Below are 56,581 nucleotides of genomic sequence, written 5' to 3'. Positions count from 1 at the left end.
CGCGCATGATCGTCGGCACCACCATGGGCACGTGGGCGGCGGTGGTGCCGCTGAGCGCCCACCTGATACCGTTCTTCGCGCGCATCTCGCAGGTTGCACTCAATGAGATCGACCCGGGGCTTGTCGAGGCGGCCCGAGCCATGGGATGCCGCCGCTGGCATATCGTGCGCCACGTGCTGCTGCCGGAGGCGATGCCCGCGATCATCGGCGGCGCCACCGTGACCGTGATCGCCATGATCGGTTCGTCGGCGATGGCGGGCGCGGTCGGCGCCGGCGGGCTGGGTGATCTGGCGATCCGCTATGGCTACGAACGCTACGAGACCGCCGTGATGTTCCATGTGATCGCGATCCTGGTGACGCTGGTCACGCTGGTGCAGTTTGCCGGTGAACGGCTGGCGCGGCGGTTCGACCACCGGCGCTAGTCGACGCTTTGTGATAAAGGTACGGCTGTCCTGTTTCCGGCGCATGCCACGACACGTCCGCTATGTTCCAGGTGATTGCTCCTTGCGCCGCCCTGGCGCCCTACGTCAACGGCTACTGGTTCGTCGAGGACCTGGCGGGTGTTTACGCGGGCAGGCGGATCGTGACCTGCCCGTACCCGGGGTCGGTGCTCTCGATCAACTTCGGACGCCCGAACGCGATGGAGGGCGGCCCGACCGTGCCGCAGGTGTCGCTGCTGGGCTTCCAGTCGACCAGCCGGCAATGGCGGTCGTGGCCGGACACCTATTTCGTCATGGCGATGCTGAGTGGCGCGGGCCTGGCGCGGCTGTTCCCCGGCATCGGGCCGGACTGCAAGGATCAGCTGCTGGACCTGGCCGGATACCTTGGCGATGGCGCGACCCATGCGCTCAGCGCCGACCTGAGCGCCGCCTGGACCCCGGCGAGGGTTGCCTGCCAGCTGGACGCGTGGTTGCTGCGACGCATGACGGCTATCCGGCCGGCTGCGGAACTGGCGACGATCAGGGCGGCGCATGCGCTGCTGCGCCAGGGACGGCAAGTGCAGGAAGTCGCCAGCCTGACCGCCGTCAACCGGCGCCAGCTGAACCGCTGGTTCGAGCGGCACCTTGGCGTTGGCCCCAAGCAGTTGATGGACCTGGAGCGACTGCAGTCCAGCATCCAGGCGGTGCAGCGCGGCGCGGGCGACGCGCTGTCAGGCTATAGCGATCAGCCACATCAGATACGGAGCTGGCGGCGGCGCCTGGCCCAGACGCCGGGCGACTATGCGCGCAACGGGCCATCGCCGCTCGCCGAGTACTTCGGACTCCTGCCAGACGATGCCCCGGCCTTCTATCTCTGACGACGCAACACCTGGCGTCCCAAACGTTCAATACAGCGTTCCCCGCCTGCCGCATGCTGGCGGCTCAAAAGGAGAATGCTATGGACGCTGGGAATCTGCCGCTGGAACAATCGTTGGTCGAATACACGGATGGCACGACTGTCTTCGAAGGGTATGTAGCGCGGCCCGCCGGGCTGGCCCAACGCACGCCGTGCGTGCTGCTGGCCCACGAATGGAGCGGACTCAACGCCGCGATGCGCTGCTGCGCCGACCGGCTTGCGGCATTGGGCTACATCTGCTTTGCCGCAGACGTGTACGGCAAGGGCGTCCGTGGTGACGAGCTGGGAGACAACGCGCATCTCATGGGCCCGATGATGGCCGATCGCCGCTTGTTGCGCCGGCGCCTGCTGGCCGGGTTCGATGCGGCCACCACGTTTCCCGGGGTCGATGCGAAGCGGATGGCTGCGCTTGGGTATTGCTTCGGCGGCCTGTGCGCCCTGGACCTGGCGCGCGCGGCCCCGCCGAACCTGCTGGCTACCGTCAGCTTCCACGGGGTGCTTCAACCGCCGCGGATCGGCCCGCAAGCACCCATTACTTCCAGCATCCTGCTCCTGCATGGTTGGGAAGACCCGGTCGCGCCGCCGAACGATGTTCTCGGCATTGCAGGGGAGCTGACCGGCGCCGGCGCCGACTGGCAGCTGCATGCCTATGGCCATGCCCTGCATGCATTCACGTTCGAGGGGGCGAATCTTCCGGATCGTGGCATTGCCTATGATGCGGCGGCGGACCGCCGGTCCTGGGCGGCAATGCAGGCCTTCCTGGCGGAACGGCTTGCCCCGGGTGTGTCACCCAAGGCAGCCTGGCCGGCCAGCTAAGGCGCGCGCTGCGACATGACTTCAGGACGCGTTGGTCTTGCGGCCCACGTTCCGGATCAGTTGCGTGACACGTCCCAGGTACTGGTCGAAGACCTGATTCGCCTGCTCCTGGCTGTTGATCGGCTGTGCGACCGTACGTCCCTCGGCTTCGAGCTTGGCCCGGATCTCGGGCTTGGCCAGGGCTTCGCCAATCGCCTTGCGCAGCACTGCCACCCGGCTAGCGGGCGTGCCCTGCCTGACGAAGTAGCCGCCGCCGATCGAGTACTCGAAGTCGGGCACCAGCCGGCTTTGCGAGATCAGCGGAATATGCTTGAGCGCCGGGGGCAGGGCCTTGGCGAAGCTGCTCAGCACCTTCAGCCGGCCCTGTTGCTGCATGCTGTCGAAACTGGATTGGTAGGGCAGGATGGCAAAGTCGACCTCCCCGCCGGCAAGGCCTTGCAGCGCTGGAGCGCCGCCCTTGTACGGCACGTGCAGGAAGGGCACGCCGAGCCGGGCAGCCAGCGCATCGCCCATGAGGTGATAGATGGAGTCGATGCCGACCGTGGCGTAGGTCAGCGGTTTCCCCTTGCTTTTCTTCGCATAGTCCAGGAAATTGTCCAGGGTATCCACGGCAATGCCGTTCCTGACCATCAGCACGATGTTGGCGTCGCTGATGGGCGCGGCCAGCTGGAAGTCCTGCGGCTTGTAGCGCGCCGCCGGGTTGAGCATGGGAGCCAGGAAGACCTCGTTGATCGAGCCGTGGAAGAAGGTGTAGCCATCGGCCGGTGCGCCCAGCACCTTGTTGGCGCCGATCAGCCCGGTGCCGCCGCCGTAGTTCTCGACGACCACCTGCTGCCCGACGCTCTTGCTGATGGATTCCCCGAAGATGCGCGCCGAAGTGTCGCTGGCACCGCCGGCCGGGTAGGGGACCACCAGGGACAGCGACTTGGCGGGGAAGTTGTCTGCGGCAAAGGCCGGCAGGCTGGCCAGCACGGAGGTGCCGGCGGAAACACCGGCATATTGAAGGAAGCGGCGGCGGTTCAGTGAAGCCATGGTGGATGTCCCCGAAGAATTGTTGTTCAAACCAGATAGCTTTGCGTCAGGTGCGCCCAGAATGCGGCGCCGACAGGCAGGGCCTTGTCATTGAAGTCGTACAGGGGGTTGTGGACCATGCAACCACCATCCTCGCCCAGGCCGTTGCCGAGCCGGATGTAGGCACCGGGCCGGTGCTCCAGCATGTAGGCGAAGTCTTCGCTGCCCATCACCGGCGGGCGCTCGACCACGTTGTCCGCGCCCACCAGCCGGATCGCGGCCTGGCGCGCGCGCTCGGTCTGCGCGTCGTGGTTGACCAGTACCGGGTACTTGCGTTCGTAGATGACCTCGGATTGCAGCCGGAAGCTCTGGGCCTGTGCGGCGACAAATTCGCTGATGCGCGCTTCGACCAGCGTACGCACCTGCGGGTCCAGCGTGCGCACGCCGATCTTGATCGTTGCGCTGTCGGGCACGACGTTGTAGGTGGTGCCAGCCTGGATGGAGCCTACGGTAATGACCGCGGACTTGAGCGCATCGATCTCGCGGCTGACGATCGATTGCAGTCCAAGCACGATGCTGGCGGCGCACTGCATGGCGTCGATGCCATGATGAGGCATGGCGCCATGGGCGCCGCGGCCGCGCAGCGTGACCGTGGCGCGGTCGAACGAGGCCATGGCAGGGCCGGCGATGACCCCGATCTGGCCGACCGGCAGCCCCGGGGAATTGTGCAGCGCATAGATTTCGTCGCAGGGGAATTGCTCGAACAGCCCATCGTCCAGCATGCGCAGCGCACCGCCTTCGTTCTCCTCGGCCGGCTGGAAGATCAGGTTGAGCGTGCCATTGAAATTAACGGACTCGGACAGGTACCTGGCGGCACACAGCAGGATCGCCGTGTGCCCGTCATGGCCGCAGGCGTGCATCTTGCCGGCGATGGTGCTGGCGTAGTCAAGGCCGGTCTTTTCCTGAATCGGCAGCGCGTCCATGTCGGCGCGGATGCCCAGCGCCTTGCTGCCTTGCCCCTTCCTTAGCCTGCCCACGACGCCGGTGGTGCCCATGCCGCGATGCACCTCGTAGCCCCATGCCGCCAGCCGTCCGGCGACCAGGTCGCTGGTCTGGCGCTCTTCAAAGGCCAGTTCGGGGTGCGCATGGATCTTTCGGCGGATCTCAACGAACTCCGGCGACAGGGTCTGGATGGATTGGTGCAGTTCGGCAAGCGGGGCCTGGTTCATGGCGGTATCGGAGCGTGGTCGTCCACAGCATTCTCCACGCAGGCGCTTGCCGAAACCATGACAATGATGAGGCAGAAACGTTGCATAATTTGCAACATTAAAAAGTCCGTGCTGCCGTCCTGAGGCGGCGGCACGAGCCAGAGGAGGAAGACATGGAAGATGTGCTGGACCGCAAGCGGGCGCTGTGCTTGCTGCAGATCATCGAGACCGGCACGGTGCGCGGCGCGGCCGAGGTGCTTGAGCTGGACCCGTCCGTAGTGAGCCGCGCCGTGGCGAAACTGGAGCAGGAAACCGGGCTGACTTTGCTTGAGCGGCGCGGCCGGGGTGTTGTCGCCACCGATGCCGGGCGCCTGCTGGCGCTGTTTGCCCGGCGCCAGCAGGACCTGAACGATACCTTCCTGGCCGAGGTCAACAACCTGAAGAATGCGCGGCGCGGCCACGTGGAGCTGGTCTTTGGCGAAGGCTTCGTCGACCTGGTGCTGGAGCCCGTGCTGCAGGGCTTCCTGCGCAAGCATCCCGACGTGAGCTGCAGCATCCAGGTGGCCGGCACCGATGAAACGGTCCGGCATATCCTGGAGGACCTGGCGCATGTCGGCTTCGTCTTTCAGCCGCCCGACGATGTGCGCCTGCGCTCGCACTATTCACGGCTGTCGCCGATCCGCGTGCATGTGCGTAAAGACCACCCGCTGGCGCGCAAGCGCCGCGCACTGACGCTGGCGGATCTGGCGCCGCACCAGGGAGCGGCGCTGACGGAATCGTTTGGTGTGCGCAAGCATATCCAGGCGGCGGAGCTGGACGAGCACGTCACCCTGAAGCCGATGCTTGTCACCAACTCGTTCAAGGTGCTGTGGGAATATGCAGCGATGGGGCTGGGCTACATCATGACGGCACGCTCGGTGGCGCTGAAGGAGCCGCAGTTCAGGCAACTGGTGTCGCTGCCGCTGGCAAATCCCATCCTGAACAACAGCCGCATCCACATCATCACCCGGACCGGCCGGCACCTGTCCCCGGTGGCCGACAGCCTGCTGCGGCATGTGGTGAAGGCGTTCCCGCTGGTCTGAAGCAACTGTGCTCCCCGGGCAAGCGCCCCTTTGTATGTACCCGGGGGCACCCGGGAAATCTAATCTGGTGACACCGCAACGATCCGGTCCCCGCCGCAGCACTGGCAGGCCGCCGGACAGCGCCCCCGTCGTTACAGGACACCACGCCAATGAGCTCCCCGACCCCTGAAAAAGGCCACATCGCCCCCTACACCCACCCCGCCGCCGGCTGGGGTGCGTTGAAGTACGTTGCCATCAACCTGATCAAGGAGAAGGTTGCCGGTGGCAAGTACAAGATGCTGTTCAAGCAGAACCAGGCCGATGGCTTCGACTGCCCCGGCTGTGCCTGGCCGGACCGGCAGCACGCCTCCACCTTCGAGTTCTGCGAGAACGGCGTCAAGGCCGTGGCCGCCGAGTCCACCAGCATGCGCGTGACCCCCGAGTTCTTTGCGCAGCACACGGTGACGTCGCTGATGGCGCAGACGGACTATGAGCTTGAGCAGCACGGGCGGCTGACGCACCCCATGGTCTATGACGCGCAGACCGACAAGTACCGTGCGATCGCCTGGGACGAGGCCTTTGCGCTGATCGGGCGCCACCTGCGCGCGCTGCCGGACCCGAACCAGGCCGCATTCTATACGTCGGGACGCGCCAGCAACGAGGCCGCATTCCTCTACCAGCTGTTCGTGCGTGCCTATGGCACCAACAACTTCCCCGACTGCTCGAACATGTGCCACGAGGCCACCAGCCGGGGCCTGCCGCCGACCATCGGCGTGGGCAAGGCCACCGTGGTGCTGGATGATTTCGAGCATGCCGACACCATCCTGCTGTTCGGCCACAATGCGGCCACCAACCATCCGCGCATGCTGGGCGAGCTGCGCGAATGCGCGCGGCGCGGCGCCACCATCGTCTCGATCAACCCGCTGCGCGAACGCGGGGTGGAGCGCTTCACCAGCCCGCAGCACCCGGTGGAGATGCTGACCGGCTCCAGCACCAAGATCGCCTCGATGTTCGTGCAGCCCAAGCTGGGCGGTGACTTTGCCTTGATCAAGGGCATGGCCAAGCGCCTGGACGAACTCGACCAAGAGGCCATCCGGCACGGCCGCGAGCGCCTGATCGACGTGGATTTCGTGCGCGAGCACACCATCGGCTACGGCGACTTCATCGAAGACCTGCGCGCGGAGAGCTGGGCCGACATCGTCGCCGAGTCGGGCGTGTCGCAGGAAGACATCGATGCTTTGACCCAGGTCTACGCCAAGGGCAAGCGCGTGATCGCCTGCTGGGGCATGGGCCTGACGCAGCATAAGCACTCTGTGCCGACGGTGCAGATCCTGTCCAACCTGATGATGATGCGCGGGAACATCGGGCGCCCCGGCGCCGGGCTGCTGCCGGTGCGCGGGCATTCGAACGTGCAGGGCGACCGCACGGTGGGTATCGAAGAGAAGCCCGAGCCGGAATTCCTGGACCGCCTGCAGGCCGCCTTCGGCTTCGAGCCGCCGCGCAAGCATGGCTATGATGTGGTCCACACCATCTCGGCGATGCTCGAGGGCAAGGTCAAGGTCTTTGTCGGACTGGGCGGCAATTTCTCCACCGCCACGCCGGATACGCCACGCACCTTCGAGGCCCTGCGCCAGTGCGACCTGACCGTGAACATCGCCACCAAGCTCAACCGCAGCCACCTGGTGCACGGCAGGGAGTCGTTGATCCTGCCGACGCTGGGCCGCACCGAGATCGACCAGCAGGACGGCGTGGCGCAGGGCGTGACGGTCGAGGACTCGGTCTGCATGGTCCATATCTCCTTTGGCATGAACGCGCCGGCGTCGCCGCACCTGTTGTCGGAGATTGCCATCGTCGCGCGCATGGCGGCCGCCACGCTGGGCTCGGAGAAGATCGACTGGCTCTGGTATGCGCAGGACTACGCCCGCATCCGCGACGCCATCGAGCAGGTGATCGACGGCTTCGAGAGCTACAACGAGCGCGTGGCGGTGCCGGGCGGGTTCCACCTGACGCCGGCGGCATGCAACCGGGTCTGGCATACGCCGTCGGGCAAGGCGCAGTTCCTGGTCAACCGCATCGACAAGGACACCCCCATCAGCCGGGCCCGCCAGAAGTATGGCGACAAGCTGATGGTGATGATGACGACGCGCTCGCATGACCAGTACAACACCACGATCTATGGCCTGGACGACCGCTACCGCGGCGTGTTCGGCCTGCGCCGGGTGGTCTTCATCAGCCCCGCTGACCTGGCGCGGCTTGGCCTGAAGGCGGGCCAGCACGTGGACATCACCAGTGTCTGGGACGACGGCGTGCAGCGCCAGGTCGAGGACTTCGTGCTGGTCGAATACGACATCCCGCAAGGCTGCCTGGGGGCGTACTACCCCGAGACCAATCCGCTGGTGCCGCTGGAAAGCACGGGCGATGGCTGCGGCACGCCCACGTCGAAGTCGGTGCCGGTGTTGCTGACGCCGTCCCGTCGCCAGAACGCGGCGGCGAGCTGATCCCGCGCTGCGCGCAATACCGCTCGTCAAGCGACTGACACCCCTGGTGAACGTTCCCCTCTCCCGCAAGCGGGAGAGGGGAACAAACCGTCAGCATGCAAGCGGGCGCTGCACATAATTTTACGAGAGATCCCATGGAATGCACCGAACTGGTCGAACACACAGGCTATGAAGCGCGCAGCATCGTGCGGCACAAAAACTGCTTGGTGCAGCCGGCCACGGACAACGTGGCGGAAGAACTCCCGGTGGCGCTGGTGTACAACGGCATCTCGCACGCCGTGATGATGGCCACGCCGCTGGACCTTGAGGCGTTCGCGGTCGGCTTCTCGCTGACCGAGGGCATCGTCGGGCGCAATGCCGAGATCCACGACCTGGAAGTGCGCGTGCACCCGCACGGCGCCGAGGTGCAGATGGAGATCAGCGAGCACGCCTTTGCCACCATGCGGGCCCGCCGGCGCGCGCTGGCGGGGCGCACCGGCTGCGGCGTCTGCGGCATCGAGAGCATCGAGCTGCTCGACCTGGAGCCGGCGCGCATGCCCGAGCCGGCCACCCGGCTGACGCCGTCGCGCGAGATGATCGAGCGCGCGGTCGCGGCGCTGCCGTCGCACCAGCGGCTGATGCAGGCCACCGGGGGCGTCCACGCCGCGGCCTGGTGCGATGCGGGCGGCGAGATCCTGCATGTGTTCGAGGATGTGGGCCGCCACAACGGCCTGGACAAGCTGATCGGCCACCTGGCGATGCAGCGCGTGGCGATGGACGACGGATTCGTGCTGCTGTCCAGCCGCGCCAGCTATGAACTGGTGCGCAAGGTGGCGCGCATGAATATCCAGATGCTGGCGACGATCTCGGCGCCGACCTCGCTGGCGATACGCATCGCCGAGCAGGCCGGTCTGCGCCTGCTCAGCTTCTGCCGCCAGGATGGTTATGTCGACTATACCGGCGCCGCACTGGATGCCGCCCGCGGAGGCGCAGCATGCTGAACTTTGACGAGGCGCAGGCGGTCTTCGCGATGTGCGCGGAGCCCGTGCGGCAGACCGAAACCGTGTGGCTGGGCCTGCTGACCGGCCGCGTGCTGGCCGGCGACGTGGCCGCGGTCATGGATACGCCCGCGGCGGACCGCAGTGCCATGGACGGCTATGCGGTGCGCTGTGAAGACTGCCGCGCTGACGCCTGCCTGCCGCTGCAGCAGGTCGTCTACGCCGGCACGCAGCCGCAGCCGCTGTTGCCCGGCCAGGCCATCCGCATCTACACCGGCGGCGTGATTCCACCCGGCGCCGGTGCCGTGGTCGCGCTGGAGGATGCCGAGGAAACCTATCGCGGCGTGGTCTGCGCGCGCGCACCCGTGGCGGGCCAGCATATCCGGCGCAAGGGCGAGGACGCCCGCCGGGGCGACCTGCTGCTGTCGGCGGGAACCCTGCTGCATGCGGGGCATATTGCCGCGCTGGCGTCGCAGGGACTGACGGAGGCCACGGTCTGCCGGCTGGTGGAGGTTGCCATCCTGACTTCGGGCGACGAGGTGGCGGCGCACGACGAGCCGCGCGACGTGTACCAGGTGCATGACGTCAATGGCCCGATGCTCGAGTCGCTGGTGCAGTCGATGGGCGCCGTGGTCAGTTGCCACCGCCACGTGCAGGACGACGAGCGCGCCTTGCACGACATGCTGCGGGAACTTGCCGCCGACGCCGACCTGGTGCTGGTCACCGGCGGTGCCTCGGTCGGCCAGCGCGACCTGGTCGCGGCGGCGCTGGCTTCGGCAGGCGGCGAGCTGCTTTGCCGTGGCGTCAACATGAAGCCCGGCAAGCCGGTCACGGTGGGGCGCCTGCGCGGCAAGCCCGTAGTATGCCTGCCCGGCAATCCGGCGGCGGCCTATGCCACCTTCGCGCTGCTGGTGACGCCGCTGCTGCGCCGCCTGCAGGGGCGCGTGGAGCTGTTCCCGCCGGTAGGCCGGGTCAGGGCGGCGCTGGCGGGCACCCGCCCGCACCGCGGCGATGCCTTCTGGCGCGTGGGCGAAATCGGCAACCTCGGCGGCCGCGAGAGCTTCGTGCAGGTCAATGCACAGCAGGGTGCCGCCTCGGTGTCGGCGCTCGGCCAGGCCAGCGGCTTTGTGCGGGTCGAACCCCAATGCGCCGGACAACTCCAAAATGTGCCCCTGCCGTACTATGATCTTCATCGTTGGCTCAGCTGACAGCAGCCCGGCGCAAGGGCCGGACCAGGCACCGGCCGGGCGCGAGGGACATGGGAAGGGGAGCGCAGCGTGAAACTATATGAAAAGCTGGCTGCGGACATAGAAGCATTGGTGCAGCAGGGGGTGCTGTTGCCCGGCGAGCGGATTCCCTCGGTGCGGCAGACCAGCCAGCACCACCGCATGAGCATCACCACGGTGATCCGGGCCTACGTCTTGCTGGAGAGCCGCGGCATCATCGAAAGCCGGCCGCAGTCCGGCTATTTCGTGCGCGCGCGGCCGGGCGAGCCGGTGGTCGAGCTGCGCCCGTCCAGGCCCAGTGCCAAGCCCTCGGCGGTGGATGTCAGCGCGCTGGTGCTTTCCACGCTGCGTTCGATCCGTTCCGATGATGCCGTGCCGCTCGGTTCGCCCTATCCGGACCCTTCGCTGTTTCCGTGGCAGCGCATCAACCAGTACGCCAACAATATCGCGCGCCGCTATGCCAAGTGGACCATGCTCGACGACCTGCCGCCCGGCAGCCCCGAGCTGATCCGGCAGATCTCGCGCCGCTACCTGGAGAACGGCTACGCCATCGATCCGAACGAGGTGATCGTCACCATTGGCGCGACCGAGGCCATCAACCTCTGCCTGCAGGCAGTGGCCAGGCCGGGCGATACCATCGCAGTGGAGTCGCCAACCTTCTACGCCATGCTCCATGCTATCGAGCGGCTGGGCATGCGCGCCATCGAGGTGGCGACCGATCCGGTGGAAGGCATCGACATCGGCGAGCTGGCGCGGCTGATCGATGAAAAGGGCGTGGCCGCCTGCATGGTGATGCCCAATTTCCAGAACCCGCTCGGCTTCCAGATGCCCGATGAGAAGAAGCGCGCGCTGGTGGCCATGCTGACCGAGAAGGACATCCCCGTCATCGAGAACGACGTCTACGGCGAGCTCTATTACGGCGAGGCCCATCCCAGTTCATTGAAGGCGTTTGACAAGGCCGGCATCGTGCTGCATTGCTCCTCGTTCTCCAAGACGCTGACCAATGCCTACCGGATCGGCTGGGCGCTGCCGGGCCGCTACCGCGAGGCGGTGGAACGGCTCAAGTTCCTCAACACGCTGACCACGCCCGCCATTCCGCAGCTGGCGATTGCCGAGTTCCTGAAGAACGACGGCTACGACTTCCACCTGCGGCGGGTGCGCAAGGCCTATGCGCAGCAGGCCAACATCATGGCCGCCGCGGTGCGCAGGTTCTTCCCGGACGGCACCACCCCGTCGCGCCCTGCGGGAGGCTATGTGCTGTGGGTGCAGCTGCCGGAGGGCATCGATGCGATGGAGATGTACCACGCCGCGCTGGAGCACCGCATCACCATCGCGCCCGGGCATATGTTTGCGCCCGGGGCCACTTACCGCCATTGCATCCGGCTGAACTACAGCGGGGAATGGTCGCCCGGAATCGAGTCCGCCGTGCAGACGCTGGGCAGGATCGCGCAGCACCTGCTGGCGCGCAGCCGGGAACCCGGCGAGGAAGAGCATGCAAGACGCTGATATCGATCCCGCCATGGTCGCGGCGCTCCAGGTCCTGTGGCAGGCTGGGCGCGAGGGCGGCGGCAGCCCCTGGTCGCTCGCCAAGATCGCGAAGCGGGCCCAGCTGCCAATGAGCGTGCTGCGGCGCGTGTTGACGCAACTGCAGGCCGCCGGACTGGCGGACGTGGCGATCGACGAGGAAGGCCGCGGTCACGCGAGCCTGACACCAGCCGGCGCGGAGCTTGCCGCGCAGGCTTTCCCGAATCCTGACTGAGTGGCCGAGAGCCGCGCCCGCGGCTCAGCCGCCGACCAGCGACATGCGCACCGTCGGGTACTGGCGCTTGCCGCTGGCCAGCCGGTCCGCGCGCAGCTCGGAGTAGCGGTCGCCGCGGGCCTGCCAGGCTTGCCGGACCGCGTCCGCAACGGCTTCATCGGGGCGCGCGGCACCCAGGTGCTGGCGCAGGTCGACAGAGCTGGTGGCGAACAGGCACAGGTAAAGCCGACCGTCGACCGAAACGCGTGCGCGGGTGCAATCGCCGCAGAACGGGTGCGAAACGCTGGAGATAAAACCCAGCTTCAGGCTGCCATCCGCCAGCAGGTAGTTGCTGGCGGTTTCGCCGTCGCGCCGGGTGACCGGCAGCAGCGCATGCGCGCGTTCGACCATGCCGCGGATCTCGTCGGACGGGACGACGCGTGACTGTGACCAGCCGCTCGGGCCTTCCACATCCATATATTCGATAAAGCGCAGCGTGACGTCGCTGCCACGGAAGTGCTCCACCAGCGGCAGCACCTGCGCGTCGTTGGTGCCGCGCTCGACCACGCAGTTGACCTTGACTGGTGCCAGGCCCGCCGCGATGGCCGCGTCGATGCCCTCCAGCACGCGCCCGACCGGGAAATCGACATCGTTCATGGCGCGGAAGATCTGGTCGTCCAGGCTGTCCAGGCTGACCGTGACCCGGCCCAGGCCTGCGTCGCGCAGCGAACGCGCCTTGCGGGCCAGCAGGCTGCCGTTGGTGGTCATGGCCACTTCCACCTGCCGGCCGTCCAGGGTACGCATGGCCGCAATGCGTTCGACCAGCGACTCGATGCCCTTGCGCAGCAGCGGCTCGCCGCCGGTCAGGCGCACTTTCTCAACGCCCAGGCCGACAAAGGCGCGCACGATGCGCAGCAGTTCCGCATCGGACAGGCGCTGCTCAGGCGACAGGAACGGGTAGTCGCGCCCGAAGCGCTCCTTGGGCATGCAGTAGGTGCAGCGGAAGTTGCACTGGTCGATCACCGAGAGCCGCAGGTCGCGCAGCGGACGGCCCAGCTGGTCCCGGCAGGCGGGTGATGCGTGGTCCGGCTCGGGCGCCTCAAGACTGCGGGCGGCGGGCATTTCTTGCACAAGCGCTGCTTGCATGGCGAATCTCCCGGGGGCAATGGGGTAGGGCATGGCGCATGCCATGCCCTCCATGGTAGGGACCGATCGCCGCCCGGCAGGCGTACAAATCGGCAGGAGCGGAAGCAGAACAGTTCCGGCGGGGCCGGTATGGCTGCGTCGGGGCGCCTCATTCGCGCGGCGCCCGGATGCGCACCGTCGCGGTCTGGCCGGCGATCAGGTGGACCCCGGCGGGCACCTGGTCCAGTGCGATTCGCACCGGTATGCGCTGGGCCAGGCGCACCCAGTTGAAGGTCGGGTTGACGCTGGGCAGCATGTTGGGCCCGATGGCGCGGTCCTGGTCCTCGATGCCGGGCGCAATGCTCTGCACATGTCCGCGCAAGGGAGTGCGCTGGCCCATGATATGCACTTCGGCGGCGCTGCCGACGCGGATCGCGGGCAGCTTGGTTTCCTCGAAATAGCCTTCCACGTACTGCGAGCCGCTGGCCACCACCGACAGGGCCGGCCTGCCGCGGGTGGCAAAGTCGCCGACGCGCGGCAGGCGGTCGCTGGCATGGCCGTCGACCGGGCTGGTCACGCGGCAGCGGGCCAGGTTGAGCCTGGCCACGTCCACCGCGGCATCGGCTTCGTCGATGCGCGCCTGCGCGGCGGCCACGGCGGCCACGGCGGCCGCGTTCGCCGCCTGGCGCCGGCCCAGTGCCAGCGCGGCGCGCGCCGACGCGGCCTCGGCCTGGGCCTGTTTCAGGGCCAGGCTGAAGCGCTCCTGGTCCACCACGAACAGGACCTGGCCGCGTTGCACCCGGGCGTTGTCGCCGACGAGCACGGCAGTGACCAGGCCGGACACGTCCGGCGCGACCTGGATCACTTCTGCGCGCACATGGCCGTCGCGGGTCCAGGGCGCCTCGGTGTAGTACTGCCACAAATGCCAGGCGGTCAGCGCCGCGGCGACCACGGCCGCCAGGGTCACCGCAACGGGGCCGAGCAGCGAAAGCTTGCGAATCATGATGGGGCCTGCCAGAGGAGCGCGACGAGCGCGCCCAGTACAAGGATATAGAGCGAGAAATTGAACAAGGACCGGTGCCAGACGATGCGGTAGAAGCCGATCCGGGCGAGCACGGCGCGCACGCCGGCGGTCACCGCGAACGCGGCCAGCATCCACACCACGGTGGCCGGCACGAAGACGCCGTACAGGTCGAACTCAGTGGCGTGCATGGGGCTCTCCTTCGGTAGGCGGATACAGGGCCAGCCGCAGGGTGGCCAGTGCCGCCAGCGCCGTGCGGGGGCTGCCGTGCGCCGACGAGGCCAGCGCCGCGAAGGCCGCGTCGATCTGCGCCGCCAGTGCCGGAGCGGGCGGGCTGGCATGGCCGGTGCGCGCGCACTGGCGGTAGTGGCGTGCCACGCCGGCCAGCACGCGCTCCACGGCACGGCGGTGCGGCGCAGGCACGCCAGCGGGGGCGCGCCGCAGCGCGAGCGCGGCGGATTCGACCAGGAAGTCGGCAACGGCGCTGCCGGCGTGCCTGCCGCTGGCATTGTTGCGGCGGGTCAATGGCGGCCACTGGCGCAGCAGCCGGTCCAGCATGCGGCCGCGCAGCCGCGCGCTGTTGACCGGCGCGCGCGGGTGCGCCGCCAGCGCGATCTCGTTCCAGTTGGCCCGGGCCAGCCGGTAGGCCACCAGCTGCTGGCCGAAGGGCTGCATCAGGACCGCCCACAAGGCCGCGAACACCAGCGCCGCCAGGCTTGCCAGGCTGCTGTTGAAGATGCCGGCGAAACTTGCCGCGGTCAGGTGCTGCGGGCCCGGGAACGATGCCGCCGTGACCGCCAGCAACACGCCGAACAGCGCATTGCGCGGCTGCGTGGTCATGGCGCCGATGACCAGGTAGGGGCCGCACAGCAGGGCGGCCAGCGAGCCAAAGTCATGGGCCAGCTGCAGCACCACGAACTGGTAGTACCAGGACAGCAACGCACAGCCGATGCTCCACGCGATCACCCGGCCGGCCATCAGCCGCGGCTCCGCGGTGGTGGCGATAAAGCAGCTGGCAAGCGCGGCCAGGCCGACCGGGACGGCGCCATCGACCCACCCCGACACCATCCACAACAGGCCCGCGACGAAGGTGGCCGAGCCGGCGGTGGCGCCGCGGAACAACAGTTGCGCGTGGTCATGGTGCCGCGCCTGCCCGGCGGGTTCCACGCGGTAGCGCAGCGCGGTGGGCTCGCTCCCGCCCTGGCGCAGGCTGGCCTGCAGCAGGCGGCAGTCTTGCCAGAGGTCGCCCAGTTCGTCCAGGTAGGTGCAGGTCGCCGCGACCAGCCGTGCATGCCAGTCCGCGGGTGCGGCGGGCGTGGTGCCTGCCGGGTACCAGGAAGGCGGCGGCCGGGACGCGCCGGCGTCGCCGGCGATCCAGGCCAGCGTGGCGCGCATGCGCTGCGCGACGGTGTCAGGCATGCCCGCCGGATGCCGGTGCAAGGCGCCGGCGGCATCGGCCAGCGCCAGCACCAGCGGCAGCAGGGCCGTCATGCGCTGGTGCAGGGCACGTGCGCGCCGCAGGGTCAGGGCGCCGTCGGCTTCATAGGTCAGCTGCGCCAGCTGGGTTTCCATTGCCAGGATATCGGCGGCCAGCAGGCTGAAGCTGTCATGGCGCTGGCCCGCGCTGGCGCCGGCGGCCAGCACGTCGGTGATCCAGCGCGAGGCGTGGTCCAGCCACGCCGACGCGCGCGCGGCCAGCGCCGGCGTGGTGCGCGAGGGAAACACCACCGCGCTGACCACGCTGGCGCAGACGATGCCGATGACGATTTCCTCGATGCGGGTGAGGGCCACGTCGAAGACCGTGGCCGGGTTGGTGACCGTCGGCAGCGCCACGATCGGCAGCGTATAGGCGGCCAGCAGGCAGATGTAGTTGCGCGGCGCCGGCTCCAGCAAGGACAGGTAGAGCAGGGTGCCGGTCCAGCACGCGATCGCGGCCATCAGCAGCACCGGCTCGTCGACCAGCCAGGGCACCAGCGCCACCGCGCACACCGCGCCCAGCAGCGTGCCGAAGACGCGGTAGGTGCCCTTGGCATAGGTGGCGCCGGCCAGCGGGCTGGACACCAGGTAGACGGTGGCCATGGCCCAGTAGGGCCGCGGCAGCCCGAGCGCCAGCGCCACGTAGAGCGCCAGCATTGCCGCGCCGAACACCTTCAGCGAATGCAGCCAGGGTGCAAGGTCGGGGCGTCCCGCCCAGGCTGCCGCGAGCGTGTCGAACACGCCGGCGGTGCGCGCGGGCAGCGCGGGACGGGAGAGCGGGCCAGAGGACGGCATGGCTTCAGTTGGCAAGCCCGGCTGCCCGCATCAGCAGCTTCATCAGGCTGGCGCAGACGAAGACGGTGCCGACCCCCGCCAGCCACAGCGCCAGCAGCCAGCCCAGGCGGGCCGCCAGCCGCGATTGCGGGATCCTGGCCATCAGTGGTACCCCTCCCCGCGCTTGACCTTGCCGCGAAACACGTAATAGGACCAGGAGGTGTAGGCCAGGATGATCGGCACGATGAACAGGGTGCCGACCAGCGCGAAGCCCTGGCTTTGCGGGGGCGACGACGCATCGAAGATCGAGATCGACGGCGGGATGATATTGGGCCAGATGCTGATGGCAAGCCCGGTATAGCCCATGAAGATCATCAGCAGCGCGTACAGGAACGGCGACACGTTCGGGTGCTTGCGCAGGGACCGGTAGATGCCGAAGGCCGAGAACAGCACCAGCAGCGGCACCGGCAGGAAGAAGAACAGGTTGGGCAGCGCGAACCAGCGTTGCGCGATCTCCGGATGGGTCAGCGGCGTCCACACGCTCACCGCGGCGACCATTGCCAGCATCACGCCGGTCAGCACGTTGGTCACGCGCAGCATGGTCCATTGCAGGCGGCCCTCGGTCTTCATGATGAGCCAGGTGACCCCGAGGAAGGCATAGGTGATCACCACGCCCACGCCGCAGAAGACCGGGAACGGCGCCAGCCAGTCGAGCGCGCCGCCGGTGAAGGTGGCGCCTTCCATGGCGATGCCGTCGATATAGGCGCCCAGTGTCACGCCCTGGAAGAAGGCGGCGAGCACCGATCCCCACGTGAACGCGGCATCCCAGTACGGGCGGCTGCGGTCGCTGGCCTTGAAGCGGAATTCAAAGGCCACGCCGCGGAAGATCAGCCCCATCAGCATGAACATCAGCGGCAGGTAGAAGGCGCTGAGCAGCACCGAGTAGGCCAGCGGGAAGGCGCCCAGCAGCGCCGCGCCGCCCAGCACCAGCCAGGTTTCGTTGCCGTCCCAGACCGGGGCCACCGTGTTCATCATGACGTCGCGGTCATGACGGTCGCCGACGAAGGGAAAGAGAATGCCGATGCCAAGATCGAATCCGTCCATGATGACGTACATCATCACACCGAAGAAGATCAGGGCGGCCCAGATAACGGGAAGGTTGATACCCATGTTGATCACCTGTTCAGGATTCGCGCTGGCCGTGCGGGGCCATCGGGTTGGGTGTGGAAGCCGCGGCGATGGCGGCGGGGACGACGCTGCCGGGGCCGTAGGACGGCTCTTCGTGCGGGTGCGCGTCGGGGGCGGGGCCGGCGCTGGCCAGCTTGAGCATGTAGCGGATGCCCACGCCGAAGCAGACGAAGTAGATCACCACGAACAGTGCCAGCGACAGCGCCACCGGGCCGGCCGCATGCGCGGAAACGGCATCATGGGTACGCAGCAGTCCATAGACCACCCACGGCTGGCGGCCGATCTCGGTGGTCATCCAGCCGGCCAGCAGCGCGACCAGCCCGGCGGGGCCCATCACCACCGCGAGGCGCAGGAAGGCCTTGGACCGGTACAGCGCGCCGTTGCGGCGCAGCACCCAGCCCAGCAGGCCGAACAGGATCATCGCCACCCCCAGGCCAACCATGATGCGGAAGGTGAAGAACAGCACTGTGGCATTGGGGCGGTCTTCCCTGGGGAAGTCCTTCAGGCCACGGATCTGGCCGTCAAGGCTGTGCGTGAGGATCAGGCTGCCCAGGCGCGGAATCTCGATGGCGTAGCGGGTTTCCTCGCGTTCCATGTCGGGGATTCCGAAGACGATCAGCGGGAAGCCGCCCTTGTCATCCTTGGCCGCGGTGTTCCAGTGCCCCTCCATCGCAGCGATCTTGGCGGGCTGGTGCTCCAGCGTGTTCAGGCCGTGGGCGTCGCCCACCACCGCCTGGATCGGCGCCGCGATCAGCACCATCCACAGCGCCATCGACAGCATCTTGCGGGCGGCGGGCACGGCGCGGTCATGCAGCAGCTGCCAGGCCGAGGATGCCGCCACGAACAGTGCCGTCGACAGCAGCGCGGCGATCACCATGTGCGCCAGGCGGTAGGGGAACGACGGGTTGAAGATCACCTCGAGCCAGTCGGTCGGCACCACCTTGCCGGCAACGATGACGTAGCCGGCCGGCGTATGCATCCAGCTGTTCGATGCCAGGATCCAGGTGGAGGAAATCATGGTGCCGAGCGCCACCATCACCGTCGAGAAGAAGTGCAGCCCCGGCCCGACCCGGTTCCAGCCGAACAGCATCACGCCCAGGAAGCCCGCTTCCAGGAAGAAGGCGGTCAGCACCTCGTAGGTCAGCAGCGGTCCGGTGACGCTTCCCGCAAACTGCGAGAAGCCAGACCAGTTGGTGCCGAACTCATAGGCCATGACCAGGCCGGAAACGACCCCCATGCCGAAGTTCAACGCGAAGATCTTGATCCAGAACTGGTACAGGGTCCTGTACACCGAGTCCTTGGTGTAGAGCCAGCGTGCTTCCAGGAACGCCAGGAAACATGCCAGCCCGATCGTGATGGCGGGAAATAATATGTGGAAGGAAACCGTGAATCCGAACTGGATTCGAGCGAGTTCCAGGGCTGTGAGTCCGTACATCGATGTGCTCTCCGTGGGGTGGCCGCCGGCACGACGGCGTGTCGCGCGAGACTGTGTCCGGTCCCGCAATTGACTTGATGAATGAAATCGTCCAGTTGGTCGTCAGGCTAGGCGCGAGGAGGCGCCATAGCCGTAGCCATGGCAACGACGAGCAACGACGCATGGCGGGCAACTGGGCGATTTCATATCGGGTCAATTGCGGGACAGGACACCATGGACAAGCGTAAGGACTACAGCCTGCCCGCTAGGGATACAGTTCTTGCGGAACCGTTCAAGCTCAGTTCTTCAGGCCGGAAGCAGCGCTTGCCAGGCACTTCGCGCCACCGGTACAGATGACGCGATTGCGCGGGATCACAGTCATGCGACAGGATCCCGCGGCACCAGTCAGGAGGCTCTCGGGTGTGCGCTGCGAAGATGGATCAGGACGCAGCGGACGGCCGGCGCGAGCGCTCAGCTGAACAGCTTCATGGCCTTGCCGAGGGTCGACCAGATCCCCGCGCCCAGCGGGATCAGCACGTATGCCCAGAACGCGAGCAGCAGCAGCGTCTTGCCGAAAGTACGGTCGTCTTGCACGGTGGTGTCTCCTGTGTATTGGTATCGGAAGCCGGGGTGGCGCTCAGGCTGCGCTGGTGGCTTCGCGCAGGTGGTGGCGCTCATGCACCGGCCGGATCAGCAGGTTGCAGACGAACCCCGCCACCAGCAGGCCGGCCATGATGTGCAGGGTGTCGACATAGACCTCTGACCTGGGCACACCCATGGCCAGCTTGTGCTCGCGGATGTAGTTGACCAGCGCCGGGCCGGCAATGCCGGCGGCGGCCCAGGCGGTCAGCAGGCGGCCATGGATGCCGCCGACGTAGGCCGTGCCGAACATGTCCGCCAGGTAGGCGGGAATGGTGCTGAAGCCGCCGCCATACATGGTCAGGATCAGGAAGTAGCAGACCACGAACAGGGCCACGTTGCCGGACGAGCCGACGGCCGGCACCGCCATGTACAACGCGGCGCCGAAGGCGAAGAAGATGGCATAGGTGATCTTGCGGCCGAAGTAGTCGCTGGCGGAGCTCCACAGGAAGCGCCCCGTCATGTTGCCGATGCTGAGCAGGCCGACGAAGCCGGCGGCGGCTGCCGCAGTGATGCTGCCCTTGAAGGTTTCCTGGATCATCACCGCAGCCTGGCCCAGCACGCCGATGCCGGCGGTGATGTTCAGGAACAGGATCACCCACAGCAGGTAGAATTGCGGCGTCTTCAGCGCCTGGTCGATGTGCACGTTGGCGTGCGTGACCATCTTGCGGGCCTTGGTGGTGGGTACGTAGCCCGGGGGCGCCCAGCCCGGGGCCGGGATGCGGATGGCCAGCGCCCCGATCGACATCGAGATGAAGTAGATCACGCCCATCACCAGGAAGGTCTGAGCCACGCCCGCGCTGGTCGCGCTCTTGAAGTAGTTCATCAGCGCGACCGATAGCGGCGCGCCGATCATCGCGCCGCCGCCGAAGCCCATGATCGCCATGCCGGTGGCCATGCCGCGGCGGTCGGGAAACCAGCGGATCAGCGTGGACACCGGCGACACGTAGCCCAGCCCCAGCCCGATCCCGCCCAGCACGCCGTAGCCCAGGTACAGCAGCCAGATCTGGTGCAGCCAGATGCCCAGCGCCGAAACCAGGAAGCCGCCGCCGAAGCAGCACGCGGCCGTGAACATGGTGCGCCGCGGCCCGACCTTCTCCAGCCACTTGCCGGCAAAGGCGGCAGAGATGCCGAGGAAGAAGATCGCCAGCGAGAACACCCAGCCCAGCGTGGTCAGTTGCCAGTCGCCCGGCGCGGACTGCGTGACGCCGAGGATCCGCGTCAGCGGCTCGTTGAAGACCGAGAAGGCATAGGCCTGGCCAATGCACAGGTGCACCGCCAGCGCGGCCGGCGGCACCATCCAGCGGTTGAAGCCGGGGCGGGCGATGATGGCCTCCTTGGAGAAGGCCGACGGGCGTGATGCTGGCCGGGACGGCGACGCGTGCTGGGACTTCTGCGAGGGCGTTTGCGCTTGCGCGGGGTATGACATGAAGGTGTCTCCTACCTGGAAGTGGCAGCCTCTTTTTTGCGCGTGATGCGACGGGCTGGAGTGCGTGGTTCAGCAAAAGCCATGCCCAAGGCGCAATCCCTTTGTCGTCAATGGATTGCGTCGCGCGGCCCCGCGCGCCGGGGCGCAGCCTTGGACAAAATGTCCGGACGGAGGCCCGTTGCCCGGGCCAAAATGTCCATGTGCGGCGGCCGGCTCGGTTTAATTCCCAATACAGCCGGGTGGCCGACTGTCGCTAGACTCTTCCCTTGCCCCGCAACAACTAAAGTGATGAGCGAAAGACAAAGCAACCCGCCCGATGCCGACAACTGGCAGCGTCGCACGATCCTGGTGGTGGACGACGAGGCCGGCATGCGTTCGTTCCTGTCGCGCGCGCTCGAAGGCAAGGTGGGCAGCGTGGTGACGGCCGACAGCGCCGAAGCGGGTGCCGCGCTGCTGGAGCAACGGCATTTCGACCTGATCCTGCTCGATGTGGCGCTGCCCGGTGCCAGCGGGATGGAGTGGCTCAAGGCACTGCGCGCGGCCGGCAACCCCGCCGACGTGATCCTGATGACGGCCTTCGCCGACATGGACACGGCGATTGCCGCGCTGCGCTCGGGCGCCGCGGACTTCATCGTCAAGCCGTTCCGGGTCGACCAGATGCTCAATGCGATCCGGCGCTGCTTCGACCGGACCCGGCTCACGCGCGAGAACTACCTGCTGCGCCGCGAGCTGGACAAGTACACCATCCACAAGCACTTCATCGGCGAGTCCGAAGCGATGAAGAAGGTCATGGCGCTGGTGGCACGGGTGGCACCGATGCCATCGACGGTACTGGTGACGGGCGAGTCCGGCACCGGCAAGGAAGTGGTGGCGCGCGAGCTGCATCGCCTGAGCGGACGGCAGGGCCAGTTCGTGCCGCTCAACTGCGGCGCGATGGCGCCCGAGATCATTGAAAGCGAATTGTTCGGCCACGCCAAGGGTGCCTTCACCGGCGCGGCCGGCGGGCGCCATGGCCTGTTTCTCTATGCCGACGGCGGCACGCTGTTCCTGGACGAGATCTCGGAGCTGCCGCTGCCGATGCAGGCCAAGCTGTTGCGGGTGATCGAGGACCGGCGCATCCGGCCGCTCGGCACCGAGCGCGAGATTGCCGTGGATGTGCGCATCGTCGCGGCCTGCAACCGCAACCTGGCCAACGAGGTCGCCGCCGGGCGCTTCCGCCAGGACCTGTTCTACCGACTCGATGTCGTGTCCGTAGCCATCCCGCCGTTGCGCACGCGGCCGGAAGACATCGTGCCGCTGGCCGAGCATTTCTCGGAGCAGCTGTCGGCCCAGCTCGGGCTGCCGGCGGTGCCGCTGTCGCCCTCATTGATCCGGGTGCTCAAGGGCTACGACTGGCCAGGCAATGCGCGCGAACTGCGCAACCTGGTGGAGCGGGCGCTGATCCTTGGCGAATACCCGGTCGAGCTGCTCGCGCACCAGGCCGATCCGGCTCAAGCCAACCTTCCGGAGGAAGAGCGCGAGGATGCAGCCATGCCGGCCGACGACGGCACCCTGCTGGAGTCGGTGGAGCGGCGGCACATCCTGCAGGTGCTGGCGGCCGAGGGCGGCAACCGGGTGGAAGCGGCGCGCCGGCTTGGCATCTCGCGCCGCACGCTGGACCGCAAATGCCTGCAGTGGGGCCTGCGTCCTTGAGCCCGGCTGCGCTGCTGCGCCACTATCGCGCCTCGCTGCGGGCCAAGCTCGTATCCATCGTGGTCGCGCCCCTGCTGGTGGCGCTGCTGGCACTGCTGCTGATCATGGGGTTGTGGGGCAATCGCGCGTTCCAGGCCTTGCTTGCCTACAAGGTCAACAGCGACCTGCTGGTCGCCCACGAGTATTTCGAGCATATGGTGGGCGGCGTGGGCGACCGTGTCCTGCAGGAGGCGAGGTCATATGCGCTGGTGGACGGACTTCGCCGCGGCGGCGCCATGCCCGGGATCCTGGCTGACGCGCGGCGCACGCATGGGCTCGATTTCCTGCAGTTGCTCGATCCGCAAGGGCGGCTGCTTGCCGCTGCGCCTGCCGGTGCGGCAGGGGCGGATTACGCAGCCTGGCGCGTGGTGGCCAGCGCCGCCGCCGGCCGCACGGACGCCGCCACCGACGTATGGTCTGCCACGCAACTGGCCGCGGTTTCCGGCGAGCTTGCCCGACGCGCACAGGTGGCGCTACGCCCCACCGCCAACGCAGCGCCGACCGACAGGACCCAGGAAAGCCGCGGCATGGTGATGCACGCAGCCGCACCGGTATTTGACCAGGCGGGAACGCTGGTGGCGATCCTGCATGGCGGCACGCTGCTGAACCACAACCTCGGCTTCATCGACACGATCAACGCGCTGGTCTACCAGCCGGAATCGCTGCCTCGTGGCAGCGAGGGCACGGCGACCCTGTTCCTGGACGACACGCGCATTGCCACCAACGTTCGGCTGTTCCATGGCGAGCGCGCCCTGGGAACGCGGGTCTCCCGCGAGGTGCGCGACAAGGTGCTGCTGCGCGGCGAGAAATGGCTGGACCTGGCGTTCGTGGTCAGCGACTGGTACATGAGCGCCTATGAGCCGATCGTGGACAGCCGCGGCGAGCGGATCGGCATGCTCTATGTTGGCTATCTTGCCAGGCCCATCGGCCAGGTGAAGAACCTGGCTTTTGGGGTCCTGGTGGGCCTGTTCCTGCTGCTGGGCGTGGCGGGGTCGTTATTGGCCTTGTTCTGGGCCAGGCGCGTGTTCGCGCCGATGGCGCGGATGGTCGGCACCATGCAGGCGCTGAAGGCGGGCGACGCCGATGCGCGCGTGGGCCCGGTGCGCAGCGAAGACGAGCTCGGCCAGCTCGCCAGCCAGTTCGACCAGCTGCTGTCGGCCCTGCGGCAGCGCAATGACCAGCTCAGGGACTGGGCGGACTCGCTCGATCGCAAGGTGGCCGAGCGCACGCGCGAGCTGGAGGACGCAAACGCCGAGCTGCGTGCCACCCGGCAGCAGCTGATCACGTCGGAGAAGCTCGTCGTCGCAGGGCACCTTACAGCGGGCGTGGCACATGAGATCAACAATCCGATCGCGGTCATCCAGGGCAACCTGGACGTGGCGCGCGAGATTCTTGGCCCGGCTGCCGAGCCAGTCCGGCACGAGCTGAGGCTGATCGACGAGCAGGTGCGGCGTATCCACCTGCTGACCAACCGGCTGCTGCAGTTTGTCCGGCCAGAGGCCTACGCGGGCAATATGGAGCGCCTGGATGCGGGCGAGGTGGCGGCTGGCTGCGTCGACCTGGTCCAGCACATGCTGAAGGGCGCGTCGATCCGGGTCGAGCTGGACTGCCTGGCCACGCGGCAGGTGCGCATCAGCCGCAGCGAGCTGCAGCAGGTGGTGGTCAACCTGCTGACCAATGCCATCCACGCCATGCCCGAAGGCGGCACGCTCACGCTTGGCACGCGCGACTGGGACGGGCAGGGCGTGACGCTGCATGTGCGCGACACCGGGCACGGCATCCGGGAAGAAGACGTGCCCAACCTGTTCAATCCGTTCTTCACGACCAAGAAGCAGATGGGGACGGGCCTCGGGCTTTCCATCAGCTATGCGCTGGTGGAGCGCTACGGCGGCCGCATTACCGTGGAGAGCGCGGTGGGGCAGGGGGCGGAGTTTATTGTCTGGCTGCGCGAGGACGGGGCGGCCCCGGCGCAGGCGGGGGCGGGCGGCGGCGTGCCATGACATGGCATGTTGGCGGCCCACGTGAGAGCACCAAGCCTTCCAAGCCAGGGTGATGCAGCGCGGTGCACGGTCCGAAGGAGCAGTTCAATCAGGCCGATCGACTCACCTGATCGGTTGCCCGATGGCAAGGAGGTTGCCCTCGCTGTCTCTGAACCAGGCACCTTTCTCGCCCAGGCCACCCTTGGACGGGTAGTTCCCCTGGACCTCGGCGATCCCGTTGATGGTCTTGAGGCCGGGAAGATCGTATTCTTCGAACACGACTCCCAGCTGCCGCAGCTCGCTAACGGTTGCCTGGATGTCATCGACCTCCCAGGCCATTTGTGTGTGATTGCCAGAGGCCGAGCCAGCCGACTCGAAAAGTACGAAGTAGCTGTTGCCGCACTTGTAGCGCAGGCCGCCGGGCCGTTCCTCAACTGGCTCAAGACCGAGCTTGCTCGAGTAGAAGGATCTCGCTCGCGCGAGGTCTTGCGCAGGAATCCTGGCCGCGACGTCACTGTTCTGAAGCATGGGAAACCCTCCTGGTCAAGGCTGGACCTGTGACTAGCTTAGGCGTGGGACGGGCGCTAGAGAAAGGGGTAGCAGCATGACGGTACTGGTTTTGGGATTGCTCATTTTTCTGGGTTCGCACTCGGTACGCATGGTTGCCGACCCATGGCGCACCGCGCAGATTGCCAGGCTCGGCCCCCGTCGCTGGAAAGGCTTGTACACCCTGGTTTCGATTGCCGGCCTGGCGCTGGTTGTCTGGGGCTACGGCCTGGCCAGCGCGGATCCTGTGATGGCCTGGACGGCGCCGGTGTGGGGGCGGCACGTTGCCGCATTGCTCACGATCCCGGCCTTTGTGCTGATTGCGGCGGCCTATGTGCCTCGCAACCGCATCAAGGCTGCGCTTGGCCATCCGATGCTGGCAGGCGTGCAGGCGTGCAGGCCTGGGCCCTGGGGCACCTTCTTGCCAACGGAACACTCGCGGCAGTGGTGCTGTTTGGCGCGTTCCTGGCGTGGGCGGTGGCGGACTTCGTGTCAGCGCGCCGGCGGGACCGGGAAGCAGGAACCAGCTACCCGGCCGGGACACCTGCGCGCGATGCGATGGTGGCGGTCGTCGGGCTGGCAGGCTGGGTGCTGTTCGGATTCGTGCTTCACGAATGGATGACTGGCGTGCGGGCGTTCGGATAGGCGAAGAATCTGGTCGTCAGCAGGACAGGTCGGGCAGCGCCTCATCCCGGCAGCGCAAAGGGATTAAACCCGGTCCGTTGATAGCCCTCCGCCGTCACAGCATCGTCCAGCGCCAGGGAGGCAAGGTCATCGGCCACGGCCTCGGCCGGCGGGTCGCGTTCCAGTGAGATCACCTTCAGGTAACCGTGGCACACCCCGCAGCTTTCGGCGCGCACCGTAGCTTCGGCGGTGTCGAAGCTGAGGTAGTCAAGCTCCGAGGCTTCGCCGCAGTTGGTGCATTTCGCCCGCACCATGTGCCACTGGCTCTCGCAGAGCGCGCAATGCAGATAGCGCATGCCCTGGCGGTCGCCGATCAGGATCAGGCTTGCCACGGGGGCAGTGCCGCAGACCGGGCAGGATGCGTGCTCGGCCGGGCCGCTGTCGGGCACGGGCGCCGCCCGCGCGGCGCTGGCACATTGCAGCGAGAGCGCAGCCCAGAGGAAGGGCGCGATTGCTGCCGGCACCGCATCAAAGCGGCCCTCGGTCAGCGCCTGGGCGGCGCCAAGGCGCGCATCCGCAGGGAGGGCGCGCAGCGCCGCAAGATGCGGGGCGACCGGGGCGGGAACATCGTGCGCGAGCCGCTCGATCAACCGATCAAGCAGGGCGCCCCAATGCCCCTCCTGCGGGATGGCCCTGGCGTCTGCCGGGCCGGACACATCGGCCTCGGCCACAAGCGATGCCTGCACCTCGGCCACGCGGGCGGCCAGGCGCAGGTAATCGGCAAGGTCGTGCCCTTCGGCCAACGCGCGCAGGCGTGCGGCGCGGCGGCTGTAAAGACCGGCAAGGTCTGGCTGGATCAGCGGCGTGAAATGCCGGGAGGCCTCGTCCGATGGCAGTGTTCCCGGCGTGGCCTGATGCTGGTTCATGCCTCGTTCCCCTTCGCTTGCGCCGCTTTCGACTCCTTTGCCTGCAACTCGCCATACCAGCGGTCATGGTGCTGCCTGGCCCAGGCGCGCGAGACGTAGCCCGTCACCATGCCGGTGATCGAGCCGCGGACCCAGATCGCCAGATAGATGTGGCCCACGATCAGCAGGATCAGGCCGATCCCCGCGACGGAATGGGCCAGGATCGCCAGGCGGAGCACGGGAATCGGGAAATACTCGGCGAAATAGGCGCGCCACATGATCAGGCCTGAGACCAGCAGGGCCAGGATCGAAGCCATAATGAGCCAGAACAGCACCTTCTGGCCGGCGTTGTACTTGCCGATCTGCAGCGGTTCGCCACCATGCTGGTTCAGCAGCACTTCCCTGGCGCGGCGGAACCAGATCGCGTCGGTGCGCGCGGGCATGTTGTGGCCGACAAAGCGCCAGAACATGTAGCACAGCCCCGCGAACACCGCGATGCCCAGGAACGGGTGGAGCAGCCGTGCCATCTGCGGCGTGCCAAGGAAGCCGCTCAGCCAGCTCACCGTCGGGAAGAACCACGAGATTCCCGAAACCGCCGCAAGGAAGAAGCAGAGCACGATCGCCCAGTGACACAGCCGCTCGGCGAATTTCGTGCGCAGGATCCTGTCGTTGTTGGTCGCCATTTCCGGTCTCCGCTTATGCTGCGCCGTCAGTCGGGGCGTCGTGTTCGTCTGATTCGGTGATGTTGGGGCCGACCGCCATGAAATGCGCCGCCATGCCCACGACCGCCGCCGCGCCGACGAAGCCGGCTACGGGTTTCAGGCCATCCTTCCAGCCGGAGACCACCGAGCTGATCTCCGGGTCCTTCGGCAAGCCCGCGTAACGCTTCGGGTCGTCGGCATGTTGCAGCACATACATCACGTGGGTGCCGCCGACCCCCGCCGGGTCATACAGGCCGGCCCTGGCATAGCCGCGCTCATTCAACTCGGCCACGCGCTCGCCGGCAAGGGATTGCATCTCTGCCTTCGAGCCAAAGGCGATGGCGCCGGTCGGGCAGGTCTTGACGCAGGCAGGCTCCTGCCCGACCGAGACGCGGTCCGAGCACAGCGTGCACTTGTAGGCCTTGTTGTCCAGCTTGGAAATACGCGGCACGTCGAAGGGGCAGCCCGCGACGCAATAGCCGCAGCCGATGCACAGGTCGGACTGGAAGTCGACGATGCCGTTGGCGTACTGGACGATGGCGCCCGGCGCCGGGCAGGCTTTCAGGCAGCCGGGATCCTCGCAATGCATGCAGCCATCCTTGCGGATCAGCCATTCCAGCTTGCCCGCCTGGTCCTCATGCTCGGTGAAGCGCATCAGGGTCCAGGTGTTGGGCGACAGGTCGCGCGGATTGTCGTAGACGCCGACATTCTCCTGCACGTCGCCGCGCAGGTCGTTCCATTCGTTGCAGGCGACCTGGCACGCCTTGCAGCCGATGCAGATCGACACGTCGATCAGCTTGGCCACTTCCATCTGATGGTCGCGGATACGAGGGGCTGGTGTCAGCTCCGACGAGGCCGAGCTACGGATGATGTTCTGCGAGTTCATGCTTGCGCTCCCGCCACTTTTTCAATGTTTACAAGGAATGCCTTGAATTCCGGCGTTTGCGAATTGGCGTCGCCGACACCGGGCGCAAGCGTGTTGGCGAGATAGCCCTTGCGGGTCGCCCCCTCGAAGCCCCAATGGCAGGGGATGCCGATCTGATCGACCGCCTGCCCGGCCACCCGGAGCGTGCGCATGCGCTTGGTCACCACGGCCTTGGCAGTGATATGGCCGCGCTTGGTCGTGATCTTCACTGTGTCGCCATGCGCGATGCCCTTGTCCGCGGCCAGCTTTTCGCCGATCTCGACGAATTGCTCGGGCTGGAGCATGGCGTTCAGGTGCGAGTGCTTGGTCCAGTGGCGGAACAGTTCCGTGATGGAATAGGTCGTGGCGACATAGGGGAACTCGGTGCGGTTGCCCATCCGCTGCGCATCGTTCTGGAAGATGCGGGCGGTCGGGTTGTGCGTGACCTTGTCGTGCAGGGGGTTCTTGGCGATCGGGCTTTCAACCGGCTCGTAATGCTCGGGGAAGGGGCCGTCGGTCATGCCGCCGACGGAGAACAGGCGCCCGACGCCTTCGGGCAGCATGATGAAGGGGCCGACGGGCGTGCCGGGCGCCGCAGTGAGCGGAAAGTCGGGCACGTCAGCGCCCACCCATTTCTCGCCGTTCCAATGCAGGATCCGGCGCTTGGGGTCCCAGGGGTTCCCCATCTCGTCCATCGAGGCGCGGTTGTAGAGGATGCGGCGGTTCGCGGGCCACGACCAGGCCCAGCCCGGCGTGTTGCCCAGGCCGGTGTCGGTGTTGTCGCGCCTGGCCATCTGGTTGCCCGCCTCGGTCCAGGAACCGGCGAAGATCCAGCAGTAGCTTGAGGTGGTGCCGTCGTCGCGCAGTTGGGCGAAAGAATCCAGCAACTGGCCCTTGCGCAGGATCTTCTTGCCGGTCTCGTCGAACACGTCTGCCAGCGCGTAGCCGTTGGCTTCCTTGGCCATTTCCTCGGGATGCGGGCTGTGCGGATCGTGATAGGTCGCCTCGTCCCAGGTCATGTGCAGCACCTGTTCCGGGCAGGCGCCGCCTTCCTTCTCGTAGAGCCGCCGCAGCTCCATCATGATGCCGCCGAGGATGGCCGGGTCATGACGCGCCTCGCCCGGCGGCTGCTGGCCCGCGTAGTGCCATTGCAGCCAGCGGCCGGAGTTCACGACCGTCCCGTCTTCCTCGGCAAAGCAGCTCGACGGCAGCCGGAAGACCTCGGTCATGATCTCTTCGGTCTTGACGTCGTTGAACTTGCCTTCGTTGCGCCAGAAGTTGGAGGTCTCGGTCACCAGCGGGTCGATGACCACGAGGAACTTCAGTTTCGACAGCGCGGCCGAGGTCTTGTTCTTGTCAGGCATCGCCGCCAGCGGGTTGAACCCCTGGACGACATAGCCGTTGACCTTGCCCTCGTACATCAGGTCGAAATAGGCCAGCATGTCGTAGCTGCGGTCCCATTTCGGCAGCAGGTCGAAGGCCCAGTTGTTTTCCGCAGTGGCATGCTTGCCGAACAGGTTCTTCTGCAGTGAGACGAAGAACTTGGGCAGGTTCTTCCAGTAGTTCACCTGATCGGGCAGCACGGCCTTGGGCGTGGCATCGGCCAGGTATTGCTTCAGGGTCTGCTGCCTGTCGGCGGGCAGGTCCATGTAGCCCGGCAGCCGCACCGACAGCAGGCCAAGGTCGGTATAGCCCTGGATGTTGGAATGCCCGCGCAGCGCATTGACGCCGCCGCCGGACATACCGACATTGCCCAGCAGCAGCTGGATCATCGCGGCGCCGCGGATGATCTGCGCGCCACCGGTGTGGTGCGTCCAGCCGAGTGCGTAAAGCCAGGTCAGGGTCTTGTCCTTCGCCGAGCACGAGCCGACGATCTCGGCGATCTGCAGGAAGTCGGCCTTGCGGACGCCGGTGATCTCCTCGACCTTCTCGGGCGTGTAGCGTGACACGTGCTGCTTCAGCAGGCTCAGCACGCAGCGCGGATGGCGCATCGAGGGATCGCGTTTCGCGTTCCCCGCCGCGTCCAGCTCATAGTTCCAGGAGGATTTGTCGTAGACGAGCTTCTGCGGATCGAAGCCCGAGAACAACCCTTCGTCGAAGCCGAAATCCTCGCGTACGATCAGCGACGCGTTGGTGTACGCGCGTACATAGTCGTGCTGGATCTTGTCGTGCTGCAGCAGCCAGTTGACCATGCCCATCAGGAATGCCGTGTCCGACCCCGCCCGGATCGGCGAGAAGATATCGGCAACCGAGGCGGTGCGGTTGAAGCGCGGATCAATGACGATGACCTTGGCCTTGTTCCTGATCTTGGCCTCGATCACCCACTTGAAGCCGACCGGATGGGCCTCGGCCGGGTTGCCGCCCATGACGATGACGACATTGGCGTTCTTGATGTCCACCCAGTGATTCGTCATCGCGCCGCGCCCGAAGGACGGCCCCAGCGCCGAAACCGTTGGCCCGTGGCACAGGCGCGCCTGGCAGTCCAGCGCCAGCATGCCCAGCGATCGGGCAAACTTGAAGTCGAGAACCCCGGTTTCGTTAGATGCCGCCGACGAGGCGAGCATGCCCGAACTGAGCCAGCGGTTGACCAGCTGGCCCTTGTCGTTGCGCGCGATGAAGTTCTTGTCGCGGTCGTCCTTCAGCAGGCGGGCGATGCGCCTGGTCGCATCGTCCCAACTGATGCGCACCCACTCCTTTGATCCCGGCGCGCGATATTCCGGATACTGCAACCGGTTCTTCGAATGGACGATGTCCAGCAGCCCGGCGCCCTTGGGACAGAGCGAACCACGGCTGACCGGGTGATCGGGATCCCCCTCGATGTGGAAGATGCGGGGCTTCGCGTTCCTGGCGCCGTCACCCAGCGAATACATCAGCAGGCCGCACCCGACCGAGCAATAGGTGCAGTTGTTGCGCGTCTCTTTCGCACGCAGCAGCTTGTAGGGGCGCACGCCGGCAGGCGCCTGCGCCCAGGCAGTACCCAGGCCCAGCGCCGAGGCCGAGACGGCAACAGATCCAAAGCCAAGGATCTTGAGGAACTGCCGACGTCCGATATTGGTGGTGTAGGTCATCGTGGTCTCATCGTCATTTCTTCTTCCGCCCATCCCTGCTGCCAGGGGTGGGGGCGATCGCATTCGAGACCCGCAGCTTCATTTGGGCGCACGTATCCTCGGGGCGTCCGGATCGCGATCGATCACGGAGATGCCCCGTCCGGCACGTCCCTGAGGTGCATGCGCAAGAGGATGACCAACCACAAATGACGTCGCGGCGCCGGTCACGACGCGACGTCATCCGTGCCGGTTTTCCGCGCGCACGGCTCCACGAGCGGAGAAATGCCGCTCAGGTTCGAATGCAGACTAATTTGGATAAGCGATGAGAATGAGCCCGAAACGCCCTGCGGATTGCCCTGCAGATGCGCGGCCCCACCGGGGCACGACGTCGGGACGGGTATCGCTCGCTGAGGAGCGTAGCACGACCGGCCGATTACTCCAAATAGGGGAAAGTCCGGTTCGGCGCGGGCGGCTCATGCCCCAAGGAAGCGTCACGCTTGACTTCCATGCTGGCCGTTTCTACCAATGATATTGAACAGAACGGCAATTGGCCTGTGCCGCTGGCATTCCTGCATGCGGCGAGGGCTTGAAGATCTTTGCACTCCATGGGCTGGCAGAGGCCAGATGAGTGATGACGCAAGAGCTGACATTTCGCGCCCTGCTGTACCGCTACTTCTTCTTCGGCTGGCTGTACCGGGACGCCAGCAAGGGCAACCGCGCTGAACGAGCCCTCGCCTGGCATTTCAACAAGGCGCGCGCGCATTGGCTGCTAACCTACATGCGGCGCTGGCTCTGGTGCGGTGTCTGCTGCTATGGGCTGGGTAGCGTGGTGGAGTTGGTGCTGTCCGCGCCTGCGCTGTCAGCACTCTTCTACGTGCCCGGAGCGCTCTGCGTGCCGGTCAATGTTGTCATCGTGGTGCTCTGGGTCGGCCTGAAGACGCTGCCCGGGCCGCTGTAAGCGGCGACCGGCTGGGCTGGCATCCGGCTGCGACGCCAGGAATGGCGCATGGGCGACCACTTCGCCCCCTCAATCCGCCGTTGCGCCCGACCGCTTCACGACTGTCGCCCACTTCCGAATCTCGCTATCCACAAACTTCCCCGTCTCAACCGGAGTCATCGGCATCGGCTCCGACCCGCGATCCGTAATGAACTTGTGCAGTTCGGGCGATTGCAGTGCCTTCACCGTCTCCGCATTGAGCTGATTGACGATTGCCGGCGGCGTGCCCGCGGGCGCCATCATCACCGCCCATCCAAGCGCTTCGAAACCCGGTACGCCTTCCTCACGCACGGTTGGCACCGACCGCAACTGCGGCACGCGCTTTGACGTTGTTACAGCAAGCGGCACGGCCTTGCTGGTCTGGATCAGCGGCAGGGCGGCGGTCACGGAATCGACCATCAGCGGAATCTGGTTGCCCAGGAAATCCGCCTGCGCGGGGCCGCTGCCCTTGTAGGGAATATGCACGATAAACACGCCGGTCTGCGCTTTGAGCATCTCGGCAGACAGGTGCTGCGTGCCGCCGATGCCAGCGCTGGCATAGCTGTACTTGCCCGGTGCGGCCTTGGCCTTGGCGATCAGGTCGCGCAATGACGTGAAGCCCGATTGTGGCGTAGCCAGGAACACCAGCGGCACCGAGAACACACCCGAGATCGGCGCGAAGTCCTGACGCGGATCGTAATTGGTCTTCTTGTACAGCGTCTGGTTGATAGCCATCGCGCTGCCGCCCATGACGAGCGTGTAGCCGTCTGCCGGGGCTTTCGCGGCCACTTCCATGCCGATGTTGCCGCCGGCGCCGGCGCGGTTTTCCACCACGATTGACTGGCCTAGCTGCTTGCCCAGCCTCTCGGCCAGGGCGCGCGCGAAGATGTCAGTGGCCTGTCCGGGCGGGAACGGCACGATCAGCTTGATAGGGCGGTCCGGATAGGCGGCGTGGGCGGTGCTGGCGACGGCCAGCAGCAGCGCAACAATGTGTTTGCTCGACGGCTTCAACGGAATCTCCTCGAATGATTGTCGGTGTGTGACGAGGCGCCCGGATCCCGGAAGAGGGCAAGGTAACGCGCGCGTCTAATATCGATGTTATGGGTCAAATGCCTGGGCGCGCACCGCGCTTCGCCCGGCCCCAGGATCAACTGTCAAATTTTATTGAACATTTTGTCAATGTGAAGAGGGATTGTATAGCGCATTTATCCAAGCAAGAATGCTAGGCTGACCGCGATGGGGACCTTTCACGCCCGAGGAAGAGCTTCTGCTTCCTTCTGTCGCACCGTCGTCGGCGATGCGCTGAGTCTTCATCGCCGGTACCGACGTTCGGGATTCCGGCACGCGCCATCCTGCGTGCTGCGCTATGTGGCAGCCCTGCCGGCATCGCGTGACGCCAGCCCGACATAAGCTACGATTATTCACAGACGGCTCGTGCCTCGAAACAGCCCATGGAGACCAACAATGCAGACGCCTGATCAATCCCAAGGCATCGATTTCCCGCTTGAGGGCGTGCGCGTACTCGACTTGTCGCGCGTGTTTGCGGGGCCGCTGTGTGGCCAGGTACTGGCCGATTTCGGCGCAGAGGTGGTCAAGGTGGAGCACCCCGGCCGCGGCGACGACACGCGCGACTGGGGCATGCGCATCGGCAAGACCGAGACCACCTACTACAACAGCATGAACCGCAACAAGCGGTCCATCACGCTGGATCTGCAGAGCAAGGAAGGCGTGCAGATTGTCTACGACCTGCTGCCGCAGTTCGACGTGGTCATCCACAATTTCAAGACCGGCGGGGCCGAGAAGCTGGGCCTTGGCTACGAACAGCTCAAGGCGATCAAGCCCGAGCTGATCTACTGCGCGGTTTCCGGCTACAACACCAGCGGCCCCGAGGCCAAGCGTCCCGGCTACGACCTGGTGATCCAGGGTGAGGCCGGCCTCATGGCGCTCAACGGCGAAGCCGACACGCCGCCGCTGAAGTTCGGCGTAGCCGTGGTGGACCTGATGACCGGCATGTATGCCGCGCAGGCGGTGCTGGCTGCCTTGTTCCGCCGCGAGCGCAAGGGCAAGGGCCAGCTGATCGAGATGGCGCTGTACGACTGCGGGCTGATGGTCACCGGCTACTACGGCCTGGACGCCATGCTGCTCGGGCGCGACCCCGCCCGCTATGGCAATGCCCATCCGTCCATCGTGCCCTATGGCATGTTCGAGTCCGCCGATGGCCCGCTGATCATCGCGGTGGGCAACAACAGCCAGTTCGACAAGTTCTGCCGCCAGGTCATCGAGCGTCCGGACATCGTCGAGGACCCGCGCTATGCCACCAATGTGGAGCGCGCCAGAAACCGCGAGACGCTGACCCCGCTGATCACGGGCCTGATCCGCAGCTTTGCGCGCGACCTGCTGCTCGAGCGCATGACCGCCTGCGGCATTCCCTGCGGCAAGGTGGCGGGACTGCACGAGGCTTTGACCAGCGAACGGACCCGCGAGGGCGGTCTGCTGCGCGAGATGCCCCATCCCGTGGCAGGCAGCACGCACGTGTTCGCGCCCCCATATCGTCTGGATGGCCAGCGCCTGCCGATCCGCAACGCGCCGCCCACGCTGGGCGAGGGCACGCGGGCGGTACTGCAGAACCTGCTGCAGATGAGCGATGAGCAGTTGCAGGACCTGCAGGCCCGCGGCGTGCTGACGCTGCCCGAGGCACCGCAGCAAGCCTGAGTATTCGCGCCGCGCGGACGCTCATGGGCGTCCGCGCAGCCCTGCCCGGCAAGGGGGGCTTGGGTTCCCTTGCACTGATTCAAACTGGAACAACATCGTGCGCACTCGAAATTTCACCCGTATGGTCCACTCCCGGCGTCGTGCCATTCTGGCCCTGGCCGCAGTGCCGCTGCTCGCCGGCAGCGCTTTCGCGCAATCCTGGCCCAGCAAGCCGATCAAGCTTGTCGTGCCGTTCCCGCCGGGCGGGCCCACGGATACGGCGTCGCGCATCGTCGGCCAGAAGCTGGCCGAGCGCCTGAAGCAGCCCGTCGTGGTCGAGAACCGCGCCGGTGCATCGGGTTCCATCGCTGCCGCGCAGGTAGCCAAGAGCGCGCCTGACGGCTACACGCTGATGATGCTGGCCACGCCCACGCTGCTGGCGCCGCACCTGTACAAGAAAGCGGGCTACGACACGACCAAGGACTTCACGCCCGTGGCCACGGTCTATGACCTGCCGATCGTGGTGGTGGTCAACCCGACGCTGCTGCCCAACGTGACCGACCTGCCCAAGCTGATCGCACAGGCCAAGGCACAGCCGGGCAAGCTCAACTACACCAGCTCCGGCGCGGGCAGCTTCGGCCACCTGAGCATGGAACTGCTCAAGCAGATGGGCGGCTTCGAGATGCAGCACGTGCCCTACAAGGGCGGCGTGCCCGCCATCAGCGACACCCTCGGTGGCCAGGTCCCGATCATGTACGCCGACCTCGTCGCCGCGCTGCCGCACATCCAGGCGGGCAAGCTGCGCGCCATCGCGGTCGGCTCGCCGCAGCGCGTGAGCATGCTGCCGGACGTCAAGACCATTGCCGAGCAAGGCTTCAAGGGCTACGACGCCGTTTCCTGGGGCGGCCTGCTGGCGCCGCCGGGAACGCCCAAGGAGGTGGTGGACCGCGTGTCGGGCGAGGTCGGCAAGATCCTGGCCGACAAGGATGTACAGGACAAGTTGCTGAAGGCCGGCGCCATTGCCAACTACCAGGCGCCGGCGCAGATGGGCCAGCGCATCCAGCAGGACTATTCCAAGTGGGGCAAGGTGATCCGCGAGAAAGGCATCGCGGTCGAGTAAGCGTCTGCAAGCCGGGCACGCTGCAATGGCGTGCCCGGTGCCAGTTGGCGAGGTTGGAGTGGCCTTCGCCGCGGGAAGTGGGTGCCACGGGCTACCAGGAGTCTTCCCCCGACACTTCTCATTTGCTCTTCAATCCGTTTGCCTTCTGCGCGTTCTCCAGGGCTTGCTTGTTGCACGCCAGCCCTATAACTCTCAGTCAGATTCCATATTGGAATTTAAATAATGGCCTCGGTAAAGTGGTGCGCACAAGGTGCAGGACGCCGTTGTCCTGACCAGCACACTGAGGAGACCAGGCCATGCCAGGCAACACCGAGCAGCAAGCGCAGGCAACATCGCACGCCGGCGACAAGCAGAGCGCAGTCCGGCGCTATGAAGTAACGCGCTCGGCGGCGATCTCCATCGAGGTCTACGAGCTGGGTGCCGGCCCGGCCATCGTCTTGCTGCCGTCGCTCGGCCGCGGCGCAACTGACATGCTGGAACTGGCCGAGCCGCTTGCGGCTGCCGGTTATCGCGTGCTCTGCCCGGAGCCGCGCGGCAATGGCCGCAGCGTCGGCCCGCTTGCCGACAAGACGTTGCACGACTGGGCAGGCGATATCGCGGCCGTGATCGAGCATGCCGGCCAGGCGCCGGTCGTGATCGTCGGGCATGCCCATGGCAACTGGATCGCCCGCACCGTGGCCAGCGACCGGCCCGACCTGGTGCGCGCGCTGGTCCTGCTGGCCGGCTCGGCGGGCAAGGTGCCGAAGGACGTCGATGCCGTGCCGATTCCGCCGGAGGTACGCGCCCAGATCGAGCGCTGCGGCGATACCAGCCTGCCGGACGCGGTGCGCCTGGAAAGCCTGCGCGCCGTATTCTTCGCGCCGTGCAATGATCCTGCACCGTGGCTGCAAGGCTGGAACACGGAGCTGATGACGATGCAGACGCTGGCTCAGAAGCGCACACCGGTCGATGACTTCTTCGCTGGCGGCAACGTGCCGATCCTGAATGTGCAGGCTGAGTACGATGTGATTGCACCGCAGCGCTATGCCAATGTGCTGCGTGACTACCTGGGTGAGCGCGTGACCAACCTCACCATCCGCGATGCCGCGCATGCCTTGCTCCCGGAGCGGCTGGACGAGGTTGTGGCGGCGATCATCGACTATGTGGCTGCGCTGTCTCCGGCGCGAAGCACGGTGGCTTGAAGGCGGCATGACGGTGCCGAGATGCGGCTTAGTAGCCGATCGGTTCGCTCATCACTTCGCTCACGACCCGCATGACCAGATCGCTGGGCGCCTGCTCACGCCAGATTGCATAGAGCTGGATGTGGCCAGCGGTCTGGCCGATCTCGCGGAACACCACGCCTGGCAGCCCGGCGCGGGCGTAGGAACGCGGCACCAGCGCCACGCCCAGGCCGAGCTTGACCATCTGGAAAGTGGTCAGCGGATTGCGCGCCGTATGCGCAATGACGGGACTGAAGCCGGCATGCAGGCATGAGGCGATCATGCCGTCGAACAGCGCCGGCGCGTGCTCACGCGAGAATGCCACCAGCGGCACGCCCTCGAGGTCGCGGAGCGCCAGCGCCGGCCTTGCGGCGAGTTCGTGGCCCTCGGGCACGACGATAGTGAAATACTCGGTGAAGATCGGCGTCTTGCCGAGGCCGCTGCGCGTCGGGATCGAATGCACGATGCCGATATCGAGCTTGCCCTGCATCACGGCATGCGCCTGGTCGGCCGAGCCCATGTCGGTCACGGCGATATGCAGTCCGGGAAAACGCTCTGCCATGCGCGTCAGGATGGTAGGCAGCACATGGAAGATGCCTGACGTCACCATGCCGATCTGCAGTGTGCCGATGTCGCCGGCCGCCGTGCGCCGCGCGGTGGTCACGGCTACGCGCACCTGTTCGAGCACGGCGCGGCAGTCTGCCTGGAAGGCACGGCCCGCGTCGGTCAGGCGGACTTCCCGGCGATTGCGCACCAACAGCTCCACGCCCATCTCGTCTTCCAGTGCCTTGATTTGCTGGGAGAGCGGTGGCTGCGACATGTGCAGCCGCACCGCCGCCTTGCTGAAGTTCAACTCATCCGCGACGGTCACGAAATAGAGCAGTTGCCGGAGTTCCATGGTGCTGATTTCCTTGCGGGACAAGGTACTAGGATAGCCGCAACCAACCCGGGGTAGCGCGCTGCCGTGTCATATGCCAGCCCTATAACTCATGGTGCGAAACAGTATTGGACGGTCTGCCGGCCCGTCCCTACAGTGGCCTGCATAGCGCGGCGGCATGCGGACGAAAGAATCCGGAAGCCTTTGGAGACCGCGCAAAAACCAAGGAGACAGCCATGAACAGGACAGGCAGAACAGGGCGGCGTGCGGCGCTGGGTGGGATCGGCGCGATCGCGATGATGGCCATGATGGTCGGATCGCAGCCGGCGGCGTTCGCGAGCGAGGCGTATCCCAATCGCCCGATCAAGATGATCATCCCTTACACCCCGGGCGGCTCGATCGATACAGTCGGGCGCCTGGTGGCTGCACAGCTGCAGCGTCAGCTTGGGCAAGCGATCGTTATCGAGAACCGACCGGGCGCGTCGGGCATGATCGGGTCCGAAGCGGTGGCGAAGGCATCGGCTGACGGCTATACGCTGCTCTTCAATGCCTCCAGCCAGGTCTACCTGCCGCTGGTCGCGAAGAACGCCCCTTACGACGCCATCAGGGATTTCACCCCGATCGCACAGGTGGGGCATGTGCCGCTGATCGTCGTCGCCAACACCAGCCTCCCCACCAGCTCGCTGCGCGACCTGGTCAAGCTGGCGAAAGCCAAGCCGCGGACCTACACCTGGGCCACCTCCGGGCTAGGCACCACCAGCCACCTGGCCGAGGAGATGATCCGCCACGCCTTCAAGCTGGAGATGGATATCGTGTCCTACAAGGGCGCCGTGCCGCAGTTGAACGACGTGATGGGCGGTCACGTGTCGGCGGCGGTGTCGCCGATGCCAGGCGCATATCCGTTCGTCAAGGCGGGGCGGCTGAAGGTGCTGGCGGTCACCAGCAGCAAGCGTATTCCGCAGCTTCCCGGCGTGCCGACCGTTGCCGAGAGTGGCCTGCCCGGGTTCGAGCTGCTGTCGTGGTACGGGCTCTGGGGTCCCGCCAACCTGCCTGCGGACATCACCCGCAAGCTGTCGCAGGAGGTCAACAAGGCCGTGCGCGAAGCCAGTCTTAAGACGCGCTTCGACGAACTGGCCTTTGAAACCGTGCAGTCCACGCCTGAACAGTTCAAGGTGGTGATCAAGGATGAGATCGACAAGGTCGCGGGCATCGTCAAGGCAGCCAGCATCCGTATCGATTGAGCGAAGGGCAGGGACAAGGACAAGCAAGCATGCATCAACAAACGCAATCGATGGCCATCACCCGGGAGCTCGCCGGATGGATCGCCGGCATCCGCAACGCCGACCTGCCGGACGCGGTGCGGCAGGCGGTCGCCGGACTCTCGCTGGATACGTTCGGCGCCGGCCTGACCGGGCATGACGAGCCCTGGTCGCAGGCTATCCGTGGCTGGGCCGACGATGGTTACCTCGCTCCGTGCGATGGCGGGGCACGCGCATGGGGCCGGCGGGGCAGGACGTACCGCGCCGCCGATGCCGCGCTGGTCAATGGCGCCGCTGCACACGCGTACGAGCTGGACGACTTCCATAATGCAAAGGTCCACTTGGGCGCGGTCGTATTGCCGGCGGTCTTCGCGTTGGCGGAGACGCTCGAGGTGCCGCCCGAGCGGGTCGAAACCGCTATTGCCGTCGGCTACGAAACCATGATCCGCTGCTCACTGGCGCTGCAGCCGGCGCTGGCCAGGATGAAGGGATGGCATATGACCGCCGTGTGCGCGCCACTGGGCGGAGCCGCGGCATCGGCGGTGATGCTGGGGCTCGACGCCGAGCGCACGGCGTGGGCGCTGGGTCTTGCCGGCACCCAGTCGGGCGGACTGTTTGCGTTCGCTTGCGACGGCGCGGATTCGAAGCGCTTCCATCCGGGGCGCGGCGCTCAGGCCGGCGTGATGGCTGCCGAACTGGCGGCGCGCGGCCTGACCGGCCCGACGCAGTTGTTCGAGACCGGGGACGGCGGCTGGCTCAAGGCGTTCTCGGAGTCGCCCAAACCGGAAAGGCTGCTGGCAGGGTTGGGCAGCGACTGGCACATGCCCCGGACCAACTTCAAGCCCTATGCTTGCTGCGGCAGTGCCCATGCGCATGTCGATGGTGCGCTGCGGCTGCGTGCCGACTGGGCGGGGCAGGGGCCGATTCGCGTCGGCATGCCGGCCGTTGTCGATGTGCAATGCGGCTACCGCTATGCGCCGGGCAGTGTGCTGAACGCGCAGATGAGCGCCCGTTACGCGCTGGCGGTGGCGCTGCTGGATGGCGAGGTGCTGCCGGCGCAGTTCGGGCAGGCCCGCCTGGCGGATCCGAAGATCATCGCGCTGGCCAACGCGATCGAGATCGTACGCGACCCCGAACTCGACGCGCTGTATCCGGCCAGCTTCTGTGGCTGGGTGGAGCTGATGTCGAAGAACGGTGAGCCGCTGCGTGCGTACCAGGCCAACCCGTCGGGTTCCGCGGAGAATCCGGCGCGCATGGCAGCCATCCGGGACAAGTTCCGCGCCTTGACGGCGGACGTGCTTGCGCCCGCGCAGGTTGAGGTGCTGATCGACGCATTTGGCAAGCTGGCGACGACGCCGGTGCGCCACATCCTCGCCGCCGCCGAATCCGTCGCCTGAAGCCGGAATGCCGGCGACCAGAATAGCTTTCATCAAACCAACAATGAAGCGGAGACAGCCCGGCCGACCCAGTCGCATCGCGCCCCATCGGTGCCCTGGCCTGCGTTCCGCTTCCGACCATCGACACGGAGCGCAAGCGAATGGAACGCCTCAAGCCACTGAAACCCGAAGAACTGACGCCCGAGCAGCAGGAAGTCCACGCGGCCATTGCCGCCGGTCCGCGCGGGCAGGTTCGCGGGCCGCTTGCGATGTGGCTGCACCGCCCGGGCCTGGCCAACCGCGCGCAGGCGCTGGGCCAGTACTGCCGCTATGACTCGTCGTTGCCGCCGCGGCTGTCGGAGCTGGCCATCCTGGTGATGGCCCGCATCTGGATGTCCGAATTCGAATGGTGGGCACACAAGCCCATCGCGCTGAAGGCAGGTGTGGCCGAAGACGTGGTCGAGGCGATCCGCACCGGCCGTGAGCCGGCCTTCGTCAAGGAGGATGAGCGCGTGATCCATGAGTTCCTGACTGTGCTGCACGCCACGCGCAATGTGCCGGACCAACTGTACCAGCGCGCGATGGCGGTGCTGGGCAAGGACCAGGTGGTGGACCTCGTTGGACTGGCGGGCTACTACACGCTGATCTCGATGACGATCAACGCTTTTGGTGTCATGCCCCCGGCCGGCAGCGCGCCGGAGCTGGTGCGCGCCTGAATTCCGTTCAAACCGTTACCCCGAAACACAAAAGGATTCCGTATGTCAGGCCGTCTCGAAGGAAAGGTTGTCATCGTTACCGGCGCGGGTTGCGTCGGCCCCGGTTGGGGCAATGGCCGCGCCGTTGCGGTGCGCTTTGCACAGGAAGGCGCAAAGATCTTTGCCGTCGACAAAAGCGCTGACGCGATGCGTGAAACGCTGGAGCGGCTGGACGCCGCGGGTGCAGAGTTTGACTCGCACCTGTGCGACGTGACCGACACCGCCGCGGTCAAGGCCATGGTCGATGCCTGCGTGGCGCGCTTCGGGCGCGTGGATGTGCTGGTCAACAACGTCGGCGGCTCGGCCAGGGGTGGCCCGGTGCAGCTTAGCGAAGAAGACTGGGACCGCCAGCTCAACTTCAACCTGAAGAGTGTCTTCCTGACCTGCAAGCACGTGCTGCCGCACATGGAGCGGCAGGGCGGCGGCGCCATCGTCAATACCGCGTCGACTTCGGGCATGCGCTGGACCGGTTCGGCCCAGGTCGGCTACGCCTCGGCCAAGGCGGCAATCATTCAACTCTCGCGCGTGGTCGCGGTCGAGTACGCCAGGAAGAACATTCGCGTCAACACGGTGATCCCCGGCCAGATGCATACGCCCATGGTGGAGGCGCGCCTTGCCGGGCAACGTGCGGGCGGTGATGTCGACTCACTGCTGGCCCAGCGCCAGGCACGTATTCCGCTCGGGTTCATGGGCGATGGCCGCGATACCGCCAATGCGGCGCTGTTCCTGGCATCCGACGAGGCGCGCTTCGTCACCGGCACGGAGATCGTGGTCGACGGTGGCATGAGCGTACGCTGCGACTGATCAGCATCCGGTGCCGGACGACCGTTCGCCGCTGGGATGGCTGCAAGCTGCGGCTGGCAATGACTCATTGCTGCGTGCCGTGTTGTCGGTTACCCCGTCCCGTCGCCACGGTTAACCCTCTTTTCGGATCCTCTGGGCTGAACCATGACCATGCACACTTTCCTTGCGCCGGCCGAGCCGGTGCGCTATCCGGATGCGCGCGTCCAGGCACTGAGCCCGCGCTTCGAGAAATACCACCTGCCCCTTGCCGCGATCGACCGCATTGCCACCGGCTGCCGCTGGAGCGAAGGCCCGGTCTGGTTCGGTGATGGCCGCTACCTGCTGTGGAGCGACGTCCCGAACGACCGGATCCTGCGCTGGGATGAGGAGACCGGTAACACCAGCATGTTCCGTAGCCCGTCAAACCATGCCAATGGCAATACCCGCGACCGCCAGGGAAGGCTGGTGACCTGTGAACATGTCGGCCGGCGTGTCACGCGCACCGAGTATGACGGCAGCATCACCGTGCTGGCGGACCGCTATGACGGCAAGCCGCTGAATTCGCCCAATGACGTGGTGGTGAAATCGGACGACTCGATCTGGTTCACCGATCCGCCGTTCGGTATCGCCGGCTACTACCAGGGCGAGAAGGCAACTTCGGAACTGCCGGAGCGCATTTACCGCATCGATCCGGCCAGCGGCCGCCTTGACATCGTCGCCGATGACGTCAGCGGGCCCAATGGCCTGGCATTCTCGCCTGACGAGGAATTGCTGTATGTGATCGAGTCGCGCACCCGGCCTCGCCGCATCCGCGCTTTTCAGGTCAGTGAAGGCGGCGAGGCGCTGGGCAACAGCCGAGTACTGGTTGACGCCGGGCCCGGCACCCCGGATGGCTTCCGTGTCGATATTGATGGCAACCTGTGGTGCGGCTGGGGCATGGGCACGCCCGAACTCGACGGCGTGCGCATCTTTGCCCCGGACGGCGAACCCATCGGCCATATCAGCCTGCCAGAGCGCTGTGCCAACCTGTGTTTCGGGGGGCGCCATCGCAATCGGCTGTTCATGGCGTCCTGTACGTCGATCTATACGCTTTATGTCAATACGCAAGGCGCGGCCGGCGGCTGACGGCAAGCACCCATTGAAGCGCCTCAGGCCTGAGTAATGTGCTCGCCGGACCCAGGTCCGTCGTCGGTTTGCAGTCCTGATTTCCCGGGGGCTGGCGGTCTGGGACTGGTTTGGGGATACGGTTGGCCCTGCAGAGTTTGTGGGCTCTGCAGGGCCTCCTTTTTTGCCGCGCGGGATGGCGCCCTATGAATTCCATACAGTGGAATTGTGGGGGTGTGGAATCGCCCGCCTGGGCCTAAGCTGTCTCCAACAAAGAAACGCGCCCGGTGCACGCAGTGTGATGCCGCGGCGTTCCGACTCGTTCCAGGAGACAAAGCATGCATCCGTTCTGCACCGGATTGTTCCGCCGGCTTGCCAAGGCAGCCATTCCGTTCCTCATGGCCGCGACAGCGCCTTTGCCGGCGCTCGCAGCCTTTCCCGACAAGCCGATCCGCATGGTGGTGCCGTTCGCCCCCGGCGGCGGCACGGACCTGGTGGCGCGTGCCATGGGCATTACCATGGGCGAGGACCTTGGCCAGCCCGTCATCGTCGATAACAAGCCGGGCGGCAGCACCATTATCGGCACCGATGCGGTGGCCAAGAGCGCACCAGACGGCTACACGCTGGTGATGGCGACGCTGGCCCACGCGGTCAACCCGAGCCTGCACAAGAAACTGCCGTTCGATACGGAGAAGGCGTTCGCGCCGGTCATGCTGGTGGGCCGCTCGCCCAACGTGCTGGTGGTGAAGCCGGACAGCCCCATCAAGACCGTGCAGGACCTGATCGCGGCCGCCAAGGCCAAGCCGGGCAAGCTCAACTACGCCTCGCAGGGCGCGGGCACTTCGGCGCACCTGGCCGGCGAGCTGTTCAAGAACATGGCCAGGGTCGACTTGAACCACATTCCTTATCGCGGCGCCGGCCCGGCGATCACGGACCTGCTCGGCGGGCAGGTCGATGTGATGTTCGCCACGGCAGCCGCAGTCGCGCCGCACCTGGAGAGCGGCAAGCTTCGGGCGGTGGCGGTCACGACCGCACAGCGCTCGCAGGCGCCGGCGCTGAGCAAGGTGCCAACGATCGCGGAAAGCGGCGTGCCCAATTATGTGGCGGATAGCTGGTATGGCCTGTTCGTACCGGCCGGCACGCCGCCGGCGGTGATCACGCGGCTGAACGCCGCGGCGAAGAAGGCCGTGCACACCGACGCGTTCCGCAAGCGCGCCGAACAGGAGGGGCTTGCCATCAGTGGCGGCACACCAGATGAGTTCGGCCGCTACGTCAAGGCCGAGAGCCAGCGCTGGAGCAAGGTCATCAAGGACGCCAATATCACGGCCGACTGAGCGCGGCACTCGTAAAAAAACAGATCGCACACATAGCACCGGACAGGACCATGGACAACTATTCCCTGATTGAACTGAAGATCGAATCGGGCATCGCGCTGCTCACCTTTAACCGCCCCGACAAGCGCAATGCCATGAGCGACGACATGCGCTCGGAATTCATCGACGCGCTGGAGCGCGTGGCGGCGGACAAGGCCATTCGTGCCCTGGTGCTCACCGGGAACGGCAAGGGCTTCTGCGCCGGCGGCGACGTGGCCGGCATGCAGCGCCGCATGGAGGCGCCCATCGGCGAGGTGGGCTTCAATGGCTGGAGCCGCCAGCAGCGGGTCCACTACACCGTGAAGCTGCTCCACACCATGCCCAAGCCCACCATCGCCGCGGTCAACGGTGCCGCGGCCGGGCTGGGTGCCGATACCGCGCTGTGCTGCGATTTCGTGCTGGCGTCCGAAGCGGCGTCGTTCTCCTGGTCCTATATCAACCGGGGCCTGATCCCGGACGGTGGCGGCATGTATTTCCTGCCGCGCCGCGTAGGGCTGCCGGCAGCGAAGGAACTGGTCTTCACGGGCCGCAAGGTCGAGGCGCAGGAGGCCGCGGCCCTCGGCATCGCGGACCGCCTGAGCAAGCCCGAAGCGCTGATCGACGATGCGCTGAGCTGGGCGGCGCAACTGAGCCAGGGCTCGGCTACCGCGATCGCGCTGGGCAAGAGCATCATGAACCAGTCCTTCGAACTGCCCGCCGACCAGGTCTTCGCCCAGGGCAGCCAGGCGCAGGGCATCTGCTACACCAGCACCGAGCATCGCGACTCCGTGCTGGCTTTCCTGAACAAGACCGCCAGCAAGGCCTGACCACATGAATGCCATCCAAAGACTTGTCACGCCGCGCAGCGTTGCCGTGATTGGCGCATCCGCCGACCCCGCAAAGACTGCAGGCCGCCCGGTTTCCTACCTGCGCAAGCATGGGTTCAGCGGGGCGATCTACCCGGTCAACCCCAAGGTCGAGTCGATCGACGGGCTGCCTTGCTATCCGGACATTGCCTCGCTGCCCGAAGTGCCGGACGTCGGCATCGTGCTGCTGGGCGCCGAGCGTGCGCACCTGGCCGTGCGCGACCTGGCGGCGCGCGGCGCCGGCGCGGCCATCGTGCTGGCGAGCGGCTATACCGAGACCGGCGCCGAGGGCGCGCGGCGCCAGGCTGAGCTGATCGAGGCGGCCGGCAGCATGCGCCTGCTGGGGCCCAATACCATCGGCCTGGTCAACCTGACCGACAACATCCCGCTGTCGGCCAGCGGCGCGCTGGAGATGGACCAGTTCCCGGCCGGCAGCATTGGCGTGGTGTCGCAAAGCGGCGGCATCCTCGGTGCCTTGCTGTCGCGCGCCGCGGCACGCGGCATCGGCCTGTCCAAGCTGGTTTCGACCAGCAATGAAGTCGACCTGGATCTGGCCGACTTTATCGATTACCTGGCCGATGACGAGGCCACCCGCGTGATCGCGCTGTATGTCGAGAGCGTGCGCAACCCGGAGACGTTCCGCCGCGCGGCGCTGAAGGCGGCGCGCGCCGGCAAGCCGGTGGTGGCGTTCAAGATCGGCCGCTCCGAGAGTGGTGCGCGCGCCGCGGTGTCACATACCGGCGCGTTGGCCGGTACGGATCGCATGTATGACGCGCTCTTTGAGCAGGTCGGCGTGATTCGCGCGCAGACCTTCTCGGACCTGCTCGACATGCCCGCCGCCCTGGCTACCGGGCGCAAACTGACTGGCAATCGCGTTGCGATCCTGACCTCGACCGGCGGCGCCGGCACGCTGGTCTCCGACAGCCTGGGCGTGGCCGGCTTCGAGACCCCGGCCCCTGACGAAGCGACCGCGGCGAAGCTGCGCGCGCTGCAGAAGGGCGACCACGCGGCGCTCGACCGCAACCCGATCGACGTAACCCTGGCCGGGCTGCAGCCCGACCTGCTCCGCGCAGCGATCCGCATCCTGCTCGACAGCCCGAGCTACGACGCGGTCGCAGTCATCGTGGGCTCGTCCAGCCTGGCCATGCCAGACCTGATGGCCAATGCCATTCGCGACTGCCTGCCCCATAGCGACAAACCGGTGATTGCGTACGTGAGCCCGCATGCGCCGGAAGTCGCATCGCTGCTCAATCGCCGTGGCGTGCCGGCGTTTTCCGCGCCGGAGGCTTGCACGGTGGCGATCGACGCGATGCTGCGTGCCGGCAAGCTCGGCGCGGTCGACGAAGCGGGCACTCCCACGCTGCCGTTGCCCGATCTCACCTCCTATGGCACCGGCTCGCTCGACGAAGCCGCGGCCAAGACCTTGTTCGCCGGTTTCGGCGTACCGGTTGCGAAGGAGGTTGTGGTTGACGATGGCGCCGAGGCGATGGCGGCGGCGCAAGCCTTCAGCGGCAATGTCGTGCTGAAGATCCTGTCGGCCGAGATCACCCACAAGAGCGATGTCGGCGGCGTGGCCGTCAATGTCCCGCCTGCGGAGGTGGGAAGCCGGCTGGCAAGAATGGCAAGCGACGTGCAGTCGGCCACGGGTATCGCGCCCCAACGCTTCCTGGTGCAGGAAATGGTCAAGGCCGGCGTCGAAGTGATCCTCGGTATGCACCGCGACGCGCTGGGCACCGCGATCCTGCTCGGCATGGGCGGCGTGACCGCGGAGCTGTTCGGCGATACCACGCTGCGGCTGCTGCCTGGCGAGCGCGGATTGAGCCGCGACGCCGCGCTGGCGATGATCGGGCGCCTGAAGACGGCCCCGCTGCTGCAGGGCTTCCGGGGCCGGCCGAAGGCGGATGTGGAAGCCCTGGCCGACGCGATCGTCGCCTTCTCGCGCATGGTCGCCACGCTTGGCGACCGGCTGGTCGAGGCGGAGATGAATCCCGTGTTCGTGCTGCCCGAAGGGCAGGGTGTGATGGCCGCCGATGGCGTGGCGGTGCTGGCCGGCAACGACAAGCCCTGACGAGACCCTGGCATGTGCAACGTGCGCGACGGTGTGTTGGTGACTTCGGTCGATGGGTGCGAGATCATCTGGCGAAGCTTTGGCGACGGCCCGGCGAGCGTGCTGTTGCATGGCGGCCATGGCAGCTGGCAGCACTGGACGCGCAATATCGGGCCGTTGTCCCGGAACCGCCGGCTGCTGGTGCCAGACATGCCGGGCTTTGGCGATTCCGGTGCGGCGCCGCGCGCCGATCTGCCTGGAGTCGTCGAGATCCTGGCCCGCTCGCTGGCCCAGCTATCACCTGGCCGTGTCGACCTGGTGGGCTTTTCCTTCGGCGCGCTGGTGGCGGCGCACCTTGCGACCCATGCGGGCCTTGGCGATATCGATGTCGGTCGCCTGGCGTTGCTCGGGCCGGCCGGCCATGGCGGTCCGCGCCGCATGACGCGGGCGCTGGTCGACTGGCGCCGCTGCCACGATCCGCACGCGCTTGCCGCGGCGATGCGCGACAATCTGGCGGCATTCATGATCGCCGATCCGGCCGCCATCGACAGCGAAACCGTGGCCATCCACACGCGTGCCTGTCGCGCGACCCGCTTCCATAGCAAATCGATCTCGCGCGCAGGCGGATTGCAGCAGGCGCTGGCGCGCTTTCCCGGCCCGGTATTGATGATCTGGGGCGAAGCGGACGTGACCATGTCGCCCGAATCGATTGCCGGGATCGCCCGCGGCTCGCGGCATGCATCAGCCGACGCGCCCGAAGTCAGTGTCAGCGTGGTGCCGGGCGCCGGCCATTGGGTCCAGTATGAGGCCCACCAACAAGTCAACCGGCTGCTGCAGGCATGGCTGCAGCAGCTCCCCGACACGCCGGCGCAGGCCGGCTGAGGAGAACCTATCTTGAACGCAACCGAGGCCTTTGGGCCTTTCTTCAGCACCATCAAGGCAGGACCGCTGCCAGCCGAGGTGATGCATCATGCGAAGCGCGCGCTGGTCGACTGGCATGCGGCGCTGTTCCCGGGCATCGGCACCGATGCGGTCCAGCGCCTGCAGCGCGTGCTGGAAGAGGAGCTTGGCCGCGGCAACGCCACCCTGCCAATGGGGCAACGCGCCACGGCGCGCGCCGCGGCGCTGCTCAATGGCGCTGCCGCCCACGCTGCCGAGATCGACGACAGTTTCCGTGATGCCATGTATCACCCCGGCGCCGCCACCATTGCCGCCGCCATTGCTGCGGCACAGGACGCGGGCGCCAGCGGCGAGACGCTGCTCAAGGGCATCGTCGTCGGCTATGAGGTTTCAACGCGCATCGGCGTCGTGCTGGGCCGGGCGCACTATCGCTTCTGGCACAGCACCGCGACTGTCGGCACGTTTGGCGCGGCGGCCGCCGCGGCGTTTATCCATGGGGCGAGCGAGGAGCAGCTTGCCCACGCGCTGGCGACCGCGGCGACCTTCGCCGCCGGACTGCAGCAGGCGTTCCGCATGGACTCGATGTCCAAGCCGCTGCACGCAGGCCGCGCAGCGGAGGGCGGATTGCTGGCCGCCCGCGCCGCCATTGCCGGCATCACCGGTTCGCTCGATGTGCTCGACGGTGAGACCGGCATGGGGCGAGCGATGTCGGACGGCCCTGACTGGAACGGGCTGGCATCGACGCTTGGGAAAGACTTCCATATTTGCCGGCTGACCTTCAAGAACCACATTGGCTGCGGCCATACCTTTGCGGCAATCGACGGCGCGCTGGCGCTGAAAGCGAAGCTGGGCATCGACACCGCCCAGATCCGTCGCATTCGCGTCGCCACGTATCGCCCGGCGCTGGATATCGCCTGCTATCTCGACCCCAGGAGCGAGAACGAAGCCAAGTTCAGCCTCAAGTTCATCGTCGCCGCCGCCCTGGTGCATGGCAGCGTGCGCTTGTCGGCCTACACGCCGGAACGGTTGTGGGACAGCGAGACGCGCCGGCTGATGGACTGCATGACTGTCGAGGTCGACCCTGAAATCGACGGCTGGTTTCCTGGCAAGCGCGCGGCAAGGATTGAGATCGAAACCCTGGACGGGGCCACGGCAGACTACTTGCAGCCAAATCGCAAGGGCGATCCGGAGGACCCGCTGTCCGACGCTGACCTCGGCGGCAAGCTGATCGAACTGGCAGCGCCGGTGATAGGCGCCGATGGCGCGCGCCGGCTGGCGCAGAAGATCTGGCACTTCGAGACGGAGCCGGTGGTCAGCCTGTTTGGCTGAGCAGCGGCGCTCCGGCGCCAACGCGGTCACCAGCATGACGAACACAAGCGGTGTAGGACAAGGAGATCGGCATCGAGTAGCATTGCCTGCGGCGGGTGCAACCTCAGCAAATGCATGCACCGGACGCCGCTTTCCAGAACGGTCACTGGTGCGCAGTGATCCCCTGTCATGCCAAACAGCACCGTCAACATCGAACGGATCAAACCAGGCCAAGGCAAGGCGACGCCCAACCGCTCGCTCGAACGTGGCATTGCCGTACTGCGCGCCTTCCGCGCCGGCGCGTCCATGCTCGGCAACAGCGAGATTGCCGAGCGCACCGGCTTGTCCCGCTCGACCGTCAGCCGCCTGACGCAGTCGCTGATTGAGACCGGCATGCTCGAGTATGTCCCGCAGTGCCGGGCCTACCGGCTGGGTGTGCCGGTCCTCAGCATGGCGCATGCCATGCGCGACGGCTCGCAGGTTCTCAGGGTCGCGGCGCCGATGATGGCCGAGGTTGCCATGCGGCACAAGATCAATGTCGGACTGGCGGTGGCGGAGGGAGATGAGATGATTTACCTGGAGTCGTTCCGCTACAACCGGCGCCAGTCACTGCGCACGGTGGTGAGCGGGCAGCGCATCCCGATGGCACTGACCTCTCTCGGCCGCGCGCACCTCGCAACGCTGGCACCTGAGGCGTTCAACGCGATGATGAGGGCCATGGCCGACAAGAACCGCGGCCGCGGCTGGGGGGAGCTGCGACGCGAAATCGATGCTGCGGTGTCTTCCGTGCATGAGAAAGGCTACTGCGTCGCGTCATGGCAGCCTCAGGTTGTGGCCATGGCAACACCATTGCGATTTGACGAATATGCCGTCCATGTATTGAACGTCAGCGTATCCACGCACCAGGATGCCGGTGCTGTCGAGGCGGCGCTGGCTAAGCCACTGATGGAACTTGCAGCGGCGATACAGGAGCGGATGCCGCGCGTGGAGTAGGGGCGCTGCGGTATCGAGATCCGCGCCGGCTTTCGCCCCATGTCAAAGGACGGGCTCCCGTTATTGGCCCCAAGATTGTTGTGCGGTCTTTGGGGTTGAGCCGCACGCATCAGGCGCAGCCCCGCGTAACCGCCAGGCATGGTCATCCGCCGTAACCCAGGCGGGGACAAGATGGGGTCGCAAGGTGCCGCTCGAACCAGCCTATCGTGAGTGCCGCGATGTCTTCCAGGGCCCTGCGGTCTTCAAATCCGCGGCCGCTGGTCGGGATGAGCCTCAGTTGCCGCGGACAATGCATCTGCTCGAATGCAAGATTGTTGATCTGGATGTCTTTCGGATTGCCGCTGGCACATATCAGCAAGGCAGGGATTTCAAGCTGCCGCAGGGTTGCGCTGCCCGCGAGATCCAGCCGCCCCGCAACACAGGCCACGGCGCTGAGTTGCGTCGCGCCGCACGCGGCTGAGCGCAAGGCTGCCGCCGCTGCGGTGCCGGTACTTAGCAGGCCCACAGGCAAGCTTGCGCAAGGGGTCCCAGTACGCAGGAAGCTCAAGGTCTGGTCCAGTCTTGCCACCAGCTCATCGACCTCCGATTCCGGTGCGTCGTCGACGCGGCTGTCAGGCTGCAGGTCTACGAGCATGGTGGCGAATCCTTTCGCGCGCAGCTTGCGTGCCAGGTAATTGCTGCGGGCTGCACGGCGTTGCGCGCCACCGGCATACACCATCACCGCGACGCCGACCGGGTTCGGGGCCGTTTCGAGCATGGCCCGCAGCCGAGTGGTCTGATACGGAATCAGCATCGCCTTGCTCAACGACGGCACGCCCGCCACCGCACCTGGCCGGGCACGGGTCCGGGGCTGCGTTGGCGGTATCCCTGTCAACTGTCGCACGCGGTCGTCGCTGACCAGCTGGAACTCATGATAGAAGTGCGCGAGGTTTTCGATGCGGTCCGGAGTATCCAGGCAGATGACTTCGTCGGCCAGGGCGCGGACCCGGTCCAGCCCGGCTGGGGTGGCGATCGGGAGTGCGCATATGAGCCGGGCAGGTTGCCGCTTGCGCAGGCTGGCGAGGGCCGCATACATCGTTGCGCCGCTCACCAGGCCGTCATCCACGACGATCACCACGCGACCGCCCGGATCCGCCAGCTTGCGGACCGGCGTATACACGGCGCGCTGCCTGCGAAGCTGGTCGAACTGGGCATCACGCTGGCTGTCGGCGCCGCCATTTGCGTCCATTGCGTCCGTGCACCATGTCGCGCCAGAGTCGTCCAGTGCTACGCCAGGAACGATCCTGCGCGCCATCACCAGGTCGAAGTCAGCGCCCAGTGCGTCGGCCACAACACGCCCGACCGGCACGCCGCCGCGCGGAATCGCCAGCACCAGGGCATCGGTTCCCCGATACGCGCGCAACGCCCAGGCGAGCTCCGAGCCCGCATGCTCACGCGCCTGAAAACGTGTCTGGTAACGGCTCATCGATCTATCTGCCAGGGATCTATTGACGGACTTTCAGGACGGCGGCGCCGGTAAGCCGGCCCTCGCGCAGGTCGGCCAGTGCTTCGTTGGCCTGCTCCAGCGGATACGCGGTGGTGTGCGTATGCAGCGGCGTCCGGGCGGCGATATCCATCAGCGCGATGCCGTCGGCACGCGTGAGGTTGGCTACGGAACACAGGCGCCTTTCTTCCCAAAGCAGCTGGTAAGGCATGCTTGGGATATCGCTCATATGAATTCCGCCACAGACCACGATGCCACCCTTGTCCACGGCGCGCAGCGCCTTGGGCACCAGCGCGCCCACCGGGGCGAAAATCAGCGCGGCGTCCAGCGGCACGGGCGACTCGAGCTCGCTCGAGCCGGCCCAGCACGCACCGGATTGGTAGGCGAGTTGCTGGGCGCCTGCGTCGCCCGTGCGGGTGAAGGCGTAGACTTCGCGGCCTTGCGCCACCGCGATCTGCGTCACCAGGTGGGCGGCGGCGCCGAAGCCGTAGATGCCGACGCGCTGCGCATGGCTGGCTGCGCCCGCCATGCGCAGCGTCCGGTAGCCGATCAGGCCCGCGCAGAGTAGTGGCGCGGCGTGTTCGTCATCGTAGCCGGGCGGAATCCGGAAGCAATAGCCGCTGTCGGCAACAACGTACTCCGCATAGCCGCCATCGCGGGTATAGCCAGTGAACAGCGGTGCGTCGCAAAGATTCTCGTGATGACGCAGGCAGTAGCGACAATGGCCACAGCTATGTCCGAGCCAGGGCACACCGACGCGGTCCCCCGGCTTGAAGACGGTGACACCGGCGCCGCACGAATCCACCTGTCCGACGATTTCATGTCCCGGGATGAGCACCGGCTTGGGATGGCGCAGGTCGCCGTCGGCGATATGCAGGTCGGTCCGGCACACCCCGCAAGCTCCCACGGCAATGCGAAGTTCGCCGGGCCCCGGTTCGGCAACCGGCAAGTGGTGGAGGCGCAGCGGCAGGCCTGCGCCCTCGAAGACCATTGCACGCATGGTTTGGTGGGGCATGGCGCGCCTAACCTTCGACTTCGCTGCGGACCAGGAGCACGGGCTTGCTGGTCTTGGCAAGCACGCCTTCCGACACGCTGCCCATCAGCAGGCGCCGGACGCCGCGGCGGCCGTGGGTGCCAAGCACGATCAGGTCGGCATTCCACGCATCGGCTTCGGTGACAATGGTCAACGAGATCCGGCCCGGCGCCACCGGCTTTTCATCCAGTTTCACCGAATTGCGCACGCCTGCTTCGCTGAGCCTGGCTGAGGCGGCATCCAGTGCCTTGCGGCCGTGCGCGGTGATGTTGTCGACCAGTTCTTTTGGATTGAAGTAACTGGCCTCGAAGAACACATCGCTGTCGTCTACCACGAACAGCGCCTTGACCTCGGCCCCGGTTGCCTTGGCGATGATGATGGCCTGGCTCAGTGCCAGGTCGGAAGAACGGCTGCCATCGACGGCGAGCAGGATGCGCTGGTACATGATGGATCTCCTGAAGGGCAAGGGTGTGCTCGATGTTGCGATTCGCTGCATTCAGCGTAGGCGCCGGCCTCGATATGCGCTTGAGATAGGTCAACCCGAAGGGGCAGGCGCCGCGAGAAACTGACCGCAGACAGAAGTGATGGCCGCATGGCTTGACGGTTTTACATACCTTGTTCGCAGTAGCCTCCACCGCACATCAGGACGAACTTGAGCCATGTCGCCGCATGGCTGGCCCGTTGATCCGGGTCAAGCGCCGGTCGGCCTTGCTGCCTAGACTGGTCTGTAGTTGAGGGGGAGGGCGATCATGGCTTACGACAGCATCCTGGTGCATCTGGACAGCAGTCCGCAGGCACGGCAGCGGCTCGAAGTGGCGGGGCGACTTGCGGCGGCCAGCCAGTGCCGGCTGATCGGCATGTACGCAGGTTTCATTCCCGATCCTGCCTGGTTCTACCTCATGGACGGCGCGCAGCAATATGTCGCGGACGATCTGGCCCGGCGCAAGCAGGTCAGGGAAGACGTCCGCGCGCAGTTTCTGGCTGCAACCCAGGCCATGCCGGTGCGCGCGGAGTGGCGCGCCGCGGAGCAGGGGGCGGTGGCATCAGTGCTGCGCGAGGCCCGCGAGGCCGGCCTGGTCGTTGCCGGCCAGTACGACCCCGGCAATACGGAAGGTCCGGTGGCCCGGCAACTGCTGGAATCGCTGCTGCTGGAGACCGGCCGACCGACGCTCGTGGTGCCGTGCGCGGGCACGTTTCCATCGCTGGGTACGCGCGTGATCGTGGCGTGGAATGGCAGCCGCGAGGCGGCGCGGGCGCTTCACGACGCCGTGCCGCTGATGGCCGGCGCGCAGGCGCGCATTTTTTGCGCACAGACCGCGGCCAAGGAGGCCAGAGCCGACGCCACCCCGGTCGGCCACGCCGCACGCGTGCTGGAGCGCCACGGCGTCGCCGTGGAAATCGAACACGGTCCCGGTGGGGCTGACCTGACCATCGGCGAACTCATCCTTTCGCGCGCGGCGGATTTCGATGCCGACCTGATCGTGATGGGTGCCTACGGACACGGTCGCATGCGGGAACTGGTGCTCGGCGGTGTCACGCGTACGCTGCTTGACTCGATGACGGCACCGGTGCTGTTTTCACGATGATGCAAGGTCAAACCAAAGAGTGGAATCACGTCATGGACTTCAGAACCTTCCTTGTCGACCTGAGCGAAGATGCTGCACGGTCCGCGCGCATTGAAACGGCAGCACGGCTTGCCGAAAAGTCCGGCGGCAGCGTGGTCGGACTGACGGCAACAGGAACGCACCTGGAGCCGTTTCGCGGGGCGGGCGAAGAAGCCGGGCAATACGGCGTGCTTGCCGCGAACCATTTGCACAAGCTGGCTGCGGCTCACAGGAACGCACTCGAAACGCTGACCGGGCAAGTGTCGCCGGCCATTCCCACCCGGCACATCGTTGTCGAAGCCGAGTCTGGCTGGGCGCTTGCCGACGAGGGCCGCTTCGCCGATCTCATCCTGCCCTCAGCGCCCTCGGCACAGGCCGATGTGCCGGCTTTGCTGGCCGGGGTCGCGGAGTACGCAATGCTCAATGCAGGCCGGCCCATCCTGCTGGTGCCGGGCGGGTCCGGCCCGCGACTTGGCGGCCATGTCGCCATCGCATGGAACGGCGGCCGGGAGGCCGCGCGCGCGGTCGCGGACGCACTGCCGTGGCTTGTGCATGCCAGCGCCGTTACCGTCCTGGTGGTCAGCGCTGGCAAGTACAGCGCTGCTGGTGAGAAAGAGGCCTATCGTGACAGCGCCGATCGGCTGACAGCATGGCTGCTCAGCCATGGCATCCGCGCCAGTCTGCTGGTCGGAGAGGGCGATCCCGACCACGTTCTGCCACAGCTTGCGGCCAAGGTTCAGGCCGGCCTGCTGGTCGCCGGCGGCTATGGCCGCTCCCGGTTGAGGGAGCTGGTGCTGGGCGGCACCACCCGCGCCCTGCTGCGGCAGTCAGGCTTGCCTGTCTTCATGTCGCACTGAGGCGAACCCTCCCGGTACCTCAAGCCACGCGCCGCCCAGGCATCAGCCCGCCATATTCCTTCCCCAAAAACTCCGCCGTGTGCTCCAGCAGATAGGCGCGGCAGCTCTCGCTGGCCGGTGACAAACGCTTGCTGGACATATGCGCGACATGCCAGATGCGCTCGATCGGCGTGCCGGTCACGTCCAGCAGCGCGATCTCGCCGGTGTGCAGTTCCAGCGACAGCGTGTGCAGCGACAACAGGCTGATGCCCATGCCGGCCATCACCGCCTGCTTGATCGGATGCCCGCCGCCAAAGCGTGACCGTCTCTGACCGACCCATCTCTGCCTTCCGATGATCGGATGGGCAGATGGCGGCTTCCAGGCTACAGCGGTCGTCCAGGCCTTCCTCCCGATGCGCATTAGCGTACGAACTCCGCCCCTCCTTTCACGGCGCGTTGGGCAACTTGCTGCACCAACGCGCCCGGTCTCTGACTAGCGGTTCTTCAGTGCCTCGGCAACCCCTGCGCCGTAGGCGCGATCGGCCATCGTGCAATTTCGGATATGTCGTTGCTGCACGTCCTCGCTCGCGCCGCCGAGCGAGCGTGCCGTGTTGTCGAAGAGCTGCAGCTTCTGCTCGGGCGACAT

At 66.5% G+C, this 56,581-nt stretch carries 50 protein-coding genes and 2 pseudogenes (2 of these 52 cut by a window edge); 29 read left to right on the top strand and 23 right to left on the bottom strand.

The genetic code is table 11. The features are described from left to right. From I6H87_RS26230 to I6H87_RS26220, 3 genes are all read left to right on the top strand, one after another. Positions 1-422, top strand: the 3' portion of a protein-coding gene (locus I6H87_RS26230) for a methionine ABC transporter permease (RefSeq protein ID WP_011617262.1). Its footprint begins 235 nt before the window's first position; only the last 422 of its 657 coding nucleotides appear in the window; its start codon lies beyond the left edge, outside the window; it ends in the stop codon at positions 420-422. A gap of 62 nt (positions 423-484) precedes the next feature. Beyond that, positions 485-1,297 carry a helix-turn-helix domain-containing protein gene (locus I6H87_RS26225; protein ID WP_011617261.1) on the top strand — a complete coding sequence of 271 codons (813 nt, stop codon included), beginning with the start codon at positions 485-487 and terminating at the stop codon, positions 1,295-1,297. Between the two features lie 80 nt (positions 1,298-1,377). Beyond that, positions 1,378-2,151, top strand: a complete 774-nt coding sequence (locus I6H87_RS26220) for a dienelactone hydrolase family protein (RefSeq protein ID WP_011617260.1) — start codon at positions 1,378-1,380, stop codon at positions 2,149-2,151. Positions 2,152-2,172: 21 nt separating this feature from the next. On the opposite strand, the gene I6H87_RS26215 is transcribed toward I6H87_RS26220, so the two are convergent. Together I6H87_RS26215 and I6H87_RS26210 are read right to left on the bottom strand one after the other, a co-directional pair. Continuing rightward, complete coding sequence (locus I6H87_RS26215; RefSeq protein WP_010814459.1) at positions 2,173-3,183, bottom strand: tripartite tricarboxylate transporter substrate binding protein; 1,011 nt, start codon at positions 3,181-3,183, stop codon at positions 2,173-2,175. Positions 3,184-3,209: 26 nt separating this feature from the next. After that, complete coding sequence (locus tag I6H87_RS26210; protein WP_011617259.1) at positions 3,210-4,391, bottom strand: M20 aminoacylase family protein; 1,182 nt, start codon at positions 4,389-4,391, stop codon at positions 3,210-3,212. Between the two features lie 152 nt (positions 4,392-4,543). On the opposite strand from I6H87_RS26210, the gene I6H87_RS26205 reads away from it, so the two are divergent. From I6H87_RS26205 to I6H87_RS26180, 6 genes are all read left to right on the top strand, one after another. After that, positions 4,544-5,452, top strand: a complete 909-nt coding sequence (locus I6H87_RS26205) for a LysR family transcriptional regulator (RefSeq protein WP_010814457.1) — start codon at positions 4,544-4,546, stop codon at positions 5,450-5,452. A gap of 149 nt (positions 5,453-5,601) precedes the next feature. Then, a complete protein-coding gene (locus tag I6H87_RS26200; RefSeq protein WP_010814456.1) occupies positions 5,602-7,929 on the top strand; it encodes an FdhF/YdeP family oxidoreductase in 2,328 nt (775 codons plus the stop codon). Between the two features lie 134 nt (positions 7,930-8,063). Further along, entirely contained in the window at positions 8,064-8,909 is an 846-nt protein-coding gene (gene fdhD, locus I6H87_RS26195) for a formate dehydrogenase accessory sulfurtransferase FdhD (protein WP_010814455.1), read from the top strand. Beyond that, complete coding sequence (locus I6H87_RS26190) at positions 8,903-10,114, top strand: molybdopterin molybdotransferase MoeA (protein WP_011617258.1); 1,212 nt, start codon at positions 8,903-8,905, stop codon at positions 10,112-10,114. The genes fdhD and I6H87_RS26190 overlap by 7 nt, the downstream gene beginning before the upstream one ends. Positions 10,115-10,183: 69 nt before the next feature. Next, on the top strand, positions 10,184-11,638 hold the full coding sequence (locus I6H87_RS26185) for an aminotransferase-like domain-containing protein (RefSeq protein WP_011617257.1): 1,455 nt from the start codon (positions 10,184-10,186) through the stop codon (positions 11,636-11,638). Next, positions 11,625-11,891 (top strand): helix-turn-helix domain-containing protein, encoded by a 267-nt coding sequence (locus I6H87_RS26180; protein WP_010814452.1) that lies wholly within the window; start codon positions 11,625-11,627, stop codon positions 11,889-11,891. Before I6H87_RS26185 ends, I6H87_RS26180 begins: the two co-directional genes overlap by 14 nt. Positions 11,892-11,915: 24 nt before the next feature. On the opposite strand, the gene moaA is transcribed toward I6H87_RS26180, so the two are convergent. The 9 genes from moaA to I6H87_RS26140 all read right to left on the bottom strand — a co-directional run bounded on the left by moaA (position 11,916) and on the right by I6H87_RS26140 (position 20,936). Next, the gene (gene moaA / locus I6H87_RS26175; protein WP_041688108.1) at positions 11,916-13,016 is read right to left on the bottom strand and encodes a GTP 3',8-cyclase MoaA; all 1,101 of its coding nucleotides are present in this window, start codon (positions 13,014-13,016) and stop codon (positions 11,916-11,918) included. 148 nt (positions 13,017-13,164) lie between these two features. Then, on the bottom strand, positions 13,165-13,998 hold the full coding sequence (locus I6H87_RS26170) for an HlyD family secretion protein (RefSeq protein WP_011617255.1): 834 nt from the start codon (positions 13,996-13,998) through the stop codon (positions 13,165-13,167). Beyond that, positions 13,995-14,207: a DUF1656 domain-containing protein gene (locus I6H87_RS26165; RefSeq protein WP_010814449.1), complete on the bottom strand. Its 213-nt coding sequence runs from the start codon at positions 14,205-14,207 to the stop codon at positions 13,995-13,997. Before I6H87_RS26165 ends, I6H87_RS26170 begins: the two co-directional genes overlap by 4 nt. Then, entirely contained in the window at positions 14,194-16,302 is a 2,109-nt protein-coding gene (locus tag I6H87_RS26160) for an FUSC family protein (RefSeq protein WP_231881441.1), read from the bottom strand. Before I6H87_RS26160 ends, I6H87_RS26165 begins: the two co-directional genes overlap by 14 nt. Further along, positions 16,292-16,429: a DUF2474 family protein gene (locus tag I6H87_RS26155; protein ID WP_010809252.1), complete on the bottom strand. Its 138-nt coding sequence runs from the start codon at positions 16,427-16,429 to the stop codon at positions 16,292-16,294. The genes I6H87_RS26160 and I6H87_RS26155 overlap by 11 nt, the downstream gene beginning before the upstream one ends. Continuing rightward, positions 16,429-17,436 (bottom strand): cytochrome d ubiquinol oxidase subunit II, encoded by a 1,008-nt coding sequence (cydB, locus tag I6H87_RS26150; RefSeq protein WP_010809253.1) that lies wholly within the window; start codon positions 17,434-17,436, stop codon positions 16,429-16,431. The genes I6H87_RS26155 and cydB overlap by 1 nt, the downstream gene beginning before the upstream one ends. 13 nt (positions 17,437-17,449) lie before the next feature. After that, the gene (locus tag I6H87_RS26145) at positions 17,450-18,889 is read right to left on the bottom strand and encodes a cytochrome ubiquinol oxidase subunit I (protein ID WP_011617253.1); all 1,440 of its coding nucleotides are present in this window, start codon (positions 18,887-18,889) and stop codon (positions 17,450-17,452) included. Between the two features lie 450 nt (positions 18,890-19,339). Continuing rightward, positions 19,340-19,462 (bottom strand): MFS transporter small subunit, encoded by a 123-nt coding sequence (locus I6H87_RS34760; protein WP_010809255.1) that lies wholly within the window; start codon positions 19,460-19,462, stop codon positions 19,340-19,342. A 43-nt stretch (positions 19,463-19,505) separates the two neighbouring features. Beyond that, on the bottom strand, positions 19,506-20,936 hold the full coding sequence (locus I6H87_RS26140; protein ID WP_010809256.1) for an L-lactate MFS transporter: 1,431 nt from the start codon (positions 20,934-20,936) through the stop codon (positions 19,506-19,508). Positions 20,937-21,224: 288 nt separating this feature from the next. Between I6H87_RS26140 and I6H87_RS26135 the strand changes: the two genes are divergently transcribed. Both I6H87_RS26135 and I6H87_RS26130 read left to right on the top strand, forming a co-directional pair. Further along, entirely contained in the window at positions 21,225-22,628 is a 1,404-nt protein-coding gene (locus I6H87_RS26135; RefSeq protein WP_010809257.1) for a sigma-54-dependent transcriptional regulator, read from the top strand. Next, complete coding sequence (locus tag I6H87_RS26130) at positions 22,601-24,667, top strand: sensor histidine kinase (protein ID WP_051398563.1); 2,067 nt, start codon at positions 22,601-22,603, stop codon at positions 24,665-24,667. Before I6H87_RS26135 ends, I6H87_RS26130 begins: the two co-directional genes overlap by 28 nt. Positions 24,668-24,769: 102 nt before the next feature. Here the strand turns inward: I6H87_RS26130 and I6H87_RS26125 are convergent, their stop codons facing one another. Beyond that, positions 24,770-25,174, bottom strand: a complete 405-nt coding sequence (locus tag I6H87_RS26125; RefSeq protein ID WP_010809259.1) for a VOC family protein — start codon at positions 25,172-25,174, stop codon at positions 24,770-24,772. A gap of 76 nt (positions 25,175-25,250) precedes the next feature. Between I6H87_RS26125 and I6H87_RS26120 the strand changes: the two are divergent. Then, positions 25,251-25,837: pseudogene (locus I6H87_RS26120) on the top strand (NnrU family protein). Between the two features lie 41 nt (positions 25,838-25,878). Here the strand turns inward: I6H87_RS26120 and fdhE are convergent. Genes fdhE through fdnG form a run of 4 tightly spaced genes read right to left on the bottom strand, consistent with a single transcriptional unit; the run spans position 25,879 to position 31,394 of the window. Further along, positions 25,879-26,742: a formate dehydrogenase accessory protein FdhE gene (gene fdhE / locus I6H87_RS26115; protein ID WP_011617250.1), complete on the bottom strand. Its 864-nt coding sequence runs from the start codon at positions 26,740-26,742 to the stop codon at positions 25,879-25,881. Beyond that, positions 26,739-27,404 carry a formate dehydrogenase subunit gamma gene (locus I6H87_RS26110; protein WP_010809262.1) on the bottom strand — a complete coding sequence of 222 codons (666 nt, stop codon included), beginning with the start codon at positions 27,402-27,404 and terminating at the stop codon, positions 26,739-26,741. The genes fdhE and I6H87_RS26110 overlap by 4 nt, the downstream gene beginning before the upstream one ends. 13 nt (positions 27,405-27,417) lie before the next feature. Continuing rightward, positions 27,418-28,308, bottom strand: a complete 891-nt coding sequence (gene fdxH, locus I6H87_RS26105) for a formate dehydrogenase subunit beta (RefSeq protein ID WP_010809263.1) — start codon at positions 28,306-28,308, stop codon at positions 27,418-27,420. Further along, positions 28,305-31,394, bottom strand: coding sequence for a formate dehydrogenase-N subunit alpha (gene fdnG / locus I6H87_RS26100; protein WP_011617249.1), 3,090 nt, complete (start codon positions 31,392-31,394; stop codon positions 28,305-28,307). Before fdnG ends, fdxH begins: the two co-directional genes overlap by 4 nt. Positions 31,395-32,004: 610 nt before the next feature. Between fdnG and I6H87_RS26095 the strand changes: the two genes are divergently transcribed. After that, a complete protein-coding gene (locus I6H87_RS26095) occupies positions 32,005-32,331 on the top strand; it encodes a hypothetical protein (protein WP_010809265.1) in 327 nt (108 codons plus the stop codon). Between the two features lie 69 nt (positions 32,332-32,400). On the opposite strand, the gene I6H87_RS26090 is transcribed toward I6H87_RS26095, so the two are convergent. Next, positions 32,401-33,360, bottom strand: a complete 960-nt coding sequence (locus I6H87_RS26090) for a Bug family tripartite tricarboxylate transporter substrate binding protein (RefSeq protein WP_011617248.1) — start codon at positions 33,358-33,360, stop codon at positions 32,401-32,403. A gap of 453 nt (positions 33,361-33,813) precedes the next feature. Here I6H87_RS26090 and I6H87_RS26085 point away from each other — a divergent pair, with 453 nt between their 5' ends. From I6H87_RS26085 to I6H87_RS26075, 3 genes are all read left to right on the top strand, one after another. Beyond that, positions 33,814-35,061: a CaiB/BaiF CoA transferase family protein gene (locus I6H87_RS26085; RefSeq protein ID WP_010809267.1), complete on the top strand. Its 1,248-nt coding sequence runs from the start codon at positions 33,814-33,816 to the stop codon at positions 35,059-35,061. 121 nt (positions 35,062-35,182) lie between these two features. Further along, positions 35,183-36,160, top strand: coding sequence for a Bug family tripartite tricarboxylate transporter substrate binding protein (locus tag I6H87_RS26080; protein WP_041688106.1), 978 nt, complete (start codon positions 35,183-35,185; stop codon positions 36,158-36,160). A gap of 296 nt (positions 36,161-36,456) precedes the next feature. After that, positions 36,457-37,341 carry an alpha/beta fold hydrolase gene (locus I6H87_RS26075; RefSeq protein ID WP_010809269.1) on the top strand — a complete coding sequence of 295 codons (885 nt, stop codon included), beginning with the start codon at positions 36,457-36,459 and terminating at the stop codon, positions 37,339-37,341. A gap of 28 nt (positions 37,342-37,369) precedes the next feature. Here I6H87_RS26075 and I6H87_RS26070 read toward each other — a convergent pair whose 3' ends face one another. After that, a complete protein-coding gene (locus I6H87_RS26070) occupies positions 37,370-38,257 on the bottom strand; it encodes a LysR family transcriptional regulator (protein ID WP_010809270.1) in 888 nt (295 codons plus the stop codon). A gap of 215 nt (positions 38,258-38,472) precedes the next feature. Between I6H87_RS26070 and I6H87_RS26065 the strand changes: the two genes are divergently transcribed. The 11 genes from I6H87_RS26065 (at position 38,473) to I6H87_RS26015 (ending at position 50,979) form a co-directional block, all read left to right on the top strand. Beyond that, complete coding sequence (locus I6H87_RS26065) at positions 38,473-39,477, top strand: Bug family tripartite tricarboxylate transporter substrate binding protein (protein ID WP_011617246.1); 1,005 nt, start codon at positions 38,473-38,475, stop codon at positions 39,475-39,477. Continuing rightward, entirely contained in the window at positions 39,474-40,892 is a 1,419-nt protein-coding gene (locus I6H87_RS26060) for an MmgE/PrpD family protein (RefSeq protein ID WP_136227866.1), read from the top strand. Before I6H87_RS26065 ends, I6H87_RS26060 begins: the two co-directional genes overlap by 4 nt. Before the next feature lie 140 nt (positions 40,893-41,032). Further along, a complete protein-coding gene (locus I6H87_RS26055) occupies positions 41,033-41,587 on the top strand; it encodes a carboxymuconolactone decarboxylase family protein (RefSeq protein WP_010809273.1) in 555 nt (184 codons plus the stop codon). Positions 41,588-41,629: 42 nt separating this feature from the next. Then, positions 41,630-42,430, top strand: a complete 801-nt coding sequence (locus I6H87_RS26050; protein WP_010809274.1) for an SDR family NAD(P)-dependent oxidoreductase — start codon at positions 41,630-41,632, stop codon at positions 42,428-42,430. A 144-nt stretch (positions 42,431-42,574) separates the two neighbouring features. Then, positions 42,575-43,534 (top strand): SMP-30/gluconolactonase/LRE family protein, encoded by a 960-nt coding sequence (locus tag I6H87_RS26045; protein WP_010809275.1) that lies wholly within the window; start codon positions 42,575-42,577, stop codon positions 43,532-43,534. Between the two features lie 317 nt (positions 43,535-43,851). Then, positions 43,852-44,847, top strand: coding sequence for a tripartite tricarboxylate transporter substrate binding protein (locus tag I6H87_RS26040; RefSeq protein WP_011617244.1), 996 nt, complete (start codon positions 43,852-43,854; stop codon positions 44,845-44,847). Positions 44,848-44,897: 50 nt separating this feature from the next. Further along, a complete protein-coding gene (locus I6H87_RS26035; protein WP_011617243.1) occupies positions 44,898-45,692 on the top strand; it encodes an enoyl-CoA hydratase/isomerase family protein in 795 nt (264 codons plus the stop codon). A gap of 4 nt (positions 45,693-45,696) precedes the next feature. Beyond that, positions 45,697-47,799 (top strand): acetate--CoA ligase family protein, encoded by a 2,103-nt coding sequence (locus I6H87_RS26030; RefSeq protein ID WP_011617242.1) that lies wholly within the window; start codon positions 45,697-45,699, stop codon positions 47,797-47,799. A 12-nt stretch (positions 47,800-47,811) separates the two neighbouring features. After that, positions 47,812-48,660: an alpha/beta fold hydrolase gene (locus tag I6H87_RS26025; RefSeq protein ID WP_011617241.1), complete on the top strand. Its 849-nt coding sequence runs from the start codon at positions 47,812-47,814 to the stop codon at positions 48,658-48,660. A gap of 12 nt (positions 48,661-48,672) precedes the next feature. Beyond that, positions 48,673-50,007 (top strand): MmgE/PrpD family protein, encoded by a 1,335-nt coding sequence (locus tag I6H87_RS26020; protein WP_011617240.1) that lies wholly within the window; start codon positions 48,673-48,675, stop codon positions 50,005-50,007. Positions 50,008-50,175: 168 nt separating this feature from the next. Continuing rightward, positions 50,176-50,979, top strand: a complete 804-nt coding sequence (locus I6H87_RS26015) for an IclR family transcriptional regulator (RefSeq protein ID WP_010809281.1) — start codon at positions 50,176-50,178, stop codon at positions 50,977-50,979. 142 nt (positions 50,980-51,121) lie between these two features. Here the strand turns inward: I6H87_RS26015 and I6H87_RS26010 are convergent, their stop codons facing one another. The 3 genes from I6H87_RS26010 to I6H87_RS26000 are packed head-to-tail and all read right to left on the bottom strand — an operon-like array spanning position 51,122 to position 53,940. Beyond that, positions 51,122-52,444, bottom strand: coding sequence for a phosphoribosyltransferase (locus I6H87_RS26010; RefSeq protein WP_011617239.1), 1,323 nt, complete (start codon positions 52,442-52,444; stop codon positions 51,122-51,124). 19 nt (positions 52,445-52,463) lie between these two features. Then, positions 52,464-53,477, bottom strand: a complete 1,014-nt coding sequence (locus tag I6H87_RS26005; protein ID WP_011617238.1) for a zinc-dependent alcohol dehydrogenase family protein — start codon at positions 53,475-53,477, stop codon at positions 52,464-52,466. A gap of 7 nt (positions 53,478-53,484) precedes the next feature. Next, positions 53,485-53,940, bottom strand: coding sequence for a universal stress protein (locus I6H87_RS26000; protein ID WP_010809284.1), 456 nt, complete (start codon positions 53,938-53,940; stop codon positions 53,485-53,487). Positions 53,941-54,244: 304 nt separating this feature from the next. Between I6H87_RS26000 and I6H87_RS25995 the strand changes: the two genes are divergently transcribed. Together I6H87_RS25995 and I6H87_RS25990 are read left to right on the top strand one after the other, a co-directional pair. Further along, the gene (locus I6H87_RS25995; protein WP_010809285.1) at positions 54,245-55,081 is read left to right on the top strand and encodes a universal stress protein; all 837 of its coding nucleotides are present in this window, start codon (positions 54,245-54,247) and stop codon (positions 55,079-55,081) included. Positions 55,082-55,113: 32 nt separating this feature from the next. Then, the gene (locus I6H87_RS25990) at positions 55,114-55,956 is read left to right on the top strand and encodes a universal stress protein (RefSeq protein ID WP_011617237.1); all 843 of its coding nucleotides are present in this window, start codon (positions 55,114-55,116) and stop codon (positions 55,954-55,956) included. Positions 55,957-55,975: 19 nt separating this feature from the next. On the opposite strand, the pseudogene I6H87_RS25985 reads toward I6H87_RS25990, so the two are convergent. Further along, a pseudogene (locus I6H87_RS25985) lies at positions 55,976-56,248 on the bottom strand (LysR substrate-binding domain-containing protein); the annotation flags it as partial. A 180-nt stretch (positions 56,249-56,428) separates the two neighbouring features. Continuing rightward, positions 56,429-56,581, bottom strand: the 3' end of a protein-coding gene (locus tag I6H87_RS25980) for a catalase (RefSeq protein ID WP_011617236.1). It continues 1,278 nt past the right edge of the window; 153 of the gene's 1,431 nt are visible here — the last part of the coding sequence; its start codon lies beyond the right edge, outside the window — the gene reads right to left on this strand; it ends in the stop codon at positions 56,429-56,431.

This window comes from Cupriavidus necator, from assembly GCF_016127575.1.
Taxonomy (GTDB): Bacteria; Pseudomonadota; Gammaproteobacteria; order Burkholderiales; family Burkholderiaceae; genus Cupriavidus; species Cupriavidus necator_D.
The sequence above is the reverse complement of the archived record's forward strand: the minus strand, read 5'-3'. Positions and strand labels throughout refer to the sequence as shown.

Excerpts from the sequence above, each read along its gene's own strand:
- I6H87_RS26155 (WP_010809252.1), bottom strand. The coding sequence starts at position 16,429 with ATGGCCAGGATCCCGCAATCGCGGCTGGCGGCCCGCCTGGGCTGGCTG.
- fdxH (WP_010809263.1), bottom strand. The coding sequence starts at position 28,308 with ATGAACTCGCAGAACATCATCCGTAGCTCGGCCTCGTCGGAGCTGACA.
- I6H87_RS26085 (WP_010809267.1), top strand. The coding sequence starts at position 33,814 with ATGCAGACGCCTGATCAATCCCAAGGCATCGATTTCCCGCTTGAGGGC.
- I6H87_RS26070 (WP_010809270.1), bottom strand. The coding sequence starts at position 38,257 with ATGGAACTCCGGCAACTGCTCTATTTCGTGACCGTCGCGGATGAGTTG.
- I6H87_RS26170 (WP_011617255.1), bottom strand. The coding sequence starts at position 13,998 with ATGATTCGCAAGCTTTCGCTGCTCGGCCCCGTTGCGGTGACCCTGGCG.
- I6H87_RS26140 (WP_010809256.1), bottom strand. The coding sequence starts at position 20,936 with ATGTCATACCCCGCGCAAGCGCAAACGCCCTCGCAGAAGTCCCAGCAC.
- I6H87_RS26145 (WP_011617253.1), bottom strand. The coding sequence starts at position 18,889 with ATGTACGGACTCACAGCCCTGGAACTCGCTCGAATCCAGTTCGGATTC.
- I6H87_RS26180 (WP_010814452.1), top strand. The coding sequence starts at position 11,625 with ATGCAAGACGCTGATATCGATCCCGCCATGGTCGCGGCGCTCCAGGTC.
- I6H87_RS26030 (WP_011617242.1), top strand. The coding sequence starts at position 45,697 with ATGAATGCCATCCAAAGACTTGTCACGCCGCGCAGCGTTGCCGTGATT.
- I6H87_RS26075 (WP_010809269.1), top strand. The coding sequence starts at position 36,457 with ATGCCAGGCAACACCGAGCAGCAAGCGCAGGCAACATCGCACGCCGGC.
- I6H87_RS26015 (WP_010809281.1), top strand. The coding sequence starts at position 50,176 with ATGCCAAACAGCACCGTCAACATCGAACGGATCAAACCAGGCCAAGGC.
- I6H87_RS26125 (WP_010809259.1), bottom strand. The coding sequence starts at position 25,174 with ATGCTTCAGAACAGTGACGTCGCGGCCAGGATTCCTGCGCAAGACCTC.
- I6H87_RS26200 (WP_010814456.1), top strand. The coding sequence starts at position 5,602 with ATGAGCTCCCCGACCCCTGAAAAAGGCCACATCGCCCCCTACACCCAC.
- I6H87_RS26190 (WP_011617258.1), top strand. The coding sequence starts at position 8,903 with ATGCTGAACTTTGACGAGGCGCAGGCGGTCTTCGCGATGTGCGCGGAG.
- I6H87_RS26080 (WP_041688106.1), top strand. The coding sequence starts at position 35,183 with ATGGTCCACTCCCGGCGTCGTGCCATTCTGGCCCTGGCCGCAGTGCCG.
- I6H87_RS26000 (WP_010809284.1), bottom strand. The coding sequence starts at position 53,940 with ATGTACCAGCGCATCCTGCTCGCCGTCGATGGCAGCCGTTCTTCCGAC.
- I6H87_RS26035 (WP_011617243.1), top strand. The coding sequence starts at position 44,898 with ATGGACAACTATTCCCTGATTGAACTGAAGATCGAATCGGGCATCGCG.
- I6H87_RS26040 (WP_011617244.1), top strand. The coding sequence starts at position 43,852 with ATGCATCCGTTCTGCACCGGATTGTTCCGCCGGCTTGCCAAGGCAGCC.
- I6H87_RS25990 (WP_011617237.1), top strand. The coding sequence starts at position 55,114 with ATGGACTTCAGAACCTTCCTTGTCGACCTGAGCGAAGATGCTGCACGG.
- I6H87_RS26130 (WP_051398563.1), top strand. The coding sequence starts at position 22,601 with ATGCCTGCAGTGGGGCCTGCGTCCTTGAGCCCGGCTGCGCTGCTGCGC.
- I6H87_RS26225 (WP_011617261.1), top strand. The coding sequence starts at position 485 with ATGTTCCAGGTGATTGCTCCTTGCGCCGCCCTGGCGCCCTACGTCAAC.
- moaA (WP_041688108.1), bottom strand. The coding sequence starts at position 13,016 with ATGCAAGCAGCGCTTGTGCAAGAAATGCCCGCCGCCCGCAGTCTTGAG.
- I6H87_RS26005 (WP_011617238.1), bottom strand. The coding sequence starts at position 53,477 with ATGCCCCACCAAACCATGCGTGCAATGGTCTTCGAGGGCGCAGGCCTG.
- I6H87_RS26095 (WP_010809265.1), top strand. The coding sequence starts at position 32,005 with ATGACGCAAGAGCTGACATTTCGCGCCCTGCTGTACCGCTACTTCTTC.
- cydB (WP_010809253.1), bottom strand. The coding sequence starts at position 17,436 with ATGGGTATCAACCTTCCCGTTATCTGGGCCGCCCTGATCTTCTTCGGT.
- I6H87_RS26050 (WP_010809274.1), top strand. The coding sequence starts at position 41,630 with ATGTCAGGCCGTCTCGAAGGAAAGGTTGTCATCGTTACCGGCGCGGGT.
- fdhE (WP_011617250.1), bottom strand. The coding sequence starts at position 26,742 with ATGAACCAGCATCAGGCCACGCCGGGAACACTGCCATCGGACGAGGCC.
- I6H87_RS26110 (WP_010809262.1), bottom strand. The coding sequence starts at position 27,404 with ATGGCGACCAACAACGACAGGATCCTGCGCACGAAATTCGCCGAGCGG.
- I6H87_RS26135 (WP_010809257.1), top strand. The coding sequence starts at position 21,225 with ATGAGCGAAAGACAAAGCAACCCGCCCGATGCCGACAACTGGCAGCGT.
- I6H87_RS26165 (WP_010814449.1), bottom strand. The coding sequence starts at position 14,207 with ATGCACGCCACTGAGTTCGACCTGTACGGCGTCTTCGTGCCGGCCACC.
- fdnG (WP_011617249.1), bottom strand. The coding sequence starts at position 31,394 with ATGACCTACACCACCAATATCGGACGTCGGCAGTTCCTCAAGATCCTT.
- I6H87_RS26215 (WP_010814459.1), bottom strand. The coding sequence starts at position 3,183 with ATGGCTTCACTGAACCGCCGCCGCTTCCTTCAATATGCCGGTGTTTCC.
- I6H87_RS26205 (WP_010814457.1), top strand. The coding sequence starts at position 4,544 with ATGGAAGATGTGCTGGACCGCAAGCGGGCGCTGTGCTTGCTGCAGATC.
- I6H87_RS25995 (WP_010809285.1), top strand. The coding sequence starts at position 54,245 with ATGGCTTACGACAGCATCCTGGTGCATCTGGACAGCAGTCCGCAGGCA.
- I6H87_RS26055 (WP_010809273.1), top strand. The coding sequence starts at position 41,033 with ATGGAACGCCTCAAGCCACTGAAACCCGAAGAACTGACGCCCGAGCAG.
- I6H87_RS26210 (WP_011617259.1), bottom strand. The coding sequence starts at position 4,391 with ATGAACCAGGCCCCGCTTGCCGAACTGCACCAATCCATCCAGACCCTG.
- I6H87_RS26065 (WP_011617246.1), top strand. The coding sequence starts at position 38,473 with ATGAACAGGACAGGCAGAACAGGGCGGCGTGCGGCGCTGGGTGGGATC.
- I6H87_RS26045 (WP_010809275.1), top strand. The coding sequence starts at position 42,575 with ATGACCATGCACACTTTCCTTGCGCCGGCCGAGCCGGTGCGCTATCCG.
- fdhD (WP_010814455.1), top strand. The coding sequence starts at position 8,064 with ATGGAATGCACCGAACTGGTCGAACACACAGGCTATGAAGCGCGCAGC.
- I6H87_RS26220 (WP_011617260.1), top strand. The coding sequence starts at position 1,378 with ATGGACGCTGGGAATCTGCCGCTGGAACAATCGTTGGTCGAATACACG.
- I6H87_RS26010 (WP_011617239.1), bottom strand. The coding sequence starts at position 52,444 with ATGAGCCGTTACCAGACACGTTTTCAGGCGCGTGAGCATGCGGGCTCG.
- I6H87_RS26025 (WP_011617241.1), top strand. The coding sequence starts at position 47,812 with ATGTGCAACGTGCGCGACGGTGTGTTGGTGACTTCGGTCGATGGGTGC.